Source organism: Streptomyces sp. NPDC002467, from assembly GCF_042889825.1.
Taxonomy (GTDB): domain Bacteria; phylum Actinomycetota; class Actinomycetes; order Streptomycetales; family Streptomycetaceae; genus Streptomyces.
Genome location: NZ_JBIARJ010000021.1, coordinates 94,108 through 149,976, shown reverse-complemented (window position 1 = coordinate 149,976; position 55,869 = coordinate 94,108). Strand labels below are relative to the sequence as shown.

Sequence of the window (55,869 nt, the reverse complement as noted above, 5' to 3'; positions counted from 1 at the left end):
GTTTTTTACCGGCCCGGGTCCGGGTGTGGTTATGGTGGGGTTTTCTCTAAAACCCCCCCCCCCCGGGCCGCGCCGCCCCCCCCCCGGGGGGGGCGCCCCCCCCCCCCCCCCCGCCCGGAGAGCATCGACGCCTGACCCTTCCGAGGGCTACGCGGGGGCGGCCGCTTCGGCCGCCCCCGTTTCCGTACCCGCCCGCTTCCGCACGAGCACCGGATTGGTCTCCGGCAGCAGCGCGAAGCAACCCAGGCTGACCAGGGCGATACCGGTCAGGTACACCGCGACGCCCCAGGGCGGCCCGGAGCCGTCCGCCAGCGCCGTCGCCACGATCGGGGTCAGCGCCCCGCCCAGCACACCGCCCAGGTTGTAGCCGACGGCCGCGCCCGTACAGCGGATCCGCGGGCTGTACAGCTCCGGCAGGTACGCGCCCACCACCGCGAACATCGTCACCATGCCCAGCAGCGCCCCGAGGAAGCCCAGCGTCATCAGCAGCGGATCGGCCGTGCGCAACAGCGCCACCAGCGGGAACATCCACAGCGCGCAGACCGCACAGCCCGCCAGGCACAGCGGCCGCCGTCCGAAGCGGTCGCCGGCCAGCGCCACCAGCGGGGTCACCAGCCCCTTGAGCGCGACCGCGGTCATGATGCAGGCCAGCATCACCGTGCGGCTCACGCCGAGGTGCTCGGTGGCGTACGCGAGGGACCAAGTGGTGACCGAGTAGAAGACCGCGTACCCCACGGCGAGCGCACCGCCCGTCAGCAGGAGCAGCCGCCAGTGGCCGCGCACCACCTCCGAGAGCGGGGCCTCGGCCCGCCGGCCGGTCTCGGCGAGCGCCCGGAACTGCGGGGTCTCCTCCACCGAGCGGCGCAGCCACAGCCCGGCCAGCGCCAGCAGCCCGGCCGCCCAGAACGGCACCCGCCAGCCCCACGCACTGAACCGCGCCTCGCTGAGCGAGGCCGACAGCGCCAGGATCATGCCGTTGGCCAGCAGGAACCCCACCGCCGGGCCGATCTGCGGGAAGCTCGACCACAGGCCCCGCCGCGCCTCGGGCGCGTGTTCGGCGGTCAGCAGCACCGCGCCGCCCCACTCGCCGCCGAGCCCGAGGCCCTGGAGGAAGCGCAGCAGGAGCAGGAGGACCGGCGCGGCCGTGCCGATCGAGGCGTACGTCGGAACGCAGCCCACCGCCACCGTCGCGAGGCCCGTGAGCAGCAGGGAGCCGAGCAGTACGGGGCGCCGGCCGTGGCGGTCGCCGATGTGACCGAAGAGGGCGGAGCCGAGCGGGCGCGCGAGGAAGCCGACGCCGAAGGTGCCGAAGGCGGCGAGCGTTCCGGCGAGCGGGGAGAAGGAGGGGAAGAAGAGCGGGCCGAGCACGAGGGCGGCGGCCGTGCCGTAGACGAAGAAGTCGTAGAACTCGATCGCGGTGCCGGCCAGGGAGGCCGAGGCCAGCCGCAGCATGCCGGGCCCGGGAGGGGGCTTGGGAGGGGGTGTGGGGGAGGGGTCTTGTTGCATGGTGCAGCAACTACCCCTTCCCCAACGCCCGGGACGTGCGTTCGGTCGGGTACGACCGGAAGGAGTGCACCGCGTCGGAAAGTTGACGCGATCCGGGGCGACCGGTCGGGTGCTACCAGCCGCGCTCGCGCCATTCGGCGAGGTGCGGCCGCTCGGCGCCGAGGGTCGTGTCGTTGCCGTGGCCGGGGTAGACCCAGGTCTCGTCCGGCAGCTGCTCGAAGAGCTTGTGCTGCACGTCGTCGATCAGGTTGACGAAGGCCTTCGGGTCGCCCCAGGTGTTGCCGACCCCGCCCGGGAAGAGGCAGTCGCCGGTGAACACGTGGGCGTGCCCGTGCGGGTCGTCGTAGACCAGCGCGATCGAGCCGGGGGTGTGCCCGACCAGGTGGCGCGCGGTCAGGGAGACCCGCCCGACGGTGATCACGTCCCCGTCCCGGACCGGGACGTCCGTGGCGACCGGGATGCCCTCCGCGTCGTAGGCACCCGCGTAGGTGCGCGCGCCGGTGGCGTCGACGACGGCCTGGAGCGCGCCCCAGTGGTCGCCGTGCCGGTGGGTGGTGACGACGGACGCGATGCCGTCGTCGCCGATCAGGTGCAGCAGCGTCTCCGCCTCGGCGGCCGCGTCGATGAGCAGCTGCTCGTCGGTGGCCCGGCAGCGCAGCAGATAGGCGTTGTTGTTCATCGAGCCCACCGCGACCTTGGAAATCATCAGGTCCGCGAGCTCGTGCACGTCGGCCGGACCGCCGACCTTGACCTCTCCGGTGTACGTCATGGGTCGATCCTAGAGCGGGGGGAGCTCGGGCAGGCCGTCGCCCGCCTCGACGGTGAGGTGCGCGCCCTTGAGGCCGCGCCCGGCCAGCCAGCCGAGCAGCTCGTCGGCGGGACCGCTGAGGGTCACCGGGGTGCCCTCGGAGCCGCCCGTCTGCCAGACCCGGTCGCCGTGGGACGCCTTCAGGGTCACCGGCGGCACCTCGGGACGTCCGGACCAGCGGTCCGCGAGGAAGGCGATCTCGCGGTCGGTGAACTCGTCCGGGAGGTCGGCGAGCTCGTAGCCGATGTTCAGGTCGACGTGGTGCAGAGCGACCTCGACCCAGCGGCGGAACGGCACGTTCGAGGCCAGGTCGGTGACGCCGTTGCGCAGCTCGACGGTGCGGGACCAGTCCTGGTCGCGCTCGGAGGTGGCGAGGAATCGGGCCCCGGAATCGCGGACGTCCGCCAGTTGTTCTTCCAGGGGCCGGACGGCGTCGCGCTCGATGTCCGCGTCGCGAGCGGTGGCGCTCTCGTACATGGGGCGGCCCTCGAAGACGTTGACGAGGGCGTCGGCGTTGCGCGCGAGATGGGCCAGGATGTGGCCGCGGCTCCAGCCGGGGAGGTGTGACTCCTCGGCCAGTGCGGCGTTGTCCAGCTTCGCGACCGCGGTCAGCAGTCGGTCCGTGGCTTCACGTACAGATCGCAGGTCGTGCACATGATCAGTCATGACGGCGAGCCTAGTGGCTGGGGGGCTCCCGCCACACGATCGGGTGAAGAGGTCGGAGGAGTGCCGTAAATCGAATGTGCGTGCTATACGCTCGAAGTCCAAGACTCCATCTCCATCGCAGAGGCGCCCCCCATACCCTGGGACGGGGACCTGTGCCCCCGCTCTCTCAAGAAAGGTGCGGACCGGCGTGACCGACCGTCTCATCGTTCGTGGCGCTCGCGAGCACAACCTCAAGAACGTCTCGCTCGACCTGCCCCGCGACTCACTGATCGTCTTCACCGGACTCTCCGGGTCGGGCAAGTCCTCGCTGGCCTTCGACACGATCTTCGCCGAGGGGCAGCGCCGCTACGTCGAGTCGCTCTCGTCGTACGCCCGCCAGTTCCTCGGGCAGATGGACAAGCCCGACGTCGACTTCATCGAGGGCCTCTCCCCGGCCGTCTCGATCGACCAGAAGTCGACCTCGCGCAACCCGCGCTCGACGGTGGGCACCATCACCGAGGTCTACGACTACCTGCGCCTGCTCTTCGCCCGCATCGGCAAGCCGCACTGCCCCGAGTGCCGGCGCCCGATCTCCCGCCAGTCGCCGCAGGCCATCGTCGACAAGGTGCTCGCGCTCCCCGAGGGCAGCCGCTTCCAGGTGCTCTCGCCGCTGGTGCGCGAGCGCAAGGGCGAGTTCGTCGACCTGTTCTCCGACCTCCAGACCAAGGGCTACAGCCGCGCCCGGGTGGACGGCGAGACCATCCAGCTCTCCGAGCCGCCCACGCTGAAGAAGCAGGAGAAGCACACGATCGAGGTGGTCATCGACCGCCTCACCGTCAAGGACAGCGCCAAGCGCCGGCTCACCGACTCGGTGGAGACCGCCCTCGGCCTCTCGGGCGGCATGGTCATCCTGGACTTCGTCGACCTCGCCGAGGACGACCCCGAGCGTGAGCGGATGTACTCCGAGCACCTCTACTGCCCGTACGACGACCTGTCCTTCGAGGAGCTGGAGCCGCGCTCCTTCTCCTTCAACTCGCCCTTCGGCGCCTGCCCCGAGTGCACCGGCATCGGCACGCGCATGGAGGTGGACCCGGAGCTGATCGTCCCGGACGAGGACAAGTCCCTGGACGAGGGAGCGGTCTCGCCGTGGTCCCTCGGCCACACCAAGGACTACTTCCAGCGACTGGTCGGCGCGCTCGCCGGTGAACTCGGCTTCCGCACGGACATCCCGTGGGCCGGGCTGCCGGCCCGGGCCAAGAAGGCCCTGCTGTACGGCCACAAGACGCAGATCGAGGTCCGCTACCGCAACCGGTACGGGCGCGAACGCGCCTACACCACGGCCTTCGAGGGCGCCGTGCCGTTCGTCAAGCGGCGGCACTCCGAGTCCGAGAGCGACGCCAGCCGCGAGCGCTTCGAGGGCTACATGCGCGAGGTGCCCTGCCCGACCTGTGAGGGCACCCGCCTCAAGCCGATCGTGCTCGCCGTGACGGTGATGGAGAAGTCCATCGCCGAGGTCGCCGCGATGTCGATCAGCGAGTGCGCGGACTTCCTCGGCCGGATGCGGCTCGACGCCCGCGACAAGAAGATCGCCGAGCGGGTCCTGAAGGAGGTCAACGAGCGGCTCCGCTTCCTCGTCGACGTCGGCCTGGACTACCTCTCGCTGAACCGCGCCGCGGGCACCCTGTCGGGCGGCGAGGCCCAGCGCATCCGGCTGGCCACGCAGATCGGTTCCGGTCTGGTCGGCGTGCTCTACGTACTGGACGAGCCGTCCATCGGCCTGCACCAGCGCGACAACCACCGGCTGATCGAGACGCTGGTGCGGCTGCGGGACATGGGCAACACGCTCATCGTCGTCGAGCACGACGAGGACACCATCAAGGTGGCCGACTGGGTCGTGGACATCGGCCCCGGCGCGGGCGAGCACGGCGGCAAGGTCGTGCACAGCGGTTCGCTGAAGGAGCTGCTGAAGAACACCGAGTCGATGACCGGGCAGTACCTGTCCGGCAAGAGGTCCATCGCGATCCCCGACATCCGCCGGCCGGTGAACGGGGACCGCAGGCTGACCGTCCACGGCGCCCGCGAGAACAACCTGCGGGACATCGACGTGTCCTTCCCGCTGGGCGTGCTCACGGCCGTGACCGGTGTGTCGGGCTCGGGCAAGTCGACGCTGGTCAACGACATCCTCTACACGCACCTGGCGCGCGAGCTGAACGGCGCCCGCTCGGTGCCGGGTCGGCACACGCGGGTCGACGGGGACGAGCTGGTCGACAAGGTCGTGCACGTGGACCAGTCGCCGATCGGCCGGACCCCGCGGTCCAACCCGGCCACGTACACCGGTGTCTTCGACCACGTGCGCAAGCTCTTCGCCGAGACGATGGAAGCGAAGGTGCGCGGCTACCTGCCGGGCCGCTTCTCCTTCAACGTGAAGGGCGGCCGGTGCGAGAACTGCTCCGGCGACGGCACCATCAAGATCGAGATGAACTTCCTGCCGGACGTCTACGTCCCCTGCGAGGTCTGCCACGGCGACCGGTACAACCGGGAGACGCTGGAGGTCCACTACAAGGGCAAGTCCATCGCGGAAGTCCTGAACATGCCGATCGAGGAGGCGCTGGACTTCTTCGAGGCGGTGCCGACGATCGCCCGGCACCTGCGGACGCTGACCGAGGTGGGGCTGGGGTACGTGCGGCTCGGCCAGTCCGCGCCGACGCTGTCGGGTGGTGAGGCGCAGCGCGTGAAGCTGGCGTCCGAGCTGCAGAAGCGGTCGACGGGCCGGACGGTGTACGTGCTGGACGAGCCGACGACGGGTCTGCACTTCGAGGACATCTCGAAGCTGATCAAGGTCCTGTCGGGGCTGGTGGACAAGGGCAACTCGGTGATCGTCATCGAGCACAACCTGGACGTCATCAAGACCGCGGACTGGGTCATCGACATGGGCCCGGAGGGCGGCTACGGCGGCGGCCTCGTCGTAGCCGAGGGCACCCCCGAGCAGGTCGCGTCGGTGGGCGCGAGCCACACGGGCAAGTTCCTGCGGGACATCCTGGGGGCGGACCGCATCTCCGACGGCGGGTCGCCTCCGGCGCGGGCCGCGGCGAAGAAGGCCCCCGCCAAGAAGGCCCCCGCCAAGAAGGCGACCGCGAAGAAGGCCGCCGCCCCGGCGAAGAAGACGACGGCGCGGGCCCGCAAGGCGTAGCGCTGCGCTGAGCCGAGCTTGGCGGAGGGGACCCGGCCGAACGGCCGGGTCCCCTCCGGCGTCTGCGGGCGCAGGCCCGGGCCCCGGGGCTGGACCGTGCCGGGTGCGGCACCGCTGCCGGGGGCCTGCCCCCGGACTCCCGGTCCTCGAACGCCGGACGGGCTGATGTTGCCTCCGGCGGGCCGGATGTGTCGCGCCGCGCGGCAACTCGGCCGAGCGAAATCCAGCCCCGCCGGCGTTCGAGGCGCGGGGTCTGGGGCGGAGCCCCGGGAACGGTGCCGCGGGCTACCGTCTTGCCGGGGTCAGGGGCGGCGCCTAGGAGGCCACGCCCAGCGTGTGACACGCCGTGGCGGGGTCCGTCAGGGACACCAGCAGCGCGTCCGCGACGTCCGCGCGGGCGATGACCCGGCCGCCCGGCACGTTGCCGTCGATCGAGCGACGGTACGTACCCGTCCGCGGCTTGTTCCGGAGCATCGGCGGGCGGACGACCGTCCACCGCGTACCGCTCGCCCCCATCGCCGCCTCCATGTCCGCGAGGTCCGCGTACAGGTCCCGCAGCAGCCTGCGCAGCAGCGGGTAGACCACGGCCCGGGTGAACACCCCCTCGCCGTCCGGGAGCCGGCCCACCGGCGCGGCGCTGACGGCGGACAGCGGCCGCACGCCCGCCCGGTCCATGACCGAGGTGATCGCCTCCAGGGCCGGGCCCGCGATCGGGGTCTCCTTGGCCTGCTTGTTGCTCGCGGCCCCCAGCGCGGAGACCACCGCGTCCCGGCCGCTTACCACCGACAGCAGTGCCTCCTCGTCCGTCACATCGGACACCGTGGCCACATGGAGCCGCTCGTGGGCGGGAACCGGCAGGCGGGCCGGGTCGCGGACCACCGCGGTCACCTCGTGCCCCGCGTCGAGGGCCTGCCGGACGACCTCGCGGCCGACGCCGCCCGTGGCACCGAACACCGTGATCTTCATGGATTCCCCCATGCTCGAAGAGGGTGGAACAGGGTGTGAAAGATGGTGTGACAGGTGATGCACGCAGGTGGGTGAGTACTCACTCACCCCTCCTTCCGTTATGGTGAGTGAATGCTCACCTCCAAGTCAAGCCGCCCCACCCCGGAGCGGTTGCTCGACGCCGCCGAGAAGCTGATGCGCACCAGCGGCCTCGCCAGTGCCACCACGAAGGCCATCGCCCGTGAGGCCGGGTGCTCGGAGGCCGCGTTGTACAAGCACTTCGCGAACAAGGAAGAGCTCTTCGTGCGCGTGCTGATGGAGCGGACCCCCAACGCGGGCCCGCTCATGGCCGCCCTCGGGTCCGATCCGAGCGAGCAGGGCGTCGAGGAGGGGCTCGCCGACATCGCCCGGCACGCCTCGCTCTTCTACGCCGACGCCATGCCGATGGCGGGCTCGCTGTTCGCCGAGCCCGCACTGCTGAGCCGCCACCGCGAGGGCATCCAGAAGATCGGCTCCGGGCCGCACGTGGTCCTCGCCGCGCTCGCCGGGCGGCTGCGCAGGGAGCTCGACGCGGGCCGGCTGCGCCCCGACGCCGATCCGGACGCGGCGGCCGCGCTGCTGCTCGGGGCCTGCTTCCAGCGGGCCTTCTTCCTGCACTTCTCCGGGGTCGAAGTGGTCCAGCCCGTCGAGGAGTTCGCCCCCGCCGTGGCGTCGACCCTCTGGGCCGCTATCCGGTGAGCTCGGCGGCGTACGGGGGTTCCGCCCCGGCCCGGGTGCAGGTCAGGGCGGCCGCGTGCGCGGCGTACGCGAGGACGGCGGGCCAGTCCACGGGCTCGCCCGGCGGCGCGGCCGAAAGGCGGTGCAGCAGGGCGGCGTTGACGGTGTCGCCCGCCCCGATGGTGTCCGCCACCGTCATCCGGCGGGCCGGGACGGAGTGCTTCGCGCCCTCCCGCGTCCAGACCGTCAGGCCGGCCGCGCCCCGGGTCAGCACCACCGCTTCCGGGCCCGCCGCCAGCCAGTCGTCGACCCGGCCGCCGAGCCAGGCCGCGTCGTCCTCCGACAGCTTGAGGACGCCCGTGTGCGGCAGCAGCCGCGTCAGGAAGCGGGCCCGGTAGGCCGCAGGGTCGGGAATCAGCGCGGGCCGGATGTTGGGGTCCAGCAGGGTCAGCAGGCCGCGCCGCGACTCCCGGCGCAGCAGGGCCTCGTACGCGCTCGCGCCCGGCTCCAGCACCAGCGAGCAGGTGCCGAGCGCGAGGGCGCGGGCGGTCTCGGGGAGCGCGGGCGGCAGGGTGAACAGCCGGTCCGCGGTGCCCTCGACGTAGAAGCCGTACGAGGCGGAGCCGTCCGGGGCCAGGGAGGGCACGGCGAGCGTGGTCGGCTCGGGCCCGCGCCGCACCAGCGACAGATCGACGCCCGCCGCCCGCAGGCCGGCCAGCAGGAACTCGCCGAAACCGTCCGTGGAGACCCGCGAGCAGAACGCCACCTCGGCGCCGAGCCGTCCGAGGGCGAGCGCGGTGTTGTACGGGCCCCCGCCCGGCCGGGGCAGCAGCGCGCCCGGCGGCTGCTCGGTGGGCACCAGGTCGATGAGGGCTTCTCCGCCGACGACGATCACCCGGGGGAAGCTACCCCATCGGGCGGAGGTATCGTCGGTGGGCCGGTGCCCGGCCGGTCCCACACCCCAGGAGAAGCGCATGTCCGCGTCGCAGTCCGCAGCTCGCCGTACCGTCCTCAAGGGCGCCGCCGCGCTCGCCGGGGCCGTCGGCGCCGGCGCGACGCTCGCGGCCTGCTCCACGGAGTCCGGCAGCGGCAACGGCGCCCCCGCGGTTCCGTCCCAGCCGGTGGAGCTGGGCGCCGCGTCCGAGGTCCCGGTGGGCGGCGCGAAGCTGTACCGGGAGAAGAAGCTGATCGTCAGCTGCCAGGCGGAGGGCCAGTACAAGGCCTTCAGCGCCCAGTGCACGCACGCGGGCTGCGTCCTCGACAAGATCGAGAAGAGCGAGGGCAACTGCCCTTGCCACGGCAGCCGCTTCGACGTGAACACCGGCAAGGTCGTGCAGGGCCCGGCCACCGACCCGCTGCCGGCCGTCCCGGTCAAGGCGGAGAACGGCAAGCTGATCGCGGGCTGACCGCTCGGCCGGACCCGCCGGGTCCGCCGGGCCCGCCCCTCAGGGCGCCGTCAGCCTGCGCGACCACCACGGGTCGCCGGGTGCGGCGAACGGGTCGTTCAGGGTGCGGGCGAGGAAACGGGCGTCGACCGGGGCGAGCAGCGCGCGCAGTTCGGCCGCCGCACGGCGCGGGAGCGCACGGCACACGGCCTCCAGAACGGCGCGGACCTCCGCTCCCGAGAAGGGGTCGCAGCAGTCGCAGACGTCGTCCACGGGGTACGTCACCCAGGGGCCCGGCCGGTGGGCGAGGGCGTGCCAGCGCCACCACGCCTCGGAAACGGGCCCGGGCCAGGAGGGCCGGCGCTCGATCCGGGCGATCGCGGCGAGGGTCCGGCCGGACAGGCCGGGTACCGGTGCGGCTCGGCGTGCGTCGCGCGCCGGGCGGGGTCGTCGGGGCAGGTTCCGTCGCACCTGCGCGGAATTCCTACGCGGCATGCGCCGTTCGCCGCTGGTCCATGCCGTCATCCTGCCGGAGCCGCGGCCGCGCGGCAGCTGCTTTTCCGCGGTGGGTTCCCGCACCCCGCCGGGCCGCTAGTGCTCTGGCCGGAAAGGTTTGCCGGCTCGCGGCGTCCGGTGCGGTGCATCGCAAGGCGGAGGGCCACGCCTTGTACTGGACGTACTTGCGTGGCGCGACAACGCGGCGAGGTGCCGTGCCGGGCGTCGTGAGGCGGTGAACCTTTCCGGTCAGAGCACTAGTCCCAGTCCCAGGCGATGCCCAGGAGCCCGCGGCGTGTCGACTGTTCGACCAGGTGGACCGCCCGGTGGCGGCCGCTCGGGGTGAGGTCCGCGAGGGCGGTGCGGGGGGAATCGGGGCCCGAACGGGCGAAGCGGCGGCAGCGGACCGGGAGGGCCGCCTCGTCGAAGCGGACCTGGAGCATGTACTGGCCGCCCGCGTAGCTGAAGCCGCGTACGTACTCGTCGCTGCGCGCGCCCGTGCCGTCCTCGACCCCGTAGCCGAAGACGTAAGTGTCCCCGCGCCGCAGCCGCGCGTCGAAGAGCAGCTCCGCGACCAGCAGCCCGGCCTCGGGGTGGCACCGGACCCGGCCCGTGCGGCAGTTCTCGTACGCCGTCACGCGCATCCGGGACACGTCGCAGCCCGCGTCGCCGTGGTGGATGGCCAGGTAGCGGTCGACGCCGTCGTGGTGTGCCCGGACGATCTGTTGCGAATCGCGGGCCCGCAGCTCGCCCGCGGGTCCTATGCGGACCCTCTCGTGGTGGCCGAGCGAGTGCAGTCCGCCGTCGGAGGGGAGTTCCATCGCGTCCAGCATCCGTTCCACCGCGCCGCCCATGCCCAGCAGGGCCCGGTAGGAGCGGGCGGCCGGGCGGGTGGGGCCCGGGGCGGGCTCCGGGGCGGTCAGCAGGCGGACGAGGGAGCCGTCCGGCAGCTCCAGGATCTGCTCCAGCGCGGTGACGGCCCGCAGGGACTCCGGGTGGCGCGGGCGCCGGGCGCCCCGCTGCCAGTAACTGAGGCTGGTGACACCGAGCTTGATGCCCCGGGCCGCCAGCCGGTGCTGCACCCGGTGGAGGGGCAGTCCGCGCGCGGCGAGGGCGGCGCGCAGGGCGAGGTGGAAGGGGCCGCCGTGCAGTAAACGGCCGAGTTCGGGAGCGTCCGCCGTATCCGGGGTGGCCGGGGTGTCCGGCGTGTTCGCGGTCGGCCGCATCGCGACTCCTCTGTGAACGTTCACACGCGCCGGCGTGGGGGGCCGGGCCGGTGGTGCAGGGGGAGCAGGTGACACCACAGTCACCGTTCACACCGCAGTCCCATCGTTCACACTGCAATGTCACGGCGTATTGAAGCGTGTTGACCTGATCGCGACAACACCCCGATGCTCCTCCACAGCGTCCGGACGCGCTCCTCCACCCCCACTCTCCCCATCTCGGGAGGAACGCGATGCGCAACAGAAACCGGCGGCAATCCCCGGCCGCCCTCCTCAACGCCCTGCTCACGGCCCTGCTCCTCACCCTGTCCCTCGGCGCCGGTACCGCCACCGCCGCCGATACGGACACCCGGTCCGTCGGGTCCGCCCAGTCCGCCCTGGCGTACAAGCGCCTCGGCATCACCATGCAGGCACAGCAGAAGACCAATTGGTGCTGGGCCGCGAGCGGCAACACCATCGCCACATGGTTCGGCCGCACCTACACCCAGAACCAGTTCTGCAACGCCGCCTTCAACCGCCAACAGGGCTATGACTGCCCCAACAACCAGGCCACCCTCGCCAACGTCCAGACCGGACTGCGCTGGGCCGGCATCAACCCCGGTTCGTACGTGAACGGTTGGCTCCTCTACTCGACGGTCCAGACCGAGATCAACGCCGACCGCCCGATCGAGACCCGCATCCAGTGGGCCTCCGGCGGCGGCCACATGCACGTCGTCTACGGCTACGACACCGCGAGCAACTGGGTCTACTGGGGCGACCCGTGGCCCTCCAGCGACCGCTACAACTGGGCCTCGCACGCCTGGTACGTGGACAACAGCTCCTTCTCCTGGACCCACTCCCTCTACCGGATCGGGGCGTGACCGCCATGACCCTGCGCGCCACCGCCGCGGCGGTCCTCGCGGCCACCGCCCTCATGGGGATCGCCGCGGCCACGGCCACGGAGGCCTCCGCGACCCCCGTCCCGCAACCGCAGTCCGTCACCGCCGAGACCAGGGCCGCCGCCGCGCGGGCGGCGTCGGCGCCGGACACCCTCGCCACGCTGTCCCGCTTCTTCGCGCGGGAGGGCAGGATCGCGCCGGACGCCGCGCGGCCCCGCATCGAGGGCGAGCCGATACCGGTGAACCACCTCTCCCCGGACTTCGTCGCCGGCAAGGCGGGGGCGCCCGTGGCCCGTCTGGAGTTCCTCGCCGGGAAGGCGGTCGCCGCCGACGGGCAGCAGGCCGTGCTGTGGACGGCCCGGACCGGTGAGGGGTGGCAGGTCGTGAACATCGCCACCGGCGACGACGAATTCCGCTACGCGCGCTCGGGCGAGGAGAAACTGCCCGGCGGGACGGTGTTCCGCGAGCCGCAGATCGACGCGTGGTACGTGGCCGGGGGAGGGAGGGTGCTGCCGCTGGACGAGGACGCGGTGGCCGCCGTCGGCAGCGGGGGGACCAGCCTCGCCGCGTACCGGGCGCGGGTGACGCGGGCCTACGGGGACAAGCTGCCGGGTTCGGCGTACGCCGAGCGCGGCATGGCGGGGGGCTTCGCGGAGCCGGTGTCCGCGGGGGGTGGCGTGCCGGTCGGCGGGATCGCAGCCGGTGCGCTGGCGCTGGCCGGGGTCGGGGCGCTGACCCTGGCCCGCCGCCGCACCCCCGCCGGGGCGTAGCCGGCCCCCGGCTCCCGCCGGGCCGGGTCCCCACCCCGGCCCGGCCTCCCCCGCAGGGCCCGGCCCCCGCCAGGGCGGGTCCTGCTCCCGCCGGGGGCCCGGCTCGCGGGCGGTGTCGGGCCCTGAGGGGCCTTCCCCCACCCCGCCCCTTCCCGAGACCGGGGCTCCGCCCCCGGACCCCGGTCCTCAATCGCCGGACGGGCTGGATGTGCCTCCGGCGGCGCCTCAAACGCCGGCGGGGCTGGATGTTCCAGCCCCGCCGGCGTTTGAGGCGCGGGGGTCCGGGAGCGGAGCTCCCGTGCGGTGCGGGCTCGGGGGTGCGGAGCCCCTCGGGGTTTCCGGCCGGGGTCGGGATGGCGGGCGCGGCGGTCGTGGGATGCGTACCGCAGGATGTCGGTGGGCGACAGTAGGGTGTTGGCATGGCCGACCCTTCCAGTTACCGACCCAAGCCGGGACAGATCCCCGACTCCCCGGGGGTGTACAAATTCCGCGACGAGCACCGCCGGGTGATCTACGTCGGGAAGGCCAAGAGCCTGCGCCAGCGCCTGGCCAACTACTTCCAGGACGTGGCCGGGCTGCACCCGCGGACCGCGACCATGGTGACCACCGCCGCCTCCGTCGAGTGGACCGTGGTGTCCACCGAGGTCGAGGCGCTGCAGCTGGAGTACTCCTGGATCAAGGAGTTCGACCCCCGGTTCAACGTCAAGTACCGGGACGACAAGAGCTACCCCTCCCTCGCCGTCACCATGAACGAGGAGTACCCGCGCGTACAGGTCATGCGCGGCCCCAAGAAGAAGGGCGTGCGCTACTTCGGCCCCTACGGGCACGCCTGGGCGATCCGCGAGACCGTCGACCTGATGCTCCGGGTGTTCCCGGTACGGACCTGCTCCGCGGGCGTGTTCAAGCGCTCCGCCCAGATCGGCCGGCCCTGCCTGCTCGGCTACATCGGCAAGTGCTCCGCGCCCTGCGTGGGCCGCGTCACCCCCGAGGAGCACCGCGAACTGGCCGAGGACTTCTGCGACTTCATGGCGGGCCGGACGGGGACGTACCTCTCCCGGCTGGAGAAGGACATGCACGAGGCCGCCGAGGAGATGGAGTACGAGAAGGCCGCCCGGCTGCGCGACGACATAGGGGCGCTGCGCCGGGCCATGGAGAAGAACGCCGTGGTGCTCGCCGACGCCACCGACGCCGACCTGATCGCCGTCGCCGAGGACGAGCTCGAAGCCGCCGTGCAGATCTTCCACGTCCGCGGCGGCAGGGTCCGCGGCCAGCGCGGCTGGGTCACCGACAAGGTCGAGGCCGTCGACACCGCCGGGCTCGTCGAGCACGCCCTCCAGCAGCTCTACGGGGAGGAGAGCGGCGAGAGCGTGCCCAAGGAGGTGCTGGTCCCGGCGCTCCCCGAGGACACCCTCGCGCTGGGGGAGTGGCTCGCCGAGCGGCGCGGGTCCCAGGTCAGCCTGCGGATCCCGCAGCGCGGCGACAAGAAGTCGCTGATGGAGACCGTCCACCGCAACGCCCAGCAGTCCCTCGCCCTGCACAAGACCAAGCGTGCCAGTGACCTCACCACCCGGTCCCGGGCGCTGGAGGAGATCGCCGAGGCCCTGGACCTGGACAGCGCGCCCCTGCGCATCGAGTGCTTCGACATCTCGCACCTCCAGGGCGACGACGTCGTCGCGTCGATGGTCGTCTTCGAGGACGGCCTGGCCCGCAAGAGCGAGTACCGGCGCTTCCAGATCAAGTCCTTCGAGGGGCAGGACGACGTCCGCTCCATGCACGAGGTTGTCTCCCGGCGCTTCCGCCGCTACCTCCAGGAGAAGCTGAAGACGGGGGAGTGGGACGCCGAGGAGGAGGGCGGCGAGGTCGCCGAGGACGACGGGCGGCCCAAGCGGTTCGCGTACCCGCCCCAGCTCGTCGTGGTCGACGGCGGGCAGCCGCAGGTCGCCGCGGCCAAGCGGGCCCTGGAGGAGCTCGGGGTGGACGACGTCGCCGTGTGCGGGCTGGCCAAGCGGCTGGAGGAGGTCTGGCTGCCCGGCGAGGACGACCCGGTGGTCCTGCCCCGCACCAGCGAGGGCCTGTACCTGCTCCAGCGGGTCCGTGACGAAGCCCACCGCTTCGCCATCCAGTACCAGCGCAACAAGCGCGGGAAGCGCCTGAAATCCGGGCCGCTGGACGAGGTGCCCGGGCTCGGGGAGAGTCGCAAGCAGGCCCTGGTCAAGCACTTCGGTTCGGTGAAGAAGCTGAGACAGGCGACAATCGACCAGATCTGCGAGGTCCCGGGCATAGGCCGCAAGACGGCCGAGACCGTGGCCGCGGCCCTCGCCGGCGCGGTCCCCGCCGGTCCTGCCGTCAACACGGCCACAGGAGAGATCATTGAGGACGAGACCCCCGCGCCAGCGGGAACATCGTCCGAACGGGGGACCGAGCAATGACCGAGCACGAGACCACGCACGAGACCACGCCCCAGAGCGAACCCGAGACCACGCACGAAGCCATGCACGACCGAGACGGAGCACAGGTGAGTACGGGCACGACAGCGGAGCCCGGCGAGACCGCCGAGGCGGCCATCCCCGAGCTGGTGATCATCTCCGGCATGTCCGGGGCCGGCCGCAGTACGGCGGCGAAGTGTCTGGAGGACCTCGGCTGGTTCGTCGTCGACAACCTGCCGCCGGCGCTGATCCCCACCATGGTGGAGCTGGGCGCCCGCTCCCAGGGCAACGTGGCGCGCATCGCCGTCGTCGTCGACGTCCGCGGCCGCCAGTTCTTCGACGCCCTGCGCGAGTCCCTCGCCGACCTCGACAGCCGCGGGGTCACCCGCCGCGTCGTCTTCCTGGAGTCCTCCGACGACGCGCTGGTCCGCCGCTTCGAGTCGGTCCGCCGCCCGCACCCCCTCCAGGGCGACGGACGCATCACCGACGGCATCGCCGCCGAGCGCGACCTGCTGCGCGAGCTGCGCGGCGACGCCGACCTGGTGATCGACACCTCCAGCCTGAACGTGCACGAGCTGCGCGCCAAGATGGACGCCCAGTTCGCCGGGGACGAGGAGCCCGAGTTGCGGGCCACCGTCATGTCCTTCGGCTTCAAGTACGGCCTGCCCGTCGACGCCGACCTCGTCGTGGACTGCCGGTTCATCCCCAACCCGCACTGGGTCCCCGAGCTGCGCCCCTTCACCGGACTCAACGAGGAGGTGTCGGGGTACGTCTTCAGCCAGCCCGGCGCCAAGGAGTTCCTCGACCGCTACACCGAGCTGCTCCAGCTCATCGCCACCGGCTACCGCCGCGAGGGCAAGAGGTACGTGACGATCGCGGTCGGCTGCACGGGCGGTAAGCACCGCAGTGTCGCCATGTCCGAGAAGCTCGCCGCCCGCCTCGCCTCCGAGGGAGTCGAGACCGTCGTCGTACACCGGGACATGGGGCGCGAGTGATTGCACGGACCCCGCGGCTGAGCCGTCTGCGCCGCCTCGCCCCCACCCGGGACGAAGGCGGCGCACGCCGCTCCGGCCGCCGGCGCGGCGCCACCCCCAAGGTGGTCGCCCTCGGAGGCGGACAGGGCCTGTCCGCCTCCCTCGCCGCCCTGCGCCGCATCACCGGTGACCTCACCGCCGTGGTCACCGTCGCCGACGACGGCGGATCCAGCGGCCGGCTCCGGGAGGAGCTCGGCGTGCTGCCGCCCGGCGACCTGCGCAAGGCGCTCGCCGCGCTGTGCGGGGACGACGACTGGGGCCAGACCTGGTCCCGCGTCATCCAGCACCGTTTCCAGTCCGAGGGCGACCTGCACGGGCACGCCGTCGGCAACCTGCTGATCGTCGCCCTGTGGGAACAGCTCGGCGATCCCGTCCAGGCCCTCGACCTCGTGGGCAGGCTGCTCGGGGCGCAGGGCCGGGTGCTGCCCATGTCGGCGGTGCCGCTGGAGCTCCAGGCCCTGGTCAGGGGGCACGATCCGGCGCGCCCGGAGGACGTGGACACCGTCCGCGGGCAGGCCACGGTGGCCCTCACCCCGGGCGAGGTGCTCTCCGTACAGGTCGTGCCCGGCGACCCGCCGGCCGTGCCGGAGGCCGTCGCGGCGGTGCTGGACGCCGACTGGGTGGTGCTCGGTCCGGGGTCCTGGTTCTCCTCCGTGATCCCGCACCTGCTCGTACCGGAACTGCTCGACGCGCTGATCGAGACGAAGGCACGGCGGGTCCTCTCGCTGAACCTCGCGCCGCAGCCCGGTGAAACAGAGGGCTTCTCTCCGCAACGTCATTTGGAGGTTTTGGCCCGACACGCCCCTAAACTCGCCCTGGACGTGGTGCTGGCCGACGAGGCCGCCGTGCCCGACCGCGAGTCCCTCGCCGATGCCGCAAAACGGTTCGGTGCCGCGGTCGAGCTGGCGCCGGTGGCCAGGCAGGACGGCTCTCCGAAGCACGATCCGGAGCTGCTGGCCGCCGCGTACGACCGTATTTTTCGGATGCATGGAAGGATCGGCCCATGGCGATGACGCCCGCGGTGAAGGACGAGATCTCTCGCCTGCCCGTCACCCGGACCTGCTGCAGGAAGGCGGAGGTCTCGGCGATCCTTCGGTTCGCCGGCGGACTCCACCTGGTGAGCGGCCGCATCGTCATCGAGGCGGAGCTGGACACCGGGATCGCCGCCAGGCGCCTGCGCAAGGACATCCTGGAGATCTTCGGGCACTCCTCGGACCTCGTGGTCATGGCACCCGGCGGACTGCGCCGCGGCAGCCGCTACGTGGTCCGCGTGGTGGCCGGCGGTGACCAGCTGGCACGCCAGACGGGCCTCGTGGACGGCCGCGGGCGGCCGATCCGGGGTCTGCCCCCGCAGGTGGTCTCCGGGGCCACCTGCGATGCCGAGGCGGCCTGGCGCGGCGCGTTCCTGGCCCACGGCTCGCTCACCGAGCCGGGCAGGTCCTCCTCGCTGGAGGTCACGTGCCCCGGTCCGGAGGCCGCCCTGGCCCTGGTGGGCGCCGCCCGCAGGCTCTCCATCGCCGCCAAGGCGCGCGAGGTGCGCGGCGTGGACCGGGTCGTGGTCCGCGACGGCGACGCGATCGGCGCCCTGCTGACCAGGCTCGGCGCGCACGAATCGGTGCTGGCCTGGGAGGAACGGCGGATGCGGCGCGAGGTGCGCGCCACCGCCAACCGCCTCGCCAACTTCGACGACGCCAACCTGCGCCGCTCGGCGCGGGCCGCGGTGGCGGCCGGAGCCCGTGTGCAGCGCGCGCTGGAGATCCTCGGCGAGGAGGTCCCCGAGCACCTCGCCGCCGCCGGGCGGCTGCGGATGGAGCACAAGCAGGCCTCCCTGGAGGAGCTGGGCGCGCTCGCGGATCCGCCGCTGACGAAGGACGCGGTGGCGGGGCGGATCCGCCGGCTGCTGGCGATGGCGGACAAGCGGGCGCAGGATCTGGGGATTCCGGGCACCGAGTCGAACCTCGACCTCAGCGAGGAGCTGGCCGACAACATGGCCGGCTGAGTCTGGGCCGGCCGGGGCCGGGGCCGTTGGGCCGGGCCCTGAGGGCGGGTGCGGGTGGTGTGCCGCTGCGCGGTGCCGGTCCCCTACCCGCCCTTCCTCCGTTCCCCGGGGGCTCCGCCCCGGACCCCGTTCCCGGGGGCTCCGCCCCGGACCCCCGCGCCTCGAACGCCGGCGGGGCTGGAAGTGCCTCGAACGCCGGCGGGGCCGCAAGTGCCTCGAACACCGGCAGGGCTGAAAGAGGGTCAGACGCCGGTGGGGTCGAATCGTCGGTGGGGCTGAAATTCCCGAGCGCGCCGGTACGCCCCATTGACAGGGGCGTCGGCTGATCGTGAGCCTGGCTCCCAACGCTTTCGTGGCTGACGACGCCCAGGGGGGCATATGAGGCACCGCGCGAGATCGATCCTCGCGGCAAGCGCACTCGTCTTCGGCACCACACTCGCCGTGCTGCCCGCGGCGGCGGCCCAGGGCGGCTCCGGCTCCGCGCCCGCGGCCGACGAGGTACGGGTCTACGACGCCGACATCACCCGGGAACAGGTCCCGCTCGTCCTCGCCGCCGGCCAGGACGCCCACGAGCTCTCCGAGCGGGCCCCGGAGACCGGGACCGCCCGCGTCGAGCTCTTCCTCACCGGCGCCCAGGCCCGGCAGCTCGGCGCCCAGGGCGTCAAGCTGGCCGAGCGCAAGGTGAGCGCCGCGGGCCTGGCCCGGGCCAAGGCAGCCGGGGACGGGGTGTTCCGCCCCTACGGCGGCAAGGGCGGTCTCCAAGAGGAGATCCTGCGCACGGCCCAGGAGAACCCGGGCCTCACCAAGGTCGTCTCCATCGGCAAGACCCTCCAGGGCAAGGACATCCTCGCCCTCAAGGTCACCAAGAACGCCGGGAAGACCAAGGACGGCGCCAAGCCCTCCGTGCTCTACATGTCCAACCAGCACGCCCGTGAGTGGATCACCCCCGAGATGACCCGGCGGCTGATGCACCACACCATCGACAACTACGGCAAGGACCCGCGGATCACCAAGCTGGTGGACTCCACCGAGCTGTGGTTCCTGCTCTCCGCCAACCCGGACGGGTACGACTTCACGCACGCGCCCGACGGCGAGCGGCTGTGGCGCAAGAACATGCGCGACAACAACGGGGACGGGAAGATCACCTCCGGCGACGGGGTCGACCTCAACCGAAACTTCGCCTACAAGTGGGGCTACGACAACGAGGGTTCCTCGCCGGACCAGGCCAGCGAGACCTACCGCGGCCCGAGCGCCTCCTCCGAGCCCGAGACCGTCGCCCTCGACGCCTTCGAGAAGCGCATCGGCTTCGAGTACGCCGTCAACTACCACTCCGCGGCCGAGCTGCTGCTCTACGGGGTGGGCTGGCAGGTGGGCACCCCCACCCCCGACGACATCGCGTACAAGACGCTCGCCGGCACCCCGGAGAACCCCGCGATCCCCGGCTACCATCCGGAGCTCTCCGCGGAGCTCTACACCACCAACGGCGAGGCCGACGGCCAGGCGGCCAACGCCAACGGCATCATGATGTTCACGCCGGAGATGACCACCTGCCGGACGGCCTCCGAGAGCGACCCGAACGACCGGTGGAAGCCCGAGGACTGCGCCTCCGGCTTCAACTTCCCGGACGACGAGAGGCTCATCCAGGCCGAGTTCGCCAAGAACCTCGCCTTCGCGCTGACGGTCGGAGAGAGCGCCGCGCACCCCGACCGCCCGGCGTCCGCCGTGGGTCTGAGCGCGGCGGACTTCACCCTCGACCCCTTCACCACCTCCTACGCGGCCCGCGGCCAGGACCAGAAGGTCTCCGTCACGGCCCGCAAGGCGCTGAAGGACAAGGAGCTCAACTACCGCGTCAACGGCGGCCGTACGCACGACGAGGACCTGGAGCCCTGGAAGGGCGGCGAGGTCTACGGCGGCGACGACAACAACTGGTACGACGAGTACCGGGCCGAGGTGGAGGGCACGAAGCCCGGCGACAAGGTCGAGGTCTGGTTCACCGGCCGCGACCGCGCCTCCGGCAAGCAGGTCTCCAGCGAGCACTTCACGTACACGGTGGCCGAGCGGCCGCGCGCCGACGTGCTCGTGATCGCCGAGGAGGGCGCGAAGGCCCAGCACGCCCAGGAGTACGTCGACGCGCTGCGCGCCAACGGCAGGTCCGCGGCGGTCTGGGACGTCGCCGTCCAGGGCGTCCCGCACCCCCTCGGAGTGCTCTCCCACTTCCGTACGGCCGTCCACTACACCGGGGCCAAGACCCCGGGCGGCGCAACCCAACTGGCCGTGCGCGACTTCCTGAACGAGGGCGGCAAGCTGATCGAGGCCGGTGAGCTGGCGGGCGGGAACGTCCGGATCGGCGACACCGTGACCAACGACTTCAGCCAGTACTGGCTCGGCGCCTACGGGCGTACGAGCGTCAGCGGCGCGACGGGCTTCACCGGCGCCGGCGCCCTCGGCGGCGCGCAGGGCGCCCTCGGTGACGCCGCCGACAATCCGCTGAACGCCCCCGGCTCCTACTCGGTCACCTCCGAGACCCTGGCGCCCGCGCAGTTCCCGCAGTTCAAGAGCGCGCAGGCGGGCCAGTTCGCCGGGGTGGTCAATCCGTACGCCCCCTACGCGGGCGCGCAGATGGCCTCGGCCCTGCACGCCGACAACGACTGGAAGCGCCTCGCGCGCACCATCGACCTGACCCGTGTCACCGCGGCCGACCAGCCCCGGTTGAAGCTCGCCCTGAACTGGAACGTCGAGGAGGGCTACGACCACGCCGCACTGGAGGCCCGTACGGCGGGAGGCGAGGACTGGACCACGCTCCCGGACCTCGGCGGCCTGAGCGGGACGGCCGTTCCGGAGGAGTGCGGGGCCGGGTTCTTCATCAACGGCCACCCCTTCCTGCGCCACTACCTCACCCTGGAGGGCGGCGGCTGCACCCCGCAGGGAACGAGCGGGGCGTGGAACACCTTCACCGGTTCCTCCGGCGGCTGGAAGCAGGTCGCCTTCGACCTGAGCCCCTACGCCGGAAAGACCGTCGAGGTGTCGCTCTCCTACATCACCGACCCGGGGTCGGGCGGCCGGGGCGTCTTCGCGGACGAGGCACGGCTGTCCCTGGGCGGAGTGGACCAGACCACTGAAGGTTTCGAGACCTCCTTCGGAGCCTGGAGCCCGCAGGGCGCGCCCGCCGGAAGCCCTGATGTTCCGGGCGATTGGTCCCGGTCCGGAGAGCTGTTCAAGTCCTACGCGGCGGTCACTACGCGTGACACCGTCCTGCTCGGTTTCGGTCTGGAGCACCTGCCGGCCGCAGCCGACCGCTCCCTACTCATCGGTAAGGCACTCCGCTCGCTGAACCACTGACCAGCACCCCCGCACCGCGATCACCCTGAGTGACAGGGGCCAAAGTCCTCGGGGTCCCGTTCCCGCAGCTCCGGTACGGGTCCCCGAGGCGTGTCAGCCCTCGATCGATGTCACTCGGAAGCTCACGGAGAGGTAGGGTCGTAAGCGGTCGGGGACATCCCATACAGCTCGCCGGCGGGACAGGCCGGCGTACCACGAGGAGATCGGTTCGTGACGATCCGCGTAGGCATCAATGGTTTTGGCCGAATTGGCCGCAACTACTTCCGGGCGCTTCTGGAGCAGGGAGCGGACATCGAGATCGTCGGTGTCAATGACCTGACCGACAACGCCACTCTGGTGCACCTTCTCAAGTACGACACCATCCTGGGCCGTCTCAAGGCCGAGGTCTCCCACACCGACGACACCATCACCGTCGGGGGCAACACCTTCAAGACCTTCGCCGAGCGCGACCCCGCGAACCTCCCCTGGGGCGAGCTGGGTGCCGACATCGTCATCGAGTCCACGGGCATCTTCACGAAGAAGGCGGACGCGGCGAAGCACCTTGCGGCGGGTGCGAAGAAGGTCCTCATCTCGGCTCCTGCCAAGGACGAGGACATCACCATTGTGATGGGCGTCAACCAGGACAAGTACGACGCGGCCAACCACCACGTCATCTCCAACGCCTCCTGCACCACCAACTGCGTGGCGCCGATGGCCAAGGTCCTCCTGGAGAACTTCGGCATCGTCAAGGGCATGATGACGACGGTCCACGCCTACACGAACGACCAGCGCATCCTCGACTTCCCGCACTCGGACCTGCGCCGGGCGCGCGCGGCCGCCGAGAACATCATCCCGACCACCACCGGTGCCGCCAAGGCCACCGCCCTGGTCATCCCGGAGCTGGCGGGCAAGCTCGACGGCATCGCGATGCGCGTCCCGGTCCCCACCGGTTCCGTGACCGACCTGGTCATCGAGCTGGAGCGCGAGGTGACCAAGGACGAGGTCAACAACGCCTTCCAGAAGGCCGCCGAGGGCCAGCTGAAGGGCATCCTGGACTACACGGAGGACGCGATCGTCTCCTCCGACATCGTGAACTGGCCCGCCTCCTGCACCTTCGACTCCTCCCTGACCATGGTCCAGGGCAAGAGCGTCAAGGTCGTCGGCTGGTACGACAACGAGTGGGGCTACTCCAACCGTCTCGTCGACCTGACCGTCTTCGTCGGCGGTCAGCTCTAAGAACGCAGGGCAAGGCAGCACGATGTGAGCACAGGGTCCGTGACAGCGCGATGGTGCGCCTCACGGGCCCTGTTGCTTGCCCCCGTACCCTCTTCGTCCGGTGGGCCCTACGCCCCGCAGGGAACAAGGAGTAGAAACACATGAAGACGATCGACGAACTTCTCGCCGACGGCGTTGCCGGAAAGCGGGTCTTCGTCCGCGCCGACCTGAACGTGCCGCTGGCGAACGGTGAGATCACGGACGACGGCCGCATCCGCGCCGTCCAGCCGACCATCGCGAAGCTCGCCGAAGCCGGCGCCCGCGTGGTCGTCGCCTCGCACCTGGGCCGCCCCAAGGGCGCCCCGGACCCGGCCTTCACGCTCGCCCCCGCCGCCAAGCGCCTCGGCGAACTGCTCGGCACCGAGGTCGCGTTCGCCGGCGACACCGTCGGTTCCTCCGCCAAGGAGACCGTCGCGGCCCTCGCCGACGGCCAGGTCGCCGTCATCGAGAACCTGCGCTTCAACGCCGGCGAGACCTCGAAGGACGACGCCGAGCGCGGCGCCTTCGCGGACCAGCTGGCCGAGCTCGCCGACGTCTACGTCGGCGACGGCTTCGGCGCCGTCCACCGCAAGCACGCCTCGGTCTTCGACCTGCCCGCGCGCCTCCCGCACGCGGCCGGGTACCTCATCGCCACCGAGGTCGGCGTCCTGAAGAAGCTCACCGCCGACGTCAAGCGTCCCTACGTGGTCGTCCTCGGCGGCGCCAAGGTCTCCGACAAGCTCGCCGTCATCGACGAGCTGCTCGGCAAGGCCGACCGCATCCTCATCGGCGGCGGCATGGCCTACACCTTCCTCAAGGCCAAGGGCTACGAGGTCGGCATCTCCCTGCTCCAGAAGGACCAGCTGGACAAGGTCACGGAGTACATGGAGCGCGCCGAGAGGACCGGCGTCGAGCTGGTCCTCCCCGTCGACGTCCTGGTCTCCTCCGACTTCCCGGACCTGAAGACCAAGGCCCCGGCCGAGTTCGAGACCGTCGACGCGGACAAGATCCCCGCCGACAAGGAGGGCCTCGACATCGGCCCCAAGACGCGTGAACTGTACGCGTCGAAGATCGCCGACGCCGAGACCGTCTTCTGGAACGGCCCGGTGGGCGTCTTCGAGCACCCCGACTACGCGGGCGGGACCAGCGCCATCGCGCAGGCCCTCCTCGACAGCGACGGCTTCACCGTCGTGGGCGGTGGCGACAGTGCCGCCGCCGTCCGCACCCTGGGCTTCGACGAGAACGCCTTCGGTCACATTTCCACCGGTGGCGGCGCCTCCCTCGAATACCTCGAGGGCAAGACGCTCCCCGGCCTCGCCGCCCTGGAGGGCTGAACCCCCATGACCACGCGTACCCCGCTGATGGCGGGCAACTGGAAGATGAACCTCAACCACCTCGAGGCCATCGCCCACGTCCAGAAGCTCGCCTTCGCCCTCGCCGACAAGGACTACGACGCCGTCGAGGTCGCGGTCCTGCCGCCCTTCGTCGACCTGCGCTCGGTCCAGACCCTCGTCGACGGCGACAAGCTGAAGATCAAGTACGGCGCCCAGGACATCTCGGCGCACGACTCCGGTGCCTACACCGGCGAGATCTCCGGCCCGATGCTCGCCAAGCTGAAGTGCGCGTACGTGGCCGTCGGCCACAGCGAGCGCCGCCAGTACCACGGCGAGGACGACGAGGTCTGCAACGCCAAGGTCAAGGCCGCCTTCAAGCACGGGATCACCCCGATCCTGTGCGTCGGCGAGGGCCTCGACATCCGCAAGGCCGGCCAGCAGGTCCAGTACACGCTGAACCAGATCGACGGCGGCCTCAAGGACCTCCCGGCCGAGCAGGCCGAGTCCATCGTGATCGCCTACGAGCCCGTGTGGGCCATCGGCACCGGCGAGGTCGCCACCCCCGAGGACGCCCAGGAGGTCTGCGGGGCGATCCGCGGCCGTCTCGCGGAGCTGTACTCGCAGGAGCTGGCCGACAAGGTCCGCATCCAGTACGGCGGCTCCGTGAAGGCCGGCAACATCGCGGCGATCATGGCCCAGCCCGACGTCGACGGCGCCCTGGTGGGCGGCGCGGCGCTGGACTCGGACGAGTTCGTCAAGATCGTCCGCTTCCGCGACCAGTGAGTATGCGGTAGGGCCGATCCGTCGTACCCTTGCGGGGCCGGGGGCTGAACCATCAGCCGCCGGCCCCGCGCACTTCCCGCAAAGCCGGAAACCCGCACAGCAAGTAGGCCGGTAAGCCAGAAAGTAGGAATCAGCCGTGATTATGGGGTTCTCGATCGCCCTGATCGTCTTCAGCGCCCTGCTGATGCTGCTCGTGCTGATGCACAAGGGCAAGGGCGGCGGCCTTTCCGACATGTTCGGCGGCGGCATGCAGTCGTCGGTCGGCGGATCCTCCGTCGCCGAGCGCAACCTGGACCGCATCACCGTGGTCATCGGTCTGCTGTGGTTCGCGTGCATCGTCGCCCTCGGCCTGCTGATGAAGTCGAGCAGCTGACCCGTTCCGGCCAACCGGCAGTACGGTGGGCGCCGCCCGGCCTATCATTGAACCTCCGGCGTCCAGGGACGTGGAATCAGTAACTCCGCTCACTGGACGTGCGTTGGGCCTTACGTAGACTTGGGCGCCCGCGGCGGAAATCCCCTCACTCCGCGGCACCATCACGCAGGGAGTTACGACCGTGGCAAGTGGCAACGCGATCCGTGGTAGCCGGGTCGGCGCGGGGCCGATGGGCGAGGCCGAGCGCGGCGAGTCCGCGCCCCGCCTGCGCATCTCCTTCTGGTGCTCGAACGGGCACGAGACGCAGCCGAGCTTCGCCAGTGACGCGCAGGTGCCGGACACCTGGGACTGCCCGCGCTGCGGGTTCCCGGCGGGTCAGGACCGCGACGACCCGCCGGCGCCGCCGCGCACCGAACCGTACAAGACGCACCTCGCCTACGTACGGGAGCGCCGTACGGACGCCGACGGCGAGGCGATCCTCGCGGAGGCGCTCGCCAAGCTCCGCGGCGAGATCTGAGAGCAAGCGGACGGCATGACTCGAGGCCCGGTCGCGCAGGAATCTTCCTCCTGCACGACCGGGCCTCTTTGTGTCGGTTGAGCCGCTTCGGATCCCTTAGGTTGTAGTTGGGCGGGGCACGACAGGACGGAAGAAACGGGTTGATGTCCGAGATGAATGCGGAGCGTACGAAGCTGAACCGGACGCACGAGTGGATGGCACTCGGCAAACACCGGCTGGAGTTCGGACAGACGCATCTGCGGGAGCTGTTCGAGAAGGACCCGGGCCGCGGCACCGCCTACACGCTGCAGGTCGGAGACCTGTACATCGACTACTCGAAGCACCTCGTGACCGACGAGACGCTCGGGCTGCTGCGCGAACTCGCGGCGGTGACGGGCGTGGCCGAGCTGCGCGAGGCCATGTTCCGCGGCGAGAAGATCAACACGACGGAGGACCGGGCGGTCCTGCACACCGCCCTGCGCGCCCCGCGCGACGCCGTCGTCGAGGTGGACGGCGAGAACGTCGTCCCCGGCGTGCACGCCGTCCTGGACAAGATGGCGGCCTTCTCCGAGGAGGTCCGCTCGGGTCGCTGGACCGGCTTCACCGGCCGGCGCATCCGCAACGTCGTCAACGTCGGCATCGGAGGCTCCGACCTCGGCCCCGCGATGGCGTACGAGGCCCTGCGGGCCTTCACCGACCGCGGCCTGACGGTGCGTTTCGTGTCCAACGTGGACGGCGCCGACCTGCACGAGGCCGTGCGCGACCTGGACCCGGCCGAGACGCTGTTCATCATCGCCTCCAAGACCTTCACCACCGTCGAGACCATCACCAACGCCACCTCGGCCCGCGCGTGGCTGCTGGCCGGACTGGGCGGCGACCAGGCGGCCGTGGCACGGCACTTCGTGGCGCTGTCGACCAACGCCGAGAAGGTCGAGGCGTTCGGCATCGACCCGACCAACATGTTCGAGTTCTGGGACTGGGTCGGCGGACGCTACTCCTTCGACTCGGCCATCGGACTCTCGCTGATGATCGCGATCGGCCCGGACGCCTTCCGGGAACTGCTCGGCGGCTTCCACGCCATGGACGAGCACTTCCGCACGGCGCCGCCCGAGGAGAACGCCCCGCTGCTGCTGGGCCTGTTGGGGATCTGGTACGGGGCCTTCTTCGAGGCGCAGTCGCACGCGGTGCTCCCGTACAGCCACTACCTCTCCCGGTTCACCGCGTACCTGCAGCAGCTGGACATGGAGTCCAACGGCAAGTCCGTGGACCGCGACGGCAATCCGGTGGACTGGCAGACCGGACCGGTGGTCTGGGGCACGCCCGGCACCAACGGCCAGCACGCCTACTACCAGTTGATCCACCAGGGCACCCGGCTGATCCCCGCGGACTTCATCGGCTTCGCCAGGCCCGTGGCCGACCTGGAGGCCGGACCGGCGGCCCAGCACGACCTTCTGATGGCGAACTTCTTCGCGCAGACGCAGGCGTTGGCCTTCGGCAAGACGCCCGAGGAGGTACGGGCGGAGGGCGTCCCGGACGCGCTGGTCCCGCACAAGACCTTCAAGGGCAACCACCCGACGACCACCATCCTGGCGGGCGAGCTCACCCCGGCGGTCCTCGGCCAGCTGATCGCGCTGTACGAGCACAAGGTGTTCGTGCAGGGCGCGGTGTGGAACATCGACTCCTTCGACCAGTGGGGCGTGGAGCTCGGCAAGGTCCTCGCCAAGCGGGTCGAACCCGCGCTGAGCCAGGGCGCGGACGTACCGGGGCTGGACGCCTCGACGACGGCCCTGGTCGCCGCGTACCGAGGGCTCCGCGGCAGGAGCTGACCCGATCGGTCGGCCGATCGGTGACGCGTGACGCCGCTGCCCGGCTCTGACGCCGAAGGGCCCGCTCCCCCAAGGGGAGCGGGCCCTTCGCCGTCGACCGGCGTCGGCGTCAGGACGAGGCCGGGGGGTACATCCCGCTCGGGAGCTTGGCCGCGGCCGCGCGGTCGAGGAGCCACAGGGTGCGGAAGAGGCCGCAGGCGGCCGCAGCCGGGGCCTGGACATCGCCCGCGCCGCCGAGCGCGATGGACACCGCGCCCGCCTTGTCCTCGCCGGCCGCCAGCAGCCAGACCTCGCGGGCCGCCCGGATCGCCGGAAGGGTCAGGGAGATACGGGTGGGCGGGGGCTTCGGGGCGCCGTGGACGCCGACCACGGTGCGCTCGGTCTCGCGGGCCGCCGGGTGCTCCGGGAAGAGGGAGGCCACGTGCGTGTCCGGGCCGACGCCGAGCATCAGCACGTCGAAGCGGGGGACCGGGCCGTGGTCCTCGGGACCGGCCGCCTTGGCGAGCTCGGCGGCGTACGCCGCTGCCGCCGCGTCCACGTCGGGCCCGTACGGGCCGTCGGAGGCCGGCATGACGTGCACGCGGGCCGGGTCGACGGCGACGGAGTCCAGGAGGGCCTCGCGGGCCTGGGTGTGGTTGCGCTCGGGGTCGTCGGCGGGGACGTACCGCTCGTCGCCCCACCACAGGTCGAGGCGGGACCAGTCCACGGCGTCCCGCGCGGGGGCCGTCGCCAGGGCGGCGAGGAGTCCGTTGCCGTTGCGGCCGCCGGTGAGGACGACGGACGCAGTGCCGCGGGCGGCCTGAGCGTCGACGATCTTGGTGATGAGCCGGGCGGCTGCGGCCTGGGCCATCAGCTCCTTGTCCCGGTGGACGACGACCTGGGGAGTCGTCATACCCATGTGCTGCCGCCTTCTGTGTGGTTCAGGGTGGGAGTGCGGGTGCCGGTGCCGCTGCGCGGAGCGATCCCCTACCCGCCTTTCACCGTTTCCCGGGGCTCCGCCCCGGACCCCGGTCCTCAAACGCCGGACGGGCTGAAGATTCAGCCTCGCCGGCGTTTGAGGCGCGGAGGTCCGGGGGCGGAGCCCCCGGTTTCGGGAAGGGGCGGGGTGGGGGAAAGCCCCGCAGGGCCCGCTACTTGGCCGCGGCCTTCTTGGCCGGCTTGGCCGCCGGCTTGGGGGCCGCCGCAGCGGGGTCCTCGGCCTTGGCCGGGCCTTCGGCCTTGGCCTCGGCCGGTGCCGGGTTCAGGCGGTCCACGCCGAACTTCAGCGAGGCCTCGTACGTGTTGTCCGGGTCCAGGCGGCGGAGTTCCTCCGCCAGGAGCTCGGCCGTGTCGCGGCGCTTCAGCGCCACCGCACGGTCAGGCTGCCCCGGCATGCACAGCGTGGCCAGCGCCCCGTCCGCCCGGTCCAGGACGATCGCGCCGTCCTTGGTCTCCAGGCGTACGGCCGTCAGACCCGGGCCCGCGGACGGCGTCCGCTTGACCGGGACCTGGAGCCGGTCCGCCAGCCACATGGCCAGCAGTTCGCAGCTCGGGTTCTCGCCCTCGCCCTCGACGGTCGCGGAGGAGACCTGCAGGGCCTGCTGGTCCAGCGCGGCCGCCAGCATCGAACGCCACGGGGTGATCCGCGTCCAGGACAGGTCCGTGTCCCCGGGGGCGTACGCCTCGGCGCGGGCGCCGAGTGCCCCGATCGGGTTCTCGGAGGAGTACGTGTCCGTGATCCGGCGCTGTCCGAGCGCACCCAGCGGATCGCCCGCCAGGTCCGCCGGGGCGCCCTCCGGCCACCAGACGACCACGGGGGCGTCCGGGAGGAGCAACGGGAGAACCACCGACTGGGCGTGGTCGACCAGTTCGCCGTGAAGGCGGAGCACGACCGTCTCGCCGGAGCCGGAGTCCGCCCCGACGCGGATCTCCGCGTCGAGACGGGCACCCTGGCGGCTGCGCGGCGAGCGGCTGACCCGCTTGATGACGACGACGATCCGCGAGGGGTGTTCGTGGGACGCGTCGTTCGCCGACTTGAGAGCGTCGTACGCGTTCTCTTCGTCGGTCACGATCACCAGCGTGAGGACCATGCCGATGGCCGGCGTGCCGATGTCCCGGCGTGCCTGCACCATCGCGGCGTTGATCTTGCTGGAGTTGGTCTCCGTGAGGTCGATCTTCATGGCCGGCGCCAGCTCCGTCCGTCTCGTGCGAGCATCTCGTCCGCCTCGACCGGCCCCCAGGTGCCCGCCGGGTACTGCGCGGGCTTGCCGTGCTTGTCCCAGTACTCCTCGATCGGGTCGAGGATGTTCCAGGACAGTTCGACCTCCTGGTGGCGCGGGAAGAGGTTCGCGTCGCCCAGCAGCACATCGAGGATGAGCCGCTCGTAGGCCTCGGGGCTCGACTCCGTGAAGGACTCGCCGTAGGCGAAGTCCATCGTCACGTCGCGGACCTCCATGGAGGTGCCCGGGACCTTGGAGCCGAAGCGGACCGTGACGCCCTCGTCCGGCTGGACCCGGATGACCAGGGCGTTCTGCCCCAGCTCCTCGGTCGCGCCCGACTCGAACGGGAGGTACGGGGCCCGCTTGAAGACCACCGCGATCTCCGTCACCCGACGGCCCAGGCGCTTGCCCGTCCGCAGGTAGAAGGGGACGCCCGCCCAGCGGCGGTTGTTGATCTCCAGGCGGATGGCCGCGTAGGTGTCGGTCTTCGACTTGGGGTCGATGCCGTCCTCTTCGAGGTACCCGACGACCTTCTCGCCGCCCTGCCACGCGGCCGCGTACTGGCCGCGCACGGTGTGCTTGCCCAGGTCCTCCGGCAGCTGCACCGCCGTCAGCACCTTGAGCTTCTCCGCCACCAGCGCCTTGGGGTGGAAGGAGCCGGGCTCCTCCATCGCGGTCAGCGCGAGCAGCTGGAGCAGGTGGTTCTGGATGACGTCACGGGCCGCGCCGATGCCGTCGTAGTACCCGGCCCGGCCGCCGATGCCGATGTCCTCGGCCATCGTGATCTGGACGTGGTCGACGTACGACCGGTTCCAGATCGGCTCGAACATGGTGTTGGCGAAGCGGAGCGCCAGGATGTTCTGGACGGTCTCCTTGCCGAGGTAGTGGTCGATCCGGAAGACCTCGTCACGCGGGAAGACCTCGTGGACGACCTTGTTGAGTTCCTCGGCGCTCTTCAGGTCGTGGCCGAAGGGCTTCTCGATGACGGCACGCCGCCAGGAACCCTCCTTCTGCGCCAGCCCGTGGTTCTTGAGCTGCTGCACCACCTTGGGGAAGAACTTCGGCGGCACGGACAGGTAGAAGGCGAAGTTGCCTCCCGTGCCCTGCGCCTTGTCGAGGTCGTCGATCGTCGCCTTCAGCGTCTCGAAGGCCGCGTCGTCGTCGAAGTCGCCCTGCACGAACCGGCAGCCCTGCACCAGCTGCTGCCAGACCTCCTCCCGGAAGGGGGTGCGCGAGTGCTGCTTGACGGCCTCGTACACCTCCTGTGCGAAGTCCTCGTGCTCCCATTCGCGGCGGGCGAAGCCGATCAGCGAGAAGCCCGGCGGCAGCAGGCCGCGGTTGGCGAGGTCGTAGACGGCAGGCATCAGCTTCTTGCGCGACAGGTCACCCGTAACGCCGAAAATGACCAGGCCGGACGGCCCCGCGATGCGCGGGAGCCGCCGGTCCTGTGCGTCACGAAGCGGGTTCGCTCCGTTTACAGACAAGGTGTTCAGGCCTCCGTGGGGGCGAGGCGCTCAAGCTCCGCCTCGGTCGACTTCAGCAGGTCGTTCCAGGACGCCTCGAACTTCTCGACGCCCTCGTCTTCCAGCAGCTGAACCACATCGTCGTACGAGATGCCCAGCTTCGCGACCGCGTCGAGCTCGGCACGGGCCTGCTCGTAGGTGCCGCGGACGGTGTCACCGGTGATCCGGCCGTGGTCCGCGGTGGCCTCCAGCGTGGCCTCCGGCATGGTGTTCACCGTGTTCGGGGCGACCAGGTCGTCCACGTACAGGGTGTCCTTGTACGCCGGGTCCTTGACGCCGGTCGAAGCCCACAGCGCGCGCTGCTTGTTGGCGCCGTGCTTCTCCAGGGCGGTCCAGCGGTCCGAGGAGAAGACCTCCTCGTAGGCCTCGTAGGCCAGACGGGCGTTGGCGAGGGCCGCCTTGCCCTTGAGGGCCTTGGCCTCGTCGGTGCCGACGGCGTCCAGGCGCTTGTCGATCTCGGAGTCGACGCGGGACACGAAGAAGGAGGCGACCGAGTGGATCAGGGAGAGGTCCAGGCCGGCGGCCTTGGCCTTCTCCAGACCCGCCAGGTACGCGTCCATGACCTCGCGGTAGCGCTCCAGCGAGAAGATCAGCGTGACGTTGACGCTGATGCCCTTGCCGATGACCTCGGTGATCGCCGGCAGGCCGGCCTTGGTCGCCGGGATCTTGATCAGCGTGTTCGGGCGGTCCACCAGCCAGGCGAGCTGCTTGGCCTCGGCGATCGTCGCCGCCGTCTGGTGGGCCAGACGGGGGTCGACCTCGATCGACACGCGGCCGTCCTGGCCGTCGGTGCGGTCGTAGACCGGGCGCAGGATGTCGGCCGCGTCGCGGACGTCCGCCGTGGTGATCATGCGCAGGGCCTCGTCGACGGTGACCTTGCGGGTGGCGAGGTCGGTGAGCTGCTGCTCGTAGCCCTCGCCGCCGCTGATCGCCTTCTGGAAGATCGCCGGGTTGGTGGTGACACCGACCACGTGCGACTGGTCGATGAGCTCCGCCAGGTTGCCGGACGTGATGCGCTTGCGGGACAGGTCGTCCAGCCAGATCGCCACGCCCTCGTCGGAGAGGCGCTTGAGTGCGTCTGTCATGGGAATTGCATCTCCTACTGGTGTTGTACGGGCGTCAGCGCGCGGCGGCGGCGAGCGAGTCCTTGGCGGCTGCGGTCACTGCCTCGGCGGTGAAGCCGAACTCGCGGAACAGCACCTTCGCGTCCGCCGAGGCACCGAAGTGCTCCAGCGAGACGATCCGGCCGGCGTCACCGACGTAACGGTGCCAGGTCAGGCCGATGCCCGCCTCGACCGCGACCCGCGCCTTCACGGAGGCCGGCAGGACGCTGTCCTTGTACTCCTGGTCCTGCTCCTCGAACCACTCGACCGACGGCATGGAGACGACCCGGGTCGGGATGCCCTCGGCCTGGAGCTGCTCGCGGGCCTCGACGGCCAGGTGCACCTCGGAGCCGGTGCCGATGAGGACGACCTGCGCGTCGCCGCCCTCGGCCTCGAAGAGCACGTACCCGCCCTTGGCGGCGTCCTCGTTGCGCTCGTACGTCGGCACGCCCTGGCGGGTCAGCGCCAGGCCGTGCGGGGCGCCCTTGCCGAACACCTTGGTGTGGCGCGTCAGGATCTCGCGCCAGGCGACGGCGGTCTCGTTCGCATCGGCCGGGCGGACGACGTTCAGGCCCGGGATGGCGCGCAGCGAGGCCAGGTGCTCGACCGGCTGGTGGGTCGGGCCGTCCTCGCCGAGGCCGATGGAGTCGTGCGTCCACACGTAGGTCACCGGCAGGTGCATCAGCGCGGACAGGCGGACCGCGTTGCGCATGTAGTCGGAGAACACCAGGAAGGTGCCGCCGTAGATGCGGGTGTGGCCGTGCAGGGCGATGCCGTTCATGGCCGCGGCCATGGCGTGCTCGCGGATGCCGTAGTGGATGGTGCGGCCGTACGGGTCGGCCTCCGGCAGCGGGTTGCCCACCGGCAGGAACGAGGAGTTCTTGTCGATGGTGGTGTTGTTGGAGCCGGCCAGGTCGGCCGAGCCGCCCCACAGCTCCGGGATGATCGCGCCGAGCGCCTCGAGCACCTTGCCGGAGGCGGCGCGGGTCGCGAGGCCCTTGCCCGCCTCGAAGGAGGGGAGCTTGTCCTCCCAGCCCGCGGGCAGCTCGTTGGCGTTGATGCGGTCGAACGAGGCCGCGTGCTCCGGGTGGGCGGTGCGCCAGGCGGAGAACTCCTTCTCCCACTCGGCGCGGGCCTCGCGTCCGCGGTCACCGAGGGCGCGGGTGTGCGCGATGACCTCGTCGGAGACCTCGAAGGTCTGCTCCGGGTCGAAGCCGAGGACGCGCTTGGTGGCGGCGACCTCGTCGTCGCCGAGGGCCGAGCCGTGCGAGGCCTCGGTGCCCTGGGCGTGCGGGGCGGGCCAGGCGATGATCGAGCGGGCCGCGATGAAGGACGGGCGACCGGTCTCGGCCTTGGCGGCCTGGAGGGCGGCGAACAGCGCCTTCGGGTCGAGGTCGCCGTTGGCCTGCTGCTCGACGCGCTGGACGTGCCAGCCGTACGCCTCGTAGCGCTTCATGGTGTCCTCGGAGACGGCGGTCTCCGTGTCACCCTCGATGGAGATGTGGTTGTCGTCCCACAGGAGCACCAGGTTGCCGAGCTTCTGGTGGCCGGCGAGGGCGGACGCCTCGTGGGAGATGCCCTCCTGGAGGCAGCCGTCACCCGCGATCGCGTAGACCATGTGGTCGAACGGGGAGGTGCCCGCGGCGGCCTGCGGGTCGAACAGACCGCGCTCGTAGCGGGAGGCCATGGCCATGCCCACCGCGTTGGCGATGCCCTGGCCGAGGGGGCCGGTGGTGGTCTCGACGCCGGCCGTGTGGCCGTACTCCGGGTGCCCGGGGGTCTTGGAGCCCCAGGTGCGGAACGCCTTGAGGTCGTCCAGTTCGAGCCCGAACCCGCCGAGGTACAGCTGGGTGTAGAGGGTGAGGGACGAGTGCCCCGCGGAGAGCACGAAACGGTCGCGGCCCACCCACTCGGGGTCGGCCGGGTCGTGCCGCATGACCTTCTGGAAGAGGGTGTACGCGGCGGGGGCCAGGCTCATGGCCGTACCCGGGTGCCCGTTTCCGACCTTCTGGACCGCGTCAGCGGCCAGAACGCGGGCGGTGTCGACGGCCCGCTGGTCCAGTTCGGTCCATTCGAGCTCTGTGGTCGTCGGCTTGGTGCTCACCGTGAGTCAGGGCTCCTCTCCACATGTCTGAATCCCGGTGACGAACGGTGCACCGGCGCGATTCCGAGCCTACCCCCGCAACGGCGTGCAGCTATTCGAGTGCCCACACTCCGTCACCTGTCGTTCACCTCCGTTCGGGCCAACACGACGCGACCCCCGCGCAGGGCGACGTAAGACCAACGTCTAGAGTGGCGTGGTACGTGCAGGCCCTTACGGTGCTTGCTGGTTTCTCTCTCAGGGGTGCGTGTGACGGCCGTCGAATCCCGTCCAGCGGGGGTGCTCGGGACGAGCCCCGGTCACCGGCCGTTCGGGGCCCGGGCCATGGCGTTCGTGGCTTTGACCAAGCCTCGGATCATCGAACTTCTGCTGATCACCACAGTGCCGGTGATGTTCCTGGCGGAGCAGGGCGTGCCCTCGCTGTGGCTGGTCCTCGCGACCTGCTTCGGCGGCTACCTGTCCGCGGGCGGCGCCAACGCGCTGAACATGTACATCGACCGCGACATCGACGCGTTGATGGACCGGACCTCGCAGCGCCCCCTGGTGACCGGCATGGTCAGCCCGAGGGAGTGCCTGGCCTTCGGCATCACCCTCGGCGTGGTCTCCACCCTGTTCTTCGGCCTGCTGATCAACTGGCTGTCGGCGGCGCTGGCGCTCGGCGCGCTCCTCTTCTACGTGGTCGTCTACACGATGCTGCTGAAGCGGCGCACCGCCCAGAACATCGTCTGGGGCGGCATCGCGGGCTGCATGCCGGTGCTGATCGGCTGGTCGGCCGTCAAGAACGAGGTCTCCTGGGCCGCGGTCATCCTCTTCCTCGTCATCTTCTTCTGGACGCCGCCGCACTACTGGCCGCTGTCGATGAAGGTGAAGGACGACTACGCGCGCGTCGGCGTGCCGATGCTGCCGGTGGTGGCCGGGAACAAGGTCGTGGCGCGGCAGATCGTGCTCTACAGCTGGGTGATGGTGGCCGTCTCGCTGCTGCTGACCCCTCTGGGTTACACGGGCTGGTTCTACACCTCGGTCGCGCTGCTCGCGGGCGGCTGGTGGCTGTGGGAGGCGCACGCGCTGCACGCGCGGGCCAAGGCGGGCGTGACGGGCGCGAAGCTCAAGGAGATGCGCCTGTTCCACTGGTCGATCACCTACGTGTCGCTGCTGTTCGTGGCGGTGGCCGTGGATCCCTTCCTCCGTTGATTACTCGCCGGTAGCATGCCCCTCATGGGAGACACCGCAGACATCGCGGACGCCGCAGGCGCCGCGGACAAGAAGCAGGACCGCAAGGCGGCCAGGCTGGCCAAGCAGATCGCAGCCTTCGCCAAGGAGCACGGCGGCGCCGAGGGCCAGCTGGCCCACATCGGCCAGGCCGGCACCCGCATCGTGCTCGTGGGGACCGACGGCGGCTGGGGCGACCTGGTCGCCCCGACCTTCGCCGTGGCGCAGCTGGCCGCGGAGAAGGCCGGTCTGACCCTCCACGACGAGTTCGACGGCGAGTTCGCCGCGCGCGTGAAGACCGGCCCGTACGAGTGGACGCGGATGGCCGGCATCCAGATCGGCGGAGCCGCGAACCCGGCCGCCTGAGCCGGCTCCCGCCGATCCGGTGCCGTCTCGGTCAACAGCGCGAGCAACACCTCACACCCCGCTCACCCGTTAGGACGTGTGGAAGCCCCTTCCTCACGTCCGCAACGGGATGCCCGGATGATCGAAACGCCGCCCCTGGTGGACCAGTACTGCCACGGAGTACTCCGTACGGAGCTGGGCCTGGGCACCTTCGAGGCCCAACTGCTCCCCGCGGCGGGTCCGCCCGCCGCGGGTACCACCTTCTTCGACACCCAGACCGGTTTCGCCGTGCGCCGCTGGTGCGCGCCGCTGCTCGGCCTGGAACCCCACGCCGCCCCCGCCCGCTACCTGGCCCGGCGCCGCGAGCTCGGCGTGGCCGAGTCGGCGCGGCGGCTGCTGCGGGGCTCCGGGGTCACCGCCTACCTGGTCGACTCCGGGGAGCCCGGCGACCTCACCGGGCCCAAGGAACTGGCGCTCGCCGGGGACGCGGAGGCCTTCGAGGCGGTCCGGCTGGAGTTACTGGCCGAGCAGGCCGCCGACACCTCCGGGACGGTGGCCGCCTTCCTCGCCAACCTCGCCGGCGCCGTCCACCACGCGGCCGCCGGGGCCGCCGCCTTCACCTGCGCCGCCGGCCCGGGCCTCGCCGCCGACCCGCCCGGTCCCGGCGAGGTGCGCGGGGCGGCCGGGCGCTGGCTGGAGGCGCGCACGAAGGGCGGAGCCGTACGGGACCCCGTGCTGCTGCGGCACCTGCTGTGGAGCGCGGTCTCCTCGGGGCTGCCGCTCCAGCTGCGTACGGGAGCGGGGGACGAGGCCGCGCTGACCGGCTTCGTACGGGCCACCGAGGGCCTGGGCGCGCGGCTGGTGCTGTTGGGGGAGTACCCGCACCACCGGCTCGCCGCGCGGCTCGCCGCGGCCTTCCCGCACGTCTACGCGGACACCGGCCCGGCCCTCGGGTGGACCGGAGCCGGGGCCGCGACGGTACTGGCGGATCTGCTGGAGGTCGCGCCGTTCGGGAAGCTGATGTTCTCCAGCGGAGCGGGCCGGCTCCCCGAACTGCACGCGGTCCGCGCCCTGGTCTTCCGGGAGGCGCTGGGCCGGGTGCTGGGCGGCTGGGTCGCCGACGGGTCCTGGTCCTGGCGGGACGCCGACCGGGTGGCGGCCATGGTCGCGGCGGGCAATGCCCGCCGCGTGTACCGACTGGACGAAGGGGGCTAGGCCGACTCTCAGACCGTCGAGAGCTGCGGGTCGCCCTGGGCGGGGATCTCCGCCTGCTCCGCGGTCCGCTCGCGCAGGCTCAGCGCGATCCGGACCACCGCGATCCACACCAGGCAGGAGCCGAGCATGTGGATGGCGACCAGGACCTCGGGCACGTGGGTGGCGTACTGCACGTAGCCGATCCCGCCCTGCGCGAGCAGCACGACCAGCAGGTCGCGGGCGCGGGCACGGGTGTCGGCGGGGGCGTCCACGACCCGCAGCGCCAGCCACATCGCCACGGCGAGCGCGCACACGAGCCACGCCGAGATGCCGTGCACGTGCGCGGTGGCCTCCCAGTCGAACGGCATCCGCTTGATCTCGCTCTTGTCACCGGCGTGCGGTCCGGATCCGGTGACGACCGTGCCCGCCGCGATCAGCACGAGGGTGGCGGCGACCAGCGCCCACGACAGCTTGCGCACCGGGCCGGGCACGCGCGGCCGGGGGAGGCCGTCGCCCTCACGGGTGCGCTGCCAGGAGACGGTGGTCACGGCGATCAGGCTGGTGGCGAGCAGGAAGTGTCCGGCGACGCTGTACGGGTTGAGCCCGGTCAGCACGGTGATCCCGCCGAGGACCGCGTTGCCCATCACGAGCGCGAACTGCACCCAGCCGAGCTTCGTCAGGGAGTGCCGCCAGGGCTTGGCCGAGCGTGCCGCGAGGATGAACCAGCCGACGGCCGAGCAGAGCACGTACGTCAGCATCCGGTTGCCGAACTCGATGGCGCCGTGGAAGCCCTGGGCCTGCGTCACGACCAGACTGTCGTCGGTGCACTTGGGCCAGGTGTCACAGCCGAGACCGGATCCGGTCAGCCGCACCGCGCCGCCGGTGACGACGATGAGCACGCTCATGACGAGCGCGGCGGACGCGGCGCGCCGGACGGTCCGAGGTGACGGCGTCCAGCGGCCTGCGATGTATGCGAATGGGTTCAACACGGCCCCTATCGTATGGGCCGACTTGTGCAAACTTTCACGAGGGGGTGGTGTCGGGGCCGACGAGCAACCGGAACCGGGCCCCCGCGGGGTCCCCCTCCTCGTGCCACCACAGGCGGATGAGCCAGTGACCGCCGTCGCCCGGGCAGTCCGCCGAGGCCCTGAAGGCGTGCACCACGTCCGACGCCACCTCCTCGGCCGTCCGGTTCCTGACCTCCGTGGAACCGCGCCACGGGTGATCCAGTTCGTTCCACAGCCCGTCGGCGCCCCGCACCTCCACGCGCCACACCGCGAGCCAGGGCGTGACCTCCAGCATCGTGGCCACCTGCTCGGCGCCCAGCCCCAGCCCGGCCGCGATCTCCTCCTCCGCCACCCCCTGGATCCGGGCGGCCACCACGGCCTGCGGCAGCAGCCGCTCGGGCAGCAGCCCCTGCGTGCGCAGCCGCACCAGCGAGGCGAAGGCCAGGAATCGCAGGCGCAGCTCCAGCTGGCGGCCGATGTGGTCGAGGGCCTCCTCGGCCTCCTCGGACTCCTCCGGGCCGGTGTCCGCGAGCAGGAGCTGCCGGAAGTCCCCCTCCGCGTCCACCGCCCAGGCCACCGCCTCCTCGGTGAGACCCAGCTCCGCGAGGCGGTCCCCGAGGAACACCTTCGCCTGTGCGAGCCCCCGCCGGTTGACCGGATCGCGCTGGTCCAGGCCCGACCACACCTCGACGGCGGCGCGGGTCAGGTCACGGGCGCGCTCGCCGGCGGCCCGTTCCATGGCGCTCGGGCCCTCGGAGGCGGCCGGCCCCAGCGGGTGCCTCGGCAGCCGGGCGCCGTCGCTCAGCGGCCAGGCGAGCCACACCCCGTGGTTGATCAGCCCGCGGGCGTACCAGCGGGCGAAGTCGGGGGAGTACGGCGCGGCGCGCTCGGAGCTCCGCAGCCCCTCCTCGATCGTGGCGAGGGCCCCCGCGCGGTCGCCTTCGGCGAAGCGCAGGGCGGCCCGGTCGGCCAGTCGCAGCCCCAGCAGAGCGGTGCACTGCGGATCGTCGGCGAGCGGGCGCAGGGCCCCGATCAGCTCGTCGAGCAGGCGCTCGCGATCGCCGGGCTCCGCGTGCGCCGCCCCCGAGCGCACCCGTGCCCACTGCTCGTCCAGCCGAAGTACGGCCTCCCGCTGCACCATGTCCGCCCCCCGGCCTCATGTGTGGAGGCGTCCATCCTCGCGGCTTTTCCGTCGCGAGGGGAGCTGTTTCATTCCCAGCGGAAGAGCCGCGCGGCGGCGCCCAGGCCGAGTACGGCCCAGGCCGCGAGCACGGCCGCGTCGCCCCACGGCAGCGCCGCCCCGTGCTGGAGCACCTCGCGCAGACCGTCGGACAGGGCCGAGATCGGCAGCAGGCCCAGCACAGACCGCACGGCTCCCGGGAACTTCTCCAGCGGCACGATCACTCCGCCGCCGATCAGCAGCAGCAGGAACACCAGGTTCGCGGCGGCCAGGGTGATCTCGGCCTTGAGGGTGCCCGCCATCAGCAGTCCCAGCCCGGAGAAGGCGGCGGTGCCGAGCAGGATCAGCGCGGCCACCGACAGCGGGTCGCCCTGCGGGGACCAGCCCAGCGCGAAGGCGATCACGGTCAGCAGCGCGATCTGGAGCACCTCGGTGACCAGCACCGACAGGGTCTTGGCCGCCATCAGCGCCCAGCGCGGCAGCGGGGAGGCCCCCAGCCGCTTGAGGACCCCGTAGCGGCGGTCGAAGCCGGTCGCGATGGCCTGGCCGGTGAAGGCGGTCGACATCACGGCGAGGGCCAGGATGCCGGGGGCCAGGAAGTCCACGGACTTCCCGGCTCCGGTGTCGACGATGTCGACGGCCGAGAAGAGGGTCAGCAGCAGCGCCGGGATGATCACGGTGAGCAGCAGCTGCTCCCCGTTGCGCAGCAGCATCCGGGTCTCCAGCGCGGTCTGCGCGAGGACCATGCGGGCCACCGGGGCCGCTCCCGGGTCGGGGGTGAACGTACCGGCGCTCATGCGCGCAGCTCCTTACCGGTCAGCTCCAGGAAAACGTCTTCGAGGGTGTGCCGCTCCACCGTCAGGCTGTTCGGCATCACGCCGTGCTGCGCGCACCAGGAGGCGACCGTGGCCAGCAGCTGCGGGTCGACGTCGCCGGTGACCCGGTAGGCGCCGGGGGTGAGCTCGGCGGCCTGGGTGCCGTCGGGCAGTGCCTTCAGCAGCGAGGCGAGGTCGAGGGAGGGGCGGCCGGTGAAGCGCAGGGTGTTCTCGGCGCCGCCCCGGCACAGCTCCTCGGGGCTGCCGTGGACGATGACCCGGCCCGCGTCGACGATGGCGACCTCGTCCGAGAGCTGCTCGGCCTCGTCCATGTGGTGGGTGGTGAGCACGACGGTGACCCCGTCGGTGCGCAGTTCCCGTACGAGGTCCCAGGTCGCGCGGCGGGCCTGCGGGTCCAGCCCGGCCGTGGGCTCGTCCAGGAAGACCAGCTCGGGGCGACCGACCACGGCCATGGCCAGCGCCAGGCGCTGCTGCTGGCCGCCGGAGAGCCGGCGGTAGGGGGTGCGGCCGCAGCCGCCGAGGCCGAGGCGTTCCACCAGGGGGTCCACGGCGAGCGGGTTCGCGTACAGCTTGGCCATGTGGCGCAGCATCTCGACCGCGCGGGCCCCGGAATAGACGCCCCCGGACTGCAGCATCACGCCGATCCGGGTCCGCAGCGTCCCGGCCTGGGCGACCGGGTCGAGACCGAGGACGCGGACGGTGCCGGCGTCGGGGCGGCGGTAGCCCTCGCAGGTCTCCACCGTGGTCGTCTTGCCCGCGCCGTTGGGACCGAGGACCGCGGTGACGGATCCCCTGCGGACGGTGAGGTCCAGTCCGTCCACCGCTGTCTTGGGGCCGTACCGCTTCACCAGTCCGCGGATCTCCACGGCGGGGTCGTTGCTCATGGGCAATGAGTCTACGGAGCCCGGGAAGGGGCCCTTGGTCCCGGGGGCGCGGGGGTCACGGGCCCGCGCATTGGTGACCTATTCGCGCGGGCGGGGGCCGGCGCGGCGCCTGGCGTCGAATGGTGAACGGCATCGCTCAGAACGTGAAGCCACCTCGGGGCAGGCCGAGCACAAGGCCCACGTCGTGATGTTCGCCGGCGCCCAGCTCTTCACGAGCAACGTGATGGTGATGCTGGTCGGCGCCCTGTCCGGCCGGACCGGGATCGGGGACCTGCTCTCCTCGTGGGCGCTGTGCCTGGGCGGCAACCTGCTCGGCGCCTTCGCCCTCGGCGCGATGGTGCACGCCTCCGGGGTGACCGCGGCTCCTCCGCGCGGGCCGTGCTCGCCGAGATGGTCCACGGGAAGGCCGTCCTGTGGCTGCCGGTGGCGGTGTTCGTCGCCGTCGGATTCGAACACTGCGTCGCGAACATGGCCCTTTTCGGCGTCGCCGTCCTCGACGGATCGGCGTCTCTCAGTGATCTCTTCCGCAACCTGATGTTCACCGTGCCGGGAAGCATCGTGGGCGGAGGGCTGCTGGTCGGGGCCGTCTACTGGTTCACGGGAGGGGCCCGCAGAGAAGACGGAATGTCTGCCTCCGAATAACTCTGCGTCGATTGCTTAGGTAACCCTTAGTGATGGATGACACCAGGAGTGGCGTCCGTCACGGCTTGTCGGGGCTCGGCTAATTACGCAACAATGGCGTTGTGAAATACGGCGAACGGCAGATCGAGACCCCCCAGGGGGAGCTCGCCACCGGGGAGCGGTCAACCCGCAACCGAGTGGCGCGCTCGATCCTGGACCACGGTCCGTCCACCGTCGCCGACCTCGCGCAGCGCCTCGGCCTCACCCAGGCCGCCGTCCGCCGCCACCTCGACACGCTCGTCGCCGACGACGTGGTCGAACCCCGTGAGCAGCGTGTGTACGGCACACGCACCCGGGGTCGGCCCGCCAAGGTGTTCGCGCTCACCGACTGCGGCCGGGACGCCTTCGACCAGTCCTACGACGCGCTCGCCGCGGACGCCCTGCGCTGGATCGCGCAGTCCGTCGGCGGGGGCGAGCAGGGCGAGGCGGCCGTCGCCGCCTTCGCCCGGTCCCGGATGGAGGCGCAGGCGCGGAGTTACCGGGAAGCCGTCGACGCGGCCGCTCCGGCGGGCCGCACGGAGGCCCTGGCCAAGGCGTTGACCGCGGACGGGTACGCTGCTACGGCGAAGAGCGCTCCCGGTCCGCACAGCGGTGAACAGCTCTGCCAGCACCACTGCCCGGTCGCACACGTCGCCGAGCAGTTCCCGCAGCTCTGCGAGGCGGAGACAGAGGTCTTCTCCCGTCTGCTCGGGACACACGTGCAGCGTCTCGCCACGATCGCCCACGGCGACGGAGTGTGCACGACGTTCATTCCGCGTAGCGCGAGCGCCACACAGACCGACACATCAGTATCTGCAAGTACGGCCGGGAGGAACCCCGCATGACCACGGAGACTGCTCACCCTGAGCTCGATGGCCTGGGCACCTACGAATACGGCTGGGCCGACTCCGACGCGGCCGGTGCCGCTGCCAAGCGGGGTCTGTCCGAGGACGTCGTCCGCGACATCTCGGCGAAGAAGTCCGAGCCGGAGTGGATGCTCAACCTCCGCCTCAAGGGCCTGAAGCTGTTCGACAAGAAGCCCATGCCGAACTGGGGCTCCGACCTCTCCGGCATCGACTTCGACAACATCAAGTACTTCGTGCGCTCCACCGAGAAGCAGGCCGCTTCGTGGGAGGAACTGCCCGAGGACATCAAGAACACGTACGACAAGCTCGGCATCCCGGAGGCGGAGAAGCAGCGCCTCGTCGCCGGTGTCGCGGCCCAGTACGAGTCCGAGGTCGTCTACCACCAGATCCGCGAGGACCTGGAGGAGCAGGGCGTCATCTTCCTCGACACGGACACCGCGCTCAAGGAGCACCCGGAGCTCTTCCAGGAGTACTTCGGCACGGTCATCCCCGTCGGTGACAACAAGTTCGCCTCGCTGAACACCGCGGTGTGGTCGGGCGGCTCGTTCATCTACGTCCCCAAGGGTGTCCACGTGGACATCCCGCTCCAGGCCTACTTCCGCATCAACACGGAGAACATGGGCCAGTTCGAGCGGACGCTGATCATCGTCGACGAGGACGCCTACGTCCACTACGTCGAGGGCTGCACCGCCCCGATCTACTCCTCGGACTCGCTGCACAGCGCCGTGGTCGAGATCATCGTGAAGAAGGGCGGCCGCTGCCGCTACACGACCATCCAGAACTGGTCGAACAACGTCTACAACCTGGTCACCAAGCGCGCCGTGGCGTACGAGGGCGCGACCATGGAGTGGATCGACGGCAACATCGGTTCCAAGGTCACCATGAAGTACCCGGCCGTCTACCTGATGGGCGAGCACGCCAAGGGCGAGACCCTCTCCATCGCCTTCGCGGGCGAGGGCCAGCACCAGGACGCCGGCTCCAAGATGGTCCACATGGCGCCGAACACCTCCTCGAACATCGTCTCCAAGTCGGTGGCCCGTGGCGGTGGCCGCACCTCCTACCGCGGTCTCGTCGAGATCGGCGAGGGTGCGGCCGGATCGAAGTCCAACGTGCTGTGCGACGCGCTCCTGGTCGACACGATCTCCCGCTCGGACACCTACCCCTACGTGGACGTCCGCGAGGACGACGTCACGATGGGTCACGAGGCCACCGTCTCCAAGGTCTCCGACGACCAGCTCTTCTACCTGATGCAGCGCGGGCTCACCGAGTTCGAGGCCATGGCCATGATCGTGCGCGGCTTCGTCGAGCCGATCGCGAAGGAGCTGCCCATGGAGTACGCGCTGGAGCTGAACCGGCTGATCGAGCTGCAGATGGAGGGTTCGGTCGGCTAGTCCCGACCGCCCGTCCCACCCGCAGCACATTCTTTTGACGAAGACTGTGTTCATTTAAGAGAGCGAGCAAGACGACAGCCATGGCTGAGGCTCAGAACATTCCGGCGGGCTCCACCACCGCCGGCGCGATCGCGGTGGCCGCCGAGTCCACCGTCGCCACCCGGATGAGCGCGCCCCCGTCCTTCGACGTGGCCGACTTCCCGGTACCGAACGGCCGCGAGGAGGAGTGGCGGTTCACCCCGCTGGCCCGCCTCAAGGGTCTGCACGACGGCACCGCGGTCGCCAACGGCACCATGAAGGCCCAGATCGAGGCGCCCGACGGCGTGACCGTCGAGTCCGTCGAGCGCGACGACGAGCGGATCGGCAAGGCCGGCACCCCCGTCGACCGCGTCTCCGCCCAGGCCTTCTCCGCGTTCGCCAAGGCCACGGTCGTCACCGTGCCCAAGGAGACCGTGCTCGCCGAGCCCATCCGGGTCGCGCTGCACGGTGAAGGCGGCACGACCTTCGGTCACACCGTCTTCGACATCAAGCCGTTCGCCGAGGCGATCATCGTGATCGACCACACCGGTGACGGCGTGCGCGCCGCCAACGTCGACATCCTCGTCGGCGACGGCGCCAAGGTGACCTTCGTGTCCGTCCAGGACTGGGACGACACCGCCGTCCACACCTCGCAGCACAACGCCCTGATCGGCCGCGACGCGAGCTTCAAGTCCGTGGTCGTCACCTTCGGCGGCGACTTGGTGCGCCTGCACCCGCGCGTCAGCTACGCGGGCCCCGGCGGCGAGTCCGAGATGCTCGGCCTGTACTTCACGGACGCCGGCCAGCACCAGGAGCACCGCCTCCTGGTCACGCACGACGCCCCGCACTGCAAGTCCAACGTGGTCTACAAGGGCGCGCTCCAGGGCCAGGACGCCCACGCCGTCTGGATCGGTGACGTGCTCATCGAGAAGACCGCCGAGGGCACCGACACCTACGAGATGAACCGCAACCTCGTCCTCACGGACGGCGCGCGGGTCGACTCGGTGCCGAACCTGGAGATCGAGACCGGCGAGATCGTCGGCGCCGGCCACGCCTCCGCCACCGGCCGCTTCGACGACGAGCAGCTCTTCTACCTGCGGTCCCGCGGCATCCCGGCCGACGAGGCCCGCCGCCTGGTCGTGCGCGGCTTCTTCGCCGAGCTCGTCCAGCAGATCGGTGTCCCGGACATCGAGGAGCGCCTCATCGCGAAGATCGAGGCCGAGCTGGCGGCGGCCGTCTGATGACCTACCTCAAGGCCTGTGCGCTGAGCGAGCTCGAAGAGAACACCCCCAAGCGGGTGGAACTCGACGGCACGCCGGTGTCCATCGTCTCCACCGACGGGGAGGTGTTCGCGATCAACGACATCTGCTCGCACGCGAACGTCTCCCTCTCGGAGGGCGAAGTCGAGGACTGCATGATCGAGTGCTGGCTGCACGGGTCGGCCTTCGACCTGCGCACCGGCAAGCCCTCCGGTCTGCCCGCGACGCGCCCCGTACCCGTATACCCCGTAAAGATCGAAGGGGACGACGTGCTCGTCTCCCTCACCCAGGAGTCCTGAGGTATCCATGGCAACGCTTGAAATCCACGACCTGCACGTCTCCGTCGAGGCCGAGAACGGCGCCCGCGAGATCCTCAAGGGCGTCGACCTCACCGTCAAGCAGGGTGAGACGCACGCCATCATGGGTCCGAACGGCTCCGGCAAGTCCACGCTGGCGTACTCGCTGGCCGGTCACCCGAAGTACACGATCACCGGCGGCACGGTGACCCTCGACGGCGAGGACGTCCTCGAGATGTCCGTCGACGAGCGCGCCCGCGCCGGCGTCTTCCTCGCCATGCAGTACCCGGTCGAGGTCCCCGGCGTCTCGGTCTCCAACTTCCTGCGCACCTCCGCCACCGCCATCCGCGGCGAGGCCCCCAAGCTGCGCACCTGGGTGAAGGAGGTCAAGTCCGCGATGGAGCAGCTCCAGATGGACCCGGCCTTCGCCGAGCGCAACGTCAACGAGGGCTTCTCCGGCGGTGAGAAGAAGCGCCACGAGATCCTCCAGCTGGAGCTCCTCAAGCCGAAGATCGCGATCCTCGACGAGACCGACTCCGGCCTCGACGTCGACGCGCTGCGTCAGGTCTCCGAGGGCGTCAACCGCGTCCGCGCGACCGGCGAGGTCGGCACGCTGCTGATCACGCACTACACGCGGATCCTCCGCTACATCAAGCCCGACTTCGTCCACGTCTTCTCGGAAGGCCGCATCGTCGAGTCCGGCGGTGCCGAGCTCGCCGACAAGCTGGAGGCGGAAGGCTACGAGTCGTACAGCACGAAGGGTGGCGCGACCGCGTGACACAGCTGCCTGGCCTCCTCGACATCGAGGCGATCCGCAAGGACTTCCCCCTGCTGGATCGTGTGGTCCACGACGGGAAGAAGATCGTTTACCTGGACAACGCGGCGACCTCGCAGAAGCCGCGCCAGGTACTCGACGCGCTGAACGAGTACTACGAGCAGCACAACGCCAACGTCCACCGCGGCGTGCACGTGCTCGCCGAGGAGGCCACGGCACTGTACGAGGGCGCCCGCGACAAGGTCGCCGCCTTCATCAACGCGCCGAGCCGCGACGAGGTGATCTTCACGAAGAACGCCTCGGAGTCGCTCAACCTGGTCGCGAACATGCTCGGCTGGGCCGACGAGCCCTACCGGGTCGACCGCGACACCGAGATCGCCATCACCGAGATGGAGCACCACTCCAACATCGTCCCGTGGCAGCTGCTGGCGCAGCGCACCGGCGCGAAGCTGAAGTGGTTCGGCCTCACGGACGACGGCCGGCTCGACCTGTCCAACATCGAAGAGGTCATCACGGAGAAGACGAAGATCGTCTCCTTCACGCTGGTCTCCAACATCATGGGCACGGTCAACCCGGTCGAGGCGATCGTCCGGCGCGCGCAGGACGTCGGCGCGCTGGTGCTGATCGACGCCTCGCAGGCCGCTCCGCACATGCCGCTGGACGTACAGGCGCTCGGCGCCGACTTCGTGGCCTTCACCGGCCACAAGATGTGCGGCCCGACCGGCATCGGCGTCCTGTGGGGCCGCCAGGAGCTCCTGGAGGACCTGCCTCCGTTCCTCGGCGGCGGCGAGATGATCGAGACCGTGTCGATGCACGCCTCGACGTACGCGCCGGCCCCCCACAAGTTCGAGGCGGGTACGCCCCCGATCGCCCAGGCCGTCGGCCTCGGCGCGGCCGTGGACTACCTGACCGCGATCGGCATGGACAAGATCGCCGCTCACGAGCACGCGATCACCGAGTACGCGATCAAGCGCCTCGCCGAGGTGCCCGACCTGCGGATCATCGGCCCCACCACGGCCGAGGACCGCGGCGCCGCGATCTCCTTCGTGCTGGGCGACATCCACCCGCACGACGTCGGTCAGGTGCTCGACGAGCAGGGCATCGCGGTCCGCGTGGGACACCACTGCGCCCGCCCGGTCTGCCTGCGGTACGGAATTCCGGCGACCACGCGAGCGTCTTTCTACCTGTACTCCTCTCCCGCCGACGTCGACGCGCTGATCGACGGGCTGGAGCACGTACGGAACTTCTTCGGCTGACAGGACGAGGACGCTGTGAAGCTGGATTCGATGTACCAGGAACTGATCCTGGACCACTACAAGCACCCGCACGGGCGTGGCCTGCGCGACGGTGACGCCGAGGTGCACCACGTCAACCCGACGTGCGGCGACGAGATCACGCTTCGCGTGAAGTACGACGGCGAGACGCTGACCGACGTCTCGTACGAGGGCAACGGCTGCTCCATCAGCCAGGCCAGCGCTTCCGTGCTCAACGAGCTGCTGGTCGGCAAGGAGCTCGCCGAGGCGCGGAAGATCCAGGCCGTGTTCCTGGAGATGATGCAGTCCAAGGGCAAGATCGAGCCCGACGAGGCCATGGAGGAGGTGCTGGAGGACGCGGTCGCGTTCGTCGGCGTCTCCAAGTACCCGGCGCGCGTGAAGTGTGCTCTGCTGAGTTGGATGGCGTGGAAGGACGCGACGGCCCAGGCTCTGGGCGACGCGGAGAGGAAGACGGCATGACCGAGAACGCGACGCCCGAGGCGTCGATCAAGCCGGCCACCGAGGAAGAGGTCCGCGAGGCCCTCTACGACGTGGTCGACCCCGAGCTGGGCATCGACGTCGTCAACCTGGGCCTGATCTACGGCATCCACATCGACGACGCGAACATCGCCACCCTCGACATGACCCTGACCTCGGCGGCCTGCCCGCTGACGGACGTCATCGAGGACCAGGCGAAGTCGGCGACGGACGGCATCGTCAGCGAACTCCGGATCAACTGGGTCTGGATGCCGCCGTGGGGCCCGGACAAGATCACGGACGACGGTCGTGAGCAGCTCCGCGCGCTCGGCTTCAACGTCTGATCCAGCGCCTGCTCCGAGGGCCCCCGGCACGGTCGTGCCGGGGGCCCTCGCTGTTCTCCGGGCCGCCAAGTGACGTGCACCGGGAGTTGGCCACGCCGGCCGAATCTTCTCGATGGTCGTCACGGAGTGACGCCGTGAGGGAGAGGACGCCACCTTGAAGAAGCAGCTCGGTATCGCGGGTACCGCCGGAATCGCCGCACTGATCGTCGCCGCCACCGTCATGCCCGCGCACGCGGTCACCTACGGGACCCCGACCATCTCGCTGTCCGCCGGCTACCTGTCGGGATCGGTGGGCGGGGTGGGGGACCAGACCGTCAACGTCACCGTCGCGCAGAGCGGCGCCGACGTCTCCGCCCTGACCGTCAGCGCTTCCGCCTCCACCAAGGCCTCGGTCGCCGGCACCGGCGACGTCACGGTCACCGGGTCCGGTGCCGTGCGCCAACTGGCCGTCACCGCGCACGGTCGCGGCTACACCACCCTGACGATCAAGGTCACCGGGCTCGGCGGCAAGACCGCCACCAAGACCCTCTCCTACGCCGCCTCCGCCGCCGTCCAGAACCCGTCCGACGCCCGCTACTTCAGCGGCGCCTCGGACTCCTCGGCCGCCGTGGACGTCGGCGGCGGCTACACGATCGTCGCGGACGACGAGTCGAACGTGCTGCGCCTGTACGACCGTTCCAACTCCGCCGCCCCCGTGCGCACCTGGGACTTCAGCTCCCAGCTCGGTGTCACCAAGGAGGTGGACATCGAGGGCGCCACCCGGATCGGCAACACCATCTATTGGACGGGCTCGCTCGGCAACAACAAGGACGGCGAGTACAAGGCCCCCCGCAACACGGTGTTCACCACGACGGTGAGCGGCTCGGGTTCGGGTGCGCAGCTCGCCTACGGGCGCTCGTACAAGAAGCTCCGCGACGACCTGGTGGCCTGGGACGTGGCGAACGGCAACCGGTACGGCTTCGCGGCCGGCACGGCGACCGGCCAGGCGCCGAAGCAGATCGACGGCTTCAACGTGGAGGGCCTGGAATTCGCCCCCGGCTCCACCACCACGGCCTACGTGGGCTTCCGCGCCCCGCTGGCCCCGGCCGTGCTCGGCGGCAAGGCCCTGATCGTGCCGGTCACCAACTTCGACCAGGTCCTGGCGAGCGGGGCCAAGGCGGCCGTCGGATCGCCGATCGAGCTGGACCTCGGCGGGCTGTCCGTCCGTGACATCCGCAAGAACGCGGCCAACCAGTACCTGATCCTGGCGGGCTCCTGGGCCGCGGACGACAACTCCGACCCCTACGCCCTCTACCAGTGGGACGGCGTCGCCGGCCACGCCCCCGTCAAGCGGGCCGACCTGCCGACCACCGACCCGGGCGGCTGGGAGGCCATCGTGGACGTGCCCGACCTGTCGGTGGCGGGCGCACGGGTGCAGCTGATCACGGACAGCGGCTCCGCCGACCTGTACGGGGACGGCATCGAGGCCAAGGACCTCACGCACCCCGAGTTCAAGAAGTCCCGCGCGGCCTGGTTCACGCTCAACTGACCCGCGATGTGACGTGATGTGACGTGACGTGACGTGACGCGACGCGACGCGACCGCGATGTGTACGGGTGTACGCAGCGATGCGTACACCCGTACACTCGCACGCATGCCCTACGTACTGCTTGCCGCCGCCATAGCCGCCGAGGTCGCCGGAACCACCGCGATGAAGTACAGCGACGGCTTCACGAAGCTCTGGCCGTCGCTGGGCACGCTGCTCGGGTACGTGATCGCCTTCACCCTGCTCTCGCAGACCCTGAAGTCGATGTCGGTGGGCACGGCGTACGCGATCTGGGCGGGCGTCGGCACGGCCGCCATCGCCGCCATGGGCATGGTCTTCATGGGGGAGGCGGCCACCGCCGCCAAGATCGCGGGCCTGGTGCTGGTGATCGCCGGGGTGGTCCTGCTGAACCTCGGCGGAGCGCACTGATGCCGCCGGGCGTGCGTCGGTACGACCCCGACCGGCGGCAACGGATCATCGACGCGGCGATCCGGGTGGTGGGCGCCAAGGGCATCGCGGGGCTGAGCCACCGCAGCGTGGCCGCGGAGGCGGACGTACCGCTCGGCTCGACGACGTACCACTTCAAGACCCTGGACGACCTGCTGGTCGCGGCGCTGCGCCAGGCGAACGAGGGCATGGCCCCGGCCCTCGCGGTACGCGGCGGTGAAGACCTCGCGGGCGCGCTGGCGCGCCTGCTGGGGGAGTTCCTGGCGGCCGACCGGGGCCGGGCGGAGCTGGAGTACGAGCTGTACCTGGCGGCCCTGCGGAGGCCGGCGCTGCGGCCGGTGGCGGCGGAGTGGTGCGAGTCGGTCGTGGCGGCGCTGGCCCCGCGGACCGATCCGGTGACGGCCCGCGCGCTGGTGGCGGTGATGGACGGCATCAGCCTCCAGGTCCTCCTGACGGACGCGGAGTACGACGAGCGGTACGCCCAGGACATCCTCGGCCGGGTCCTGCGCCGCCCTTAGCGGGCAGTGCTGACGTTGCCGAGTCCGCCGCCTTCGCCGGGCGCGGCGCCGCAGCCGGGGCGCTGCCTCCGGCCCCCGGTCCTCGATCGCCGGACGGGCTGGTTGCCTCCGGCGGCGCCTCAAACGCCGGCGGGGCTGGATTTGGCTGCTGCCGTCCGCCTGCCGCGGGCCGAATTTCCCGCAGGGCAGGTCCGGCCGCGGACGCATCCAGCCTCGCCGGCGTTTGAGGCGCGGGGTCTGGGGCGGAGCCCCAGGGCGGGTCCGGGCGGAGCCCGGGGAACGGCGGAAGGGCGGGTAGGGGACACGCTCCGCGCGTCGGCTCCGCGTCGGCTCCGCGCCGGCCCCGGCCGTGCGGCGCCCGGCCCGGAGGCGGCGCCCGGCCCAGGGGCGGCCCCGGCCCAGAGCCGGCGCGGTCGGGTGGACGGGCCGTCAGGACAGGGCGCGGATCGTGGTCAGGGCGGCCGCCACCGAGGCCTCGATGTCCTGGATCGGGTACAGGACCTCACGCACCACCCGCTCCCGATCCAGCACCAGCGTCAACCGCTTCAGCCGACTCACCCCCGCCGCCCGGAACGTCGGCAGCCGCAGCGCCGCCGTCAGCCCGAGTTCCGCGTCCGAGAGCAGCGGGAACCGCAGCCGCTCCGCCTCCGCGAACTCCCGCTGTTCGTCCGGCCGCTGCGTGGACACGCCGTGCACGGTCGCGCCGGCCTCCGTGAACTCCGCGAGCTGGTCGCGGTACGTACACGATTCGAACGTGCAGCCCCTCGCGCCCGGGATCCCGCCCCAGCCGGGCGGGTAGGACTCGGCGCGCGCGTAGGCGCTCGGGAAGCAGTACAGGACCGTGAACGGGGTGTCCGCCACCGGGTCGCTCAGCTCGCCGAAACGGTCCGGCAGCAGCAGCTCCGGCACCCGGGTGCCGCGCAGCGCGTGCACCCGTTCCGCCTCCTTCGAGGCCTCCCGCGTCGTCGCCGTCATCTCTCCCTCTCCCAGGATCCAGGCGTCTCCCCAGTCCTGGAGCGCGACCAGGACCGGCAGCAGCCCCCGCCCGCGCGGGGTCAGCCGGTATTCGTGCCGCACCGGGCGTTCCTGGTACGGCTCGCGCGTCAGCACCCCGGCCTCGACGAGCAGCTTCAGCCGCTCGGCGAGCACCTTGCGGGACATCCCCAGTTCGCGCTGGAGCTCGTCGAAGCGGTGCAGGCCGCGCGCGGTGTCGCGGACGATCAGCAGCGTCCACCAGTCGCCCACGACTTCGAGGGCCTGGGCGATGGAGCAGTCGGCGTCGTCGAGATGCGTGCGCTGGGCCATGGGACTCCTTTTTCCGTTGACCCGAGGCTGTCATGCTGACATAGTCCGTTCCCAAAAGGAACTCACTACGAACCGACTACGGAACGCGGGGGACACGGGTGTGCTGCAGGGGATCAAGGACGTACCGAAGGTCGTGTGGCTGCTGGCTGCGGGGATCTTCGTCAACGCCGTCGCAAGCTTCACGTTCGTCTTCGTCTTCCTCTACCTGACCGGCCCGCGCGGCCTCGGCGCCGCCCAGGCGGGCCTGGTCGTCGGCATCGGCGGCGTCGGCCTGGTCGCCGGGAACTTCACCGGCGGCTGGTACGGAGACCGCTTCGGCCACCGCCGCGCGCTGCTCGGCGCCTCCGCGCTCGGCGGCGCCGCCCTCGTCGTCCTGCCGACGGTCCCGACCGGGCTGCTGGCCCTCGTCCTGCCCATCGCCCAGTACGCCTCGGGGGTGATCCGCGCCGCCAACTCCGCGCTGGTCGCCGTGACCGTGCCGGAGGGCTCCCGGCGCCAGGCCTTCGCCGTCACCCGCTCCATGTCCAACGCCGGCTTCGCGGCGGGCGGACCGATCGGGGCCCTGATCGCGACCGGTCTCTCGTACGACTGGCTCTTCCTCGCGGACGGCCTCGGCACCCTGCTCTTCGCCCTCTGGACCGCCCGGGTCGTCCCGGCCCGGGTCCCCGGACGTCCCTCCGCGGCCCCGGACGGGGGTCTGGGCCGCGGAGGGCTCTGGCGCGAGCTGCGCGCGCGACCGGCCGTCCTCGTGCTGCTCGGCGCCATCGCCGTCATCGACCTCGTCTACCGGCAGCACCTCACGACGTTCCCGGTGTTCCTCGCCGACCACGGCATGGACACCCGCGCGTACGGGCTGCTCATCGCGATCAACGGCACGGTCATCGTGCTCCTGGAGCTCCCGGCCACCCTCGCCCTGCGCCGGCGCTCCCCGCTGCCCGTCATCGGCTGCGGCCTGGTGCTGGTGGGCGGCGGCTACGCGATGCTGCTGCTCGGCGTGGGCATGGCGACCGCCGCCGCCATGATGGTGCTGCTCACCTTCGGCGAGATCCTCTACAAGACCACCGCCACCGCGTACGTCGCCGACGAGTCACCCGAGTACGCCATCGGACGGTTCCAGAGCCTGTACGCGGGCGTGTCCATCAGCGGTTTCGTCCTCGCCGGACCCCTCGGCGGGGCCCTGTACGCCGGGGCGCCCGGCCTTCTGTGGCCCCTGTGCGCGGTCCTCGGCACGGCCGCCGGGGCAACCGTGCTGGCCATGGGCGTGCGGGAGGCGCGGCGACGCGCGAGACCGGCACATGAGACCGGTTCGCCCAGGGCGGCCGTCGCCGGTTAGGTTTCGGGCATGACTGCTACGCGTACCACCGGCGCCGTCGCCGCCGGACTTGCCACCATCACCGCCGACGGCACCGTCCTCGACACCTGGTTCCCCGCCCCCGAGCTGGTCGCCGAGCCCGGCCCGGCCGGCACCGAGCGCCTCACCGCCGAGCAGGCCGTGGAGCTCCTCGGCGCCGCCGCGGCCAAGGCCATCCGCTCGGACGCGGTCCGCGGCGTCGAGGTCGTAGCCGTCCGCACCGTGATCGCCTCCCTGGAGGACAAGCCGCTGGACGCGCACGACGCGTACCTGCGCCTGCACCTGCTCAGCCACCGCCTGGTCAAGCCGCACGGCCAGAACCTCGACGGCGTGTTCGGCCTGCTGACCAACGTCGCCTGGACCTCGCTGGGCCCGGTCGCCGTCGACCAGGTCGAGACCGTCCGCCTCAACGCCCGCGCCGAGGGCCTGCACCTCCAGGTCACCTCGATCGACAAGTTCCCGCGGATGACGGACTACGTCGCCCCCAAGGGCGTGCGCATCGCCGACGCCGACCGGGTCCGCCTGGGCGCGCACCTCGCCGAGGGCACCACCGTCATGCACGAGGGCTTCGTCAACTTCAACGCCGGCACCCTCGGCACCTCCATGGTCGAGGGCCGCATCTCCGCGGGCGTCGTGGTCGGCGACGGCTCCGACATCGGCGGCGGCGCCTCCACCATGGGCACCCTGTCGGGCGGCGGCAAGCAGATCATCTCGATCGGCGAGCGCACCCTGATCGGCGCCGAGGCGGGCATCGGCATCGCGCTCGGCAGCGAGTGCGTCGTCGAGGCCGGCCTGTACGTCACCGCGGGCACCCGGGTCACCCTGCCGGACGGCCAGGTCGTCAAGGCCCTGGAGCTCTCCGGCGCCGACAACATCCTCTTCCGCCGCAACTCGGTCACCGGCGCCGTCGAGGCCCGCCCGTACAAGGCGAACTGGGGCGGCCTGAACGAGGTCCTGCACAGCCACAACTGACGCCCACGGGTAGTCACCGAGCGCCCTCCCGCCGCACCGCGGCCGGGGGGCGCTCGGTCATTTCCGGACTGCCGCGTACGCCCGCCCGATCTCGCCGAGATACTGCTCCAGGCGGAAGCGGACCACCTCGATCACCCCGCCATCGGGGCCCGGGTACGTCAGATCCGACCAGATGACCGTCCCGCCCCGCAGCCGGACCCGCAGGGACAGCCTTTCGGGCCCCGGATCGGGACCGACCTGGGCGGCCACGTCCACCGTGCGCGGCGAATCGGCGGGGTAGAGCGGTCCGCCGGGGCGCAGGAGCAGGGCCGGGTCGAGGCCCGCCATCCGGCTGTCGCTGCGCGTCACGAGGTCGAGGCCGTCGACGAAGAGGTAGGTGTGCGGGGCGGTGCACACGGGCAGGCCGGGGCACGTGCCGATGAGGAGCGTGCTCGTCGTGCCGCTCCGCGCGCGGGGCGTCAGCTGAGCGGGATCCTGCGGACCAGGCCGGCGAAGGCCTCCTTCTCCGCCTCGGTCAGCTCCACCGCCTCCATCGGGTGCGCGGCGACGCCGCGCTGCGCCGGGATTACCGCCAGGCCGTCGAAGGCACCGGGCTCGGGGTGGTGGAAGCGGCTGTCCCACAGCATGTGGCCGAGGCCGAGGACCCATACGACGGCCGCGACCAGCAGGACGGCGAGGCCGATTTCCTGGGCGAGGGAGATGGAGGGGAACACGCGGTCCTCCAGACGAGGATGCAAGATCGGACGTGGGGATGCGTGGCGATGCGTGTGGATACTCAACACCACCAACCGGTCGATTCGGCAGGGATGTGGTGAGCGTCACGCCAGGGTCGAAAGGCCCTACTTTGGGGCGCGTCGGTCCGTGTCAGTCCGTCAGCGACAGCTTGAAGCCCTCGTGGCTGCGCGCGAAGCCGAGCTGTTCGTAGAAGCGGTGGGCCGCCGTGCGCCGCTTGTTGCTGGTCAGCTGGACCAGGCCGCAGCCGCGTTCCCCGGCCCGGGCCACGGCCAGCCGCATCAGTTCCGCGCCGAGCCCCTCGCCGCGGCGGTCCGCGCGGACCCGTACCGCCTCCACCAGCGCGCGTTCCCGCCCGCCCTGGCCGAGGCCGGGGATGTACGTCAACTGGAGGCAGCCGATGACGACCCCGTCCGGGGCGTCGCCGTCGGTCAGGACCAGCACCTCGTTGCGGGCGTCCGCCGCGATGGACGCGAAGGCCCGCTCGCTCGCCTCGTCGACCACGACCGAGCCCGGGTCCACGACCTCGTCCTCGTCGGCGAGCAGGGCGAGTACGGCGGGCAGGTCCCGGCGGGTGGCCTCACGGAAGTTCATGCCCGGATTGTGGCAGGGGGGTCCGGCCGTGGCGGCGGCCGGGGGGGCGCCCCCCCCCGCCCCGGGCGGGCCGGGCGGGCGGGGGCCGGGCGCGCGGGGGC

53 protein-coding genes and 1 pseudogene are annotated in these 55,869 nt (G+C 71.3%); 34 read left to right on the top strand and 20 right to left on the bottom strand.

The genetic code is table 11. The annotated features are described in order from the left end of the window. Nucleotides 1-147 precede the first annotated feature (147 nt). The 3 genes from ACFYYJ_RS34145 to ACFYYJ_RS34135 form a co-directional block, all read right to left on the bottom strand. The gene (locus ACFYYJ_RS34145; RefSeq protein ID WP_385358242.1) at nt 148-1,452 is read right to left on the bottom strand and encodes an MFS transporter; all 1,305 of its coding nucleotides are present in this window, start codon (nt 1,450-1,452) and stop codon (nt 148-150) included. Between the two features lie 166 nt (nt 1,453-1,618). Continuing rightward, a complete protein-coding gene (locus ACFYYJ_RS34140; RefSeq protein ID WP_385129935.1) occupies nt 1,619-2,275 on the bottom strand; it encodes an MBL fold metallo-hydrolase in 657 nt (218 codons plus the stop codon). A 9-nt stretch (nt 2,276-2,284) separates the two neighbouring features. After that, a complete protein-coding gene (locus ACFYYJ_RS34135) occupies nt 2,285-2,980 on the bottom strand; it encodes a maleylpyruvate isomerase family mycothiol-dependent enzyme (RefSeq protein WP_385129933.1) in 696 nt (231 codons plus the stop codon). Nucleotides 2,981-3,167: 187 nt separating this feature from the next. On the opposite strand from ACFYYJ_RS34135, the gene uvrA reads away from it, so the two are divergent. Beyond that, entirely contained in the window at nt 3,168-6,149 is a 2,982-nt protein-coding gene (gene uvrA, locus ACFYYJ_RS34130) for an excinuclease ABC subunit UvrA (protein WP_389138025.1), read from the top strand. A 315-nt stretch (nt 6,150-6,464) separates the two neighbouring features. Here the strand turns inward: uvrA and ACFYYJ_RS34125 are convergent, their stop codons facing one another. After that, entirely contained in the window at nt 6,465-7,115 is a 651-nt protein-coding gene (locus ACFYYJ_RS34125) for an NAD(P)-dependent oxidoreductase (RefSeq protein ID WP_389138023.1), read from the bottom strand. 111 nt (nt 7,116-7,226) lie between these two features. Between ACFYYJ_RS34125 and ACFYYJ_RS34120 the strand changes: the two genes are divergently transcribed. Next, a complete protein-coding gene (locus ACFYYJ_RS34120; RefSeq protein WP_385129927.1) occupies nt 7,227-7,832 on the top strand; it encodes a TetR/AcrR family transcriptional regulator in 606 nt (201 codons plus the stop codon). On the opposite strand, the gene ACFYYJ_RS34115 is transcribed toward ACFYYJ_RS34120, so the two are convergent. Beyond that, complete coding sequence (locus ACFYYJ_RS34115; protein ID WP_385366480.1) at nt 7,822-8,706, bottom strand: carbohydrate kinase; 885 nt, start codon at nt 8,704-8,706, stop codon at nt 7,822-7,824. The two genes, ACFYYJ_RS34120 and ACFYYJ_RS34115, sit on opposite strands and share 11 nt — an antisense overlap. Nucleotides 8,707-8,785: 79 nt before the next feature. On the opposite strand from ACFYYJ_RS34115, the gene ACFYYJ_RS34110 reads away from it, so the two are divergent. Next, entirely contained in the window at nt 8,786-9,217 is a 432-nt protein-coding gene (locus ACFYYJ_RS34110) for a Rieske (2Fe-2S) protein (RefSeq protein ID WP_385366479.1), read from the top strand. A gap of 39 nt (nt 9,218-9,256) precedes the next feature. On the opposite strand, the gene ACFYYJ_RS34105 is transcribed toward ACFYYJ_RS34110, so the two are convergent. Both ACFYYJ_RS34105 and ACFYYJ_RS34100 read right to left on the bottom strand, forming a co-directional pair. Then, complete coding sequence (locus ACFYYJ_RS34105; RefSeq protein WP_389138020.1) at nt 9,257-9,667, bottom strand: hypothetical protein; 411 nt, start codon at nt 9,665-9,667, stop codon at nt 9,257-9,259. A gap of 281 nt (nt 9,668-9,948) precedes the next feature. After that, nucleotides 9,949-10,917: a hypothetical protein gene (locus tag ACFYYJ_RS34100; RefSeq protein WP_389138019.1), complete on the bottom strand. Its 969-nt coding sequence runs from the start codon at nt 10,915-10,917 to the stop codon at nt 9,949-9,951. A gap of 230 nt (nt 10,918-11,147) precedes the next feature. On the opposite strand from ACFYYJ_RS34100, the gene ACFYYJ_RS34095 reads away from it, so the two are divergent. From ACFYYJ_RS34095 to pgi, 13 genes are all read left to right on the top strand, one after another. After that, nucleotides 11,148-11,774: a papain-like cysteine protease family protein gene (locus tag ACFYYJ_RS34095; RefSeq protein ID WP_385366477.1), complete on the top strand. Its 627-nt coding sequence runs from the start codon at nt 11,148-11,150 to the stop codon at nt 11,772-11,774. Between the two features lie 5 nt (nt 11,775-11,779). After that, a complete protein-coding gene (locus ACFYYJ_RS34090; RefSeq protein WP_389138035.1) occupies nt 11,780-12,562 on the top strand; it encodes a hypothetical protein in 783 nt (260 codons plus the stop codon). 419 nt (nt 12,563-12,981) lie between these two features. Continuing rightward, entirely contained in the window at nt 12,982-14,991 is a 2,010-nt protein-coding gene (gene uvrC, locus ACFYYJ_RS34085; protein WP_384596256.1) for an excinuclease ABC subunit UvrC, read from the top strand. A gap of 62 nt (nt 14,992-15,053) precedes the next feature. Then, entirely contained in the window at nt 15,054-15,983 is a 930-nt protein-coding gene (gene rapZ / locus ACFYYJ_RS34080) for an RNase adapter RapZ (RefSeq protein ID WP_384596259.1), read from the top strand. After that, nucleotides 15,980-17,035 (top strand): uridine diphosphate-N-acetylglucosamine-binding protein YvcK, encoded by a 1,056-nt coding sequence (gene yvcK, locus ACFYYJ_RS34075; protein WP_384758641.1) that lies wholly within the window; start codon nt 15,980-15,982, stop codon nt 17,033-17,035. Before rapZ ends, yvcK begins: the two co-directional genes overlap by 4 nt. Further along, nucleotides 17,026-18,021: a DNA-binding protein WhiA gene (gene whiA, locus ACFYYJ_RS34070; protein WP_037792880.1), complete on the top strand. Its 996-nt coding sequence runs from the start codon at nt 17,026-17,028 to the stop codon at nt 18,019-18,021. Before yvcK ends, whiA begins: the two co-directional genes overlap by 10 nt. 378 nt (nt 18,022-18,399) lie before the next feature. After that, nucleotides 18,400-21,360 carry a M14 family zinc carboxypeptidase gene (locus tag ACFYYJ_RS34065; protein WP_389138016.1) on the top strand — a complete coding sequence of 987 codons (2,961 nt, stop codon included), beginning with the start codon at nt 18,400-18,402 and terminating at the stop codon, nt 21,358-21,360. A gap of 210 nt (nt 21,361-21,570) precedes the next feature. Continuing rightward, complete coding sequence (gene gap, locus ACFYYJ_RS34060; RefSeq protein ID WP_376660190.1) at nt 21,571-22,575, top strand: type I glyceraldehyde-3-phosphate dehydrogenase; 1,005 nt, start codon at nt 21,571-21,573, stop codon at nt 22,573-22,575. A gap of 140 nt (nt 22,576-22,715) precedes the next feature. Next, the gene (locus ACFYYJ_RS34055) at nt 22,716-23,927 is read left to right on the top strand and encodes a phosphoglycerate kinase (protein ID WP_385133355.1); all 1,212 of its coding nucleotides are present in this window, start codon (nt 22,716-22,718) and stop codon (nt 23,925-23,927) included. A 6-nt stretch (nt 23,928-23,933) separates the two neighbouring features. Next, entirely contained in the window at nt 23,934-24,710 is a 777-nt protein-coding gene (gene tpiA / locus ACFYYJ_RS34050; protein WP_389138013.1) for a triose-phosphate isomerase, read from the top strand. Nucleotides 24,711-24,852: 142 nt separating this feature from the next. Beyond that, a complete protein-coding gene (gene secG, locus ACFYYJ_RS34045; RefSeq protein ID WP_037792874.1) occupies nt 24,853-25,083 on the top strand; it encodes a preprotein translocase subunit SecG in 231 nt (76 codons plus the stop codon). A 181-nt stretch (nt 25,084-25,264) separates the two neighbouring features. Continuing rightward, nucleotides 25,265-25,600 (top strand): RNA polymerase-binding protein RbpA, encoded by a 336-nt coding sequence (locus ACFYYJ_RS34040; RefSeq protein WP_386521618.1) that lies wholly within the window; start codon nt 25,265-25,267, stop codon nt 25,598-25,600. A 152-nt stretch (nt 25,601-25,752) separates the two neighbouring features. After that, nucleotides 25,753-27,405 (top strand): glucose-6-phosphate isomerase, encoded by a 1,653-nt coding sequence (gene pgi / locus ACFYYJ_RS34035; protein ID WP_385133362.1) that lies wholly within the window; start codon nt 25,753-25,755, stop codon nt 27,403-27,405. A 109-nt stretch (nt 27,406-27,514) separates the two neighbouring features. Here pgi and pgl read toward each other — a convergent pair whose 3' ends face one another. The 5 genes from pgl to tkt form a co-directional block, all read right to left on the bottom strand. Then, nucleotides 27,515-28,297 (bottom strand): 6-phosphogluconolactonase, encoded by a 783-nt coding sequence (gene pgl, locus ACFYYJ_RS34030; RefSeq protein WP_389138032.1) that lies wholly within the window; start codon nt 28,295-28,297, stop codon nt 27,515-27,517. Between the two features lie 238 nt (nt 28,298-28,535). Then, nucleotides 28,536-29,564 carry a glucose-6-phosphate dehydrogenase assembly protein OpcA gene (gene opcA, locus ACFYYJ_RS34025; RefSeq protein WP_389138011.1) on the bottom strand — a complete coding sequence of 343 codons (1,029 nt, stop codon included), beginning with the start codon at nt 29,562-29,564 and terminating at the stop codon, nt 28,536-28,538. Continuing rightward, nucleotides 29,561-31,087: a glucose-6-phosphate dehydrogenase gene (gene zwf / locus ACFYYJ_RS34020; RefSeq protein ID WP_376659660.1), complete on the bottom strand. Its 1,527-nt coding sequence runs from the start codon at nt 31,085-31,087 to the stop codon at nt 29,561-29,563. Before zwf ends, opcA begins: the two co-directional genes overlap by 4 nt. Nucleotides 31,088-31,092: 5 nt before the next feature. Further along, the gene (gene tal, locus ACFYYJ_RS34015) at nt 31,093-32,211 is read right to left on the bottom strand and encodes a transaldolase (protein WP_385132451.1); all 1,119 of its coding nucleotides are present in this window, start codon (nt 32,209-32,211) and stop codon (nt 31,093-31,095) included. Nucleotides 32,212-32,245: 34 nt separating this feature from the next. After that, nucleotides 32,246-34,333 (bottom strand): transketolase, encoded by a 2,088-nt coding sequence (gene tkt, locus ACFYYJ_RS34010; protein ID WP_385132454.1) that lies wholly within the window; start codon nt 34,331-34,333, stop codon nt 32,246-32,248. A 246-nt stretch (nt 34,334-34,579) separates the two neighbouring features. Here tkt and ACFYYJ_RS34005 point away from each other — a divergent pair, with 246 nt between their 5' ends. The 3 genes from ACFYYJ_RS34005 to ACFYYJ_RS33995 all read left to right on the top strand — a co-directional run bounded on the left by ACFYYJ_RS34005 (nt 34,580) and on the right by ACFYYJ_RS33995 (nt 37,099). Continuing rightward, nucleotides 34,580-35,521 (top strand): heme o synthase, encoded by a 942-nt coding sequence (locus ACFYYJ_RS34005; RefSeq protein ID WP_384592011.1) that lies wholly within the window; start codon nt 34,580-34,582, stop codon nt 35,519-35,521. 24 nt (nt 35,522-35,545) lie between these two features. Further along, nucleotides 35,546-35,905 carry a hypothetical protein gene (locus ACFYYJ_RS34000; RefSeq protein ID WP_385132457.1) on the top strand — a complete coding sequence of 120 codons (360 nt, stop codon included), beginning with the start codon at nt 35,546-35,548 and terminating at the stop codon, nt 35,903-35,905. 117 nt (nt 35,906-36,022) lie between these two features. Next, nucleotides 36,023-37,099: an amidohydrolase gene (locus ACFYYJ_RS33995; protein ID WP_389138007.1), complete on the top strand. Its 1,077-nt coding sequence runs from the start codon at nt 36,023-36,025 to the stop codon at nt 37,097-37,099. 8 nt (nt 37,100-37,107) lie between these two features. On the opposite strand, the gene ACFYYJ_RS33990 is transcribed toward ACFYYJ_RS33995, so the two are convergent. From ACFYYJ_RS33990 to ACFYYJ_RS33975, 4 genes are all read right to left on the bottom strand, one after another. Next, nucleotides 37,108-38,097: a heme A synthase gene (locus tag ACFYYJ_RS33990; RefSeq protein WP_389138005.1), complete on the bottom strand. Its 990-nt coding sequence runs from the start codon at nt 38,095-38,097 to the stop codon at nt 37,108-37,110. A 4-nt stretch (nt 38,098-38,101) separates the two neighbouring features. After that, on the bottom strand, nt 38,102-39,226 hold the full coding sequence (locus tag ACFYYJ_RS33985) for a hypothetical protein (RefSeq protein WP_389138003.1): 1,125 nt from the start codon (nt 39,224-39,226) through the stop codon (nt 38,102-38,104). 68 nt (nt 39,227-39,294) lie between these two features. Then, a complete protein-coding gene (locus ACFYYJ_RS33980) occupies nt 39,295-40,062 on the bottom strand; it encodes an ABC transporter permease (protein ID WP_385132465.1) in 768 nt (255 codons plus the stop codon). Beyond that, nucleotides 40,059-40,985: an ABC transporter ATP-binding protein gene (locus ACFYYJ_RS33975; RefSeq protein ID WP_389138001.1), complete on the bottom strand. Its 927-nt coding sequence runs from the start codon at nt 40,983-40,985 to the stop codon at nt 40,059-40,061. Before ACFYYJ_RS33975 ends, ACFYYJ_RS33980 begins: the two co-directional genes overlap by 4 nt. Here ACFYYJ_RS33975 and ACFYYJ_RS33970 point away from each other — a divergent pair. The 13 genes and pseudogenes from ACFYYJ_RS33970 to ACFYYJ_RS33910 form a co-directional block, all read left to right on the top strand. Beyond that, a pseudogene (locus tag ACFYYJ_RS33970) lies at nt 40,984-41,283 on the top strand (hypothetical protein); the annotation flags it as partial. The gene ACFYYJ_RS33975 and the pseudogene ACFYYJ_RS33970 overlap by 2 nt on opposite strands. A gap of 80 nt (nt 41,284-41,363) precedes the next feature. Beyond that, on the top strand, nt 41,364-41,627 hold the full coding sequence (locus tag ACFYYJ_RS33965; protein ID WP_389137999.1) for a formate/nitrite transporter family protein: 264 nt from the start codon (nt 41,364-41,366) through the stop codon (nt 41,625-41,627). A 101-nt stretch (nt 41,628-41,728) separates the two neighbouring features. Next, nucleotides 41,729-42,490, top strand: a complete 762-nt coding sequence (locus ACFYYJ_RS33960) for a helix-turn-helix transcriptional regulator (RefSeq protein ID WP_389137997.1) — start codon at nt 41,729-41,731, stop codon at nt 42,488-42,490. Beyond that, entirely contained in the window at nt 42,487-43,902 is a 1,416-nt protein-coding gene (gene sufB, locus ACFYYJ_RS33955) for a Fe-S cluster assembly protein SufB (protein ID WP_385132475.1), read from the top strand. The genes ACFYYJ_RS33960 and sufB overlap by 4 nt, the downstream gene beginning before the upstream one ends. Nucleotides 43,903-43,982: 80 nt before the next feature. Then, the gene (gene sufD / locus ACFYYJ_RS33950; RefSeq protein WP_385132478.1) at nt 43,983-45,161 is read left to right on the top strand and encodes a Fe-S cluster assembly protein SufD; all 1,179 of its coding nucleotides are present in this window, start codon (nt 43,983-43,985) and stop codon (nt 45,159-45,161) included. Further along, complete coding sequence (locus ACFYYJ_RS33945; RefSeq protein ID WP_385132480.1) at nt 45,161-45,478, top strand: bifunctional 3-phenylpropionate/cinnamic acid dioxygenase ferredoxin subunit; 318 nt, start codon at nt 45,161-45,163, stop codon at nt 45,476-45,478. Before sufD ends, ACFYYJ_RS33945 begins: the two co-directional genes overlap by 1 nt. A gap of 7 nt (nt 45,479-45,485) precedes the next feature. After that, the gene (gene sufC, locus ACFYYJ_RS33940; protein WP_007263436.1) at nt 45,486-46,253 is read left to right on the top strand and encodes a Fe-S cluster assembly ATPase SufC; all 768 of its coding nucleotides are present in this window, start codon (nt 45,486-45,488) and stop codon (nt 46,251-46,253) included. Next, on the top strand, nt 46,250-47,506 hold the full coding sequence (locus tag ACFYYJ_RS33935; protein ID WP_384592047.1) for a cysteine desulfurase: 1,257 nt from the start codon (nt 46,250-46,252) through the stop codon (nt 47,504-47,506). The genes sufC and ACFYYJ_RS33935 overlap by 4 nt, the downstream gene beginning before the upstream one ends. A gap of 15 nt (nt 47,507-47,521) precedes the next feature. After that, nucleotides 47,522-47,983 carry a Fe-S cluster assembly sulfur transfer protein SufU gene (sufU, locus tag ACFYYJ_RS33930; protein ID WP_384753259.1) on the top strand — a complete coding sequence of 154 codons (462 nt, stop codon included), beginning with the start codon at nt 47,522-47,524 and terminating at the stop codon, nt 47,981-47,983. Continuing rightward, complete coding sequence (locus ACFYYJ_RS33925) at nt 47,980-48,324, top strand: metal-sulfur cluster assembly factor (RefSeq protein ID WP_030009139.1); 345 nt, start codon at nt 47,980-47,982, stop codon at nt 48,322-48,324. The genes sufU and ACFYYJ_RS33925 overlap by 4 nt, the downstream gene beginning before the upstream one ends. A gap of 220 nt (nt 48,325-48,544) precedes the next feature. Next, a complete protein-coding gene (locus ACFYYJ_RS33920) occupies nt 48,545-49,852 on the top strand; it encodes a DUF3616 domain-containing protein (RefSeq protein WP_385364154.1) in 1,308 nt (435 codons plus the stop codon). Nucleotides 49,853-49,957: 105 nt separating this feature from the next. Continuing rightward, the gene (locus ACFYYJ_RS33915; RefSeq protein ID WP_385132484.1) at nt 49,958-50,278 is read left to right on the top strand and encodes a DMT family transporter; all 321 of its coding nucleotides are present in this window, start codon (nt 49,958-49,960) and stop codon (nt 50,276-50,278) included. Beyond that, on the top strand, nt 50,278-50,814 hold the full coding sequence (locus ACFYYJ_RS33910) for a TetR/AcrR family transcriptional regulator (RefSeq protein ID WP_385132486.1): 537 nt from the start codon (nt 50,278-50,280) through the stop codon (nt 50,812-50,814). Before ACFYYJ_RS33915 ends, ACFYYJ_RS33910 begins: the two co-directional genes overlap by 1 nt. Before the next feature lie 429 nt (nt 50,815-51,243). Here ACFYYJ_RS33910 and ACFYYJ_RS33905 read toward each other — a convergent pair whose 3' ends face one another. After that, nucleotides 51,244-52,119 (bottom strand): winged helix-turn-helix transcriptional regulator, encoded by an 876-nt coding sequence (locus ACFYYJ_RS33905; protein WP_385366028.1) that lies wholly within the window; start codon nt 52,117-52,119, stop codon nt 51,244-51,246. Nucleotides 52,120-52,222: 103 nt separating this feature from the next. On the opposite strand from ACFYYJ_RS33905, the gene ACFYYJ_RS33900 reads away from it, so the two are divergent. Both ACFYYJ_RS33900 and dapD read left to right on the top strand, forming a co-directional pair. Continuing rightward, nucleotides 52,223-53,452, top strand: coding sequence for an MFS transporter (locus ACFYYJ_RS33900; RefSeq protein ID WP_389138029.1), 1,230 nt, complete (start codon nt 52,223-52,225; stop codon nt 53,450-53,452). Between the two features lie 9 nt (nt 53,453-53,461). Further along, nucleotides 53,462-54,442, top strand: coding sequence for a 2,3,4,5-tetrahydropyridine-2,6-dicarboxylate N-succinyltransferase (dapD, locus tag ACFYYJ_RS33895; protein ID WP_384750835.1), 981 nt, complete (start codon nt 53,462-53,464; stop codon nt 54,440-54,442). 57 nt (nt 54,443-54,499) lie between these two features. On the opposite strand, the gene ACFYYJ_RS33890 is transcribed toward dapD, so the two are convergent. The 3 genes from ACFYYJ_RS33890 to ACFYYJ_RS33880 form a co-directional block, all read right to left on the bottom strand. Next, a complete protein-coding gene (locus ACFYYJ_RS33890; RefSeq protein WP_385366027.1) occupies nt 54,500-54,838 on the bottom strand; it encodes a hypothetical protein in 339 nt (112 codons plus the stop codon). A 62-nt stretch (nt 54,839-54,900) separates the two neighbouring features. Continuing rightward, nucleotides 54,901-55,155, bottom strand: a complete 255-nt coding sequence (locus ACFYYJ_RS33885) for a hypothetical protein (protein ID WP_384590477.1) — start codon at nt 55,153-55,155, stop codon at nt 54,901-54,903. A 151-nt stretch (nt 55,156-55,306) separates the two neighbouring features. Next, a complete protein-coding gene (locus ACFYYJ_RS33880) occupies nt 55,307-55,768 on the bottom strand; it encodes a GNAT family N-acetyltransferase (RefSeq protein WP_389137990.1) in 462 nt (153 codons plus the stop codon). Between the last annotated feature and the right edge of the window lie 101 nt (nt 55,769-55,869).

What these genes read in the sequence shown, in the direction of transcription:
- ACFYYJ_RS34145 (WP_385358242.1), bottom strand. Translation starts at nt 1,452, where the DNA reads ATGCTGCGGCTGGCCTCGGCCTCCCTGGCCGGCACCGCGATCGAGTTC.
- ACFYYJ_RS34140 (WP_385129935.1), bottom strand. Translation starts at nt 2,275, where the DNA reads ATGACGTACACCGGAGAGGTCAAGGTCGGCGGTCCGGCCGACGTGCAC.
- ACFYYJ_RS34135 (WP_385129933.1), bottom strand. Translation starts at nt 2,980, where the DNA reads ATGACTGATCATGTGCACGACCTGCGATCTGTACGTGAAGCCACGGAC.
- ACFYYJ_RS34125 (WP_389138023.1), bottom strand. Translation starts at nt 7,115, where the DNA reads ATGAAGATCACGGTGTTCGGTGCCACGGGCGGCGTCGGCCGCGAGGTC.
- ACFYYJ_RS34120 (WP_385129927.1), top strand. Translation starts at nt 7,227, where the DNA reads ATGCTCACCTCCAAGTCAAGCCGCCCCACCCCGGAGCGGTTGCTCGAC.
- ACFYYJ_RS34110 (WP_385366479.1), top strand. Translation starts at nt 8,786, where the DNA reads ATGTCCGCGTCGCAGTCCGCAGCTCGCCGTACCGTCCTCAAGGGCGCC.
- ACFYYJ_RS34100 (WP_389138019.1), bottom strand. Translation starts at nt 10,917, where the DNA reads ATGCGGCCGACCGCGAACACGCCGGACACCCCGGCCACCCCGGATACG.
- ACFYYJ_RS34095 (WP_385366477.1), top strand. Translation starts at nt 11,148, where the DNA reads ATGCGCAACAGAAACCGGCGGCAATCCCCGGCCGCCCTCCTCAACGCC.
- ACFYYJ_RS34090 (WP_389138035.1), top strand. Translation starts at nt 11,780, where the DNA reads ATGACCCTGCGCGCCACCGCCGCGGCGGTCCTCGCGGCCACCGCCCTC.
- uvrC (WP_384596256.1), top strand. Translation starts at nt 12,982, where the DNA reads ATGGCCGACCCTTCCAGTTACCGACCCAAGCCGGGACAGATCCCCGAC.
- rapZ (WP_384596259.1), top strand. Translation starts at nt 15,054, where the DNA reads ATGCACGACCGAGACGGAGCACAGGTGAGTACGGGCACGACAGCGGAG.
- whiA (WP_037792880.1), top strand. Translation starts at nt 17,026, where the DNA reads ATGGCGATGACGCCCGCGGTGAAGGACGAGATCTCTCGCCTGCCCGTC.
- ACFYYJ_RS34065 (WP_389138016.1), top strand. Translation starts at nt 18,400, where the DNA reads ATGAGGCACCGCGCGAGATCGATCCTCGCGGCAAGCGCACTCGTCTTC.
- ACFYYJ_RS34055 (WP_385133355.1), top strand. Translation starts at nt 22,716, where the DNA reads ATGAAGACGATCGACGAACTTCTCGCCGACGGCGTTGCCGGAAAGCGG.
- tpiA (WP_389138013.1), top strand. Translation starts at nt 23,934, where the DNA reads ATGACCACGCGTACCCCGCTGATGGCGGGCAACTGGAAGATGAACCTC.
- secG (WP_037792874.1), top strand. Translation starts at nt 24,853, where the DNA reads ATGGGGTTCTCGATCGCCCTGATCGTCTTCAGCGCCCTGCTGATGCTG.
- pgi (WP_385133362.1), top strand. Translation starts at nt 25,753, where the DNA reads ATGAATGCGGAGCGTACGAAGCTGAACCGGACGCACGAGTGGATGGCA.
- pgl (WP_389138032.1), bottom strand. Translation starts at nt 28,297, where the DNA reads ATGACGACTCCCCAGGTCGTCGTCCACCGGGACAAGGAGCTGATGGCC.
- opcA (WP_389138011.1), bottom strand. Translation starts at nt 29,564, where the DNA reads ATGAAGATCGACCTCACGGAGACCAACTCCAGCAAGATCAACGCCGCG.
- tal (WP_385132451.1), bottom strand. Translation starts at nt 32,211, where the DNA reads ATGACAGACGCACTCAAGCGCCTCTCCGACGAGGGCGTGGCGATCTGG.
- ACFYYJ_RS34000 (WP_385132457.1), top strand. Translation starts at nt 35,546, where the DNA reads ATGGGAGACACCGCAGACATCGCGGACGCCGCAGGCGCCGCGGACAAG.
- ACFYYJ_RS33995 (WP_389138007.1), top strand. Translation starts at nt 36,023, where the DNA reads ATGATCGAAACGCCGCCCCTGGTGGACCAGTACTGCCACGGAGTACTC.
- ACFYYJ_RS33985 (WP_389138003.1), bottom strand. Translation starts at nt 39,226, where the DNA reads ATGGTGCAGCGGGAGGCCGTACTTCGGCTGGACGAGCAGTGGGCACGG.
- ACFYYJ_RS33980 (WP_385132465.1), bottom strand. Translation starts at nt 40,062, where the DNA reads ATGAGCGCCGGTACGTTCACCCCCGACCCGGGAGCGGCCCCGGTGGCC.
- ACFYYJ_RS33975 (WP_389138001.1), bottom strand. Translation starts at nt 40,985, where the DNA reads ATGAGCAACGACCCCGCCGTGGAGATCCGCGGACTGGTGAAGCGGTAC.
- sufB (WP_385132475.1), top strand. Translation starts at nt 42,487, where the DNA reads ATGACCACGGAGACTGCTCACCCTGAGCTCGATGGCCTGGGCACCTAC.
- sufD (WP_385132478.1), top strand. Translation starts at nt 43,983, where the DNA reads ATGGCTGAGGCTCAGAACATTCCGGCGGGCTCCACCACCGCCGGCGCG.
- ACFYYJ_RS33945 (WP_385132480.1), top strand. Translation starts at nt 45,161, where the DNA reads ATGACCTACCTCAAGGCCTGTGCGCTGAGCGAGCTCGAAGAGAACACC.
- sufC (WP_007263436.1), top strand. Translation starts at nt 45,486, where the DNA reads ATGGCAACGCTTGAAATCCACGACCTGCACGTCTCCGTCGAGGCCGAG.
- ACFYYJ_RS33925 (WP_030009139.1), top strand. Translation starts at nt 47,980, where the DNA reads ATGACCGAGAACGCGACGCCCGAGGCGTCGATCAAGCCGGCCACCGAG.
- ACFYYJ_RS33920 (WP_385364154.1), top strand. Translation starts at nt 48,545, where the DNA reads ATGCCCGCGCACGCGGTCACCTACGGGACCCCGACCATCTCGCTGTCC.
- ACFYYJ_RS33915 (WP_385132484.1), top strand. Translation starts at nt 49,958, where the DNA reads ATGCCCTACGTACTGCTTGCCGCCGCCATAGCCGCCGAGGTCGCCGGA.
- ACFYYJ_RS33910 (WP_385132486.1), top strand. Translation starts at nt 50,278, where the DNA reads ATGCCGCCGGGCGTGCGTCGGTACGACCCCGACCGGCGGCAACGGATC.
- ACFYYJ_RS33905 (WP_385366028.1), bottom strand. Translation starts at nt 52,119, where the DNA reads ATGGCCCAGCGCACGCATCTCGACGACGCCGACTGCTCCATCGCCCAG.
- dapD (WP_384750835.1), top strand. Translation starts at nt 53,462, where the DNA reads ATGACTGCTACGCGTACCACCGGCGCCGTCGCCGCCGGACTTGCCACC.
- ACFYYJ_RS33880 (WP_389137990.1), bottom strand. Translation starts at nt 55,768, where the DNA reads ATGAACTTCCGTGAGGCCACCCGCCGGGACCTGCCCGCCGTACTCGCC.